This window comes from Cohnella sp. GCM10020058, from assembly GCF_042683485.1.
GTDB lineage: Bacteria > Bacillota > Bacilli > Paenibacillales > Paenibacillaceae > Cohnella.
This window is the reverse complement of record NZ_JBHUJV010000009.1, coordinates 460,783-518,453: the sequence shown is the minus strand read 5'-3', so window position 1 is coordinate 518,453 and position 57,671 is coordinate 460,783. Positions and strand designations below refer to the sequence as shown.

The following is a 57,671-nucleotide window of genomic DNA, read 5'->3' as shown; positions in this document are numbered from 1 at the left end:
CGCCGAAGATGTCATTCAGCAGCACCGGATCGCCGCCCCCGTGGCCACCCTCGCCCATCTCGAATTCGGCCTTGTACGGCTCGCCGAACATCGGGAACACGAGAATCGTGACGCCTTGCACCGCGCCCTCGAGCGCCTTGTCGCCACCCGAATTAACGTACGACTGCTCGACGATTTTCATCTCGATGCGGCCCTTCGTGCCGTTAAACGCGATCTGATAGCCCTCCCAAGGCAGGTAGGCGTTCAGCGAGTAAGTGAGCTGCGCTTTGTTCTTGTACTTTACGAGCACGCTCATCGTGTCCTCAATCGAGATGCCGTCGCCGAATACGCTCTGGTCGCGCCGATAGCCGTCCTCGGCCTCGGCGTCGAGATACATCGCCTTCAGATGCGGATTGTCGTCGAGCGGCAGGGCGAACGGATCGCCCGCGGCGTTGGGATTGCCCGTCGCGCGTTCGTAGAACTTGGTGACGCCGCGCTTCTCCGCATTTTCGCGGCCGTAGAAGAGCAGGTCGCCCATCGCGAACACGGTGTCCGGCTGCGAACCGATCCAGAAGTTCACCAGGTCGAAGTGGTGCGTCGACTTGTGCACGAGCAGGCCGCCGCTGTTGCGCTTGTCCCTGTGCCAGCGGCGGAAGTAATCCGCGCCGTGCTGCGTGTTCAGCAGCCATTCGAAGTGGATCGAAGTCACGTCGCCGATGACGCCGCTCGCGATCAGCTCGCGTGCCTTCGTGTGGTGGGGGGCGTAGCGGTAGTTGAACGTCACGCGCACGCTCCGTCCCGTCCGTTCGACCGCATCGAGAATTTCCTGGCACTTCTCCTCGTCGACCGTCATCGGCTTCTCGGTGATGACGTCGCAGCCAAGCTCCAGCGCGCGGATAATATACGTATGGTGCGTCCGGTCGACGCTCGTCACGATGACGGCATCCGGCTTTTCGGTCTCGATCATCCGTTCGAATTCATTGCTCTTATAGGTGCGTACCGCCGGATAGTCGTACTTTTCCGTCAGCAGCTTGTTCGCGTAGTCCATGCGGGTCTGGTTGATGTCGCAGAACGCGATCAGCTCGCTCGTCTCCCGGTACGAAGTGGCGATCGCCGAGTAAAAAAACTCCGCTCTCCCTCCTGCGCCTACCAGTACGTATGTCTTTTTTGCCATCTTTGCCATCTCTCCTCGTCTTTAAGGATCTTCTGAGGAAAATGTACCGCAAAATGTGCTTATTCGCTCCGCAATTTATGTTATTATTCTTGAAAACCCGCATTTTTTGTCCTCTGGGAGGCGATTGGCTTGAACTTGAGCAGCACGCTTCGATACGGAGACCCGCACGATCCTTTTTACGTAGAATACAATCGGAGGAAAGGCCATTATTCGATGGTCTCCGACCATATGCACGGACAGCACGAGCTTTATTACCTGCTCGGCGGCGAGAGGTTCTACTTCATTAAGGACCGCGCGTATCAGGTTCAGCCCGGAGACCTTGTCATCATCCCCGGAGACGAGGTCCACAAGACAAGCGATACCGGCGTGCCCAACCACGAGCGCGTCGTGCTCTATTATGACGAACGGTACTTTGCGCAGTTCGGCGAGTCTGAAGCCGCACTGCTGCGCTCGCCGTTCCTTGGCACCCGCCGCTTGCTGCGGCTTGGCGCCCCGGAGCGCCTGCGGATCGAACAGCTGCTGTACGGCATGCTGCGCGAGATTCAGGATCGCCCGCCAGGCAGCGAGCTGCCGATCCGGCATGCGGCTGCGGAGGTGCTGCTGTTCGCGGCCCGGCACGCGCTCGGCGCGGAGGCCGAAGCCGAGGAAGAGTCTTCGCCGACGGCGGCCAAAATGACCGAAGTCGCACGGTATATCGCCGCGAATTTTCGCGAGCCGATCACGCTGGACAAGCTTAGCAGCCGCTTCTACTTGAGCCCAAGCTACCTGAGCCGTACTTTTAAACGGTGCACCGGCTTTGGCATTGCCGAATACGTAGGAATCACGCGGGTCAAAGAGGCGCAGCGGCTGCTCCGGGAGACGGACGCGCGTATTACGGAAGTATCGGAAGAGGCCGGATTCGATAATTTTTCGCATTTCGAAAAGGTGTTTAAAACCTTTACGCGCATGACGCCGCGAAGCTACAGAGCCCAGTTTCGGCGCACGGGCTAATCTTAAGCCGATCGCAAGGGATGTTCTATATCTATCTGCCGGCAGGAAAGCTATAATTGTATGCAGCAGATATCAGCAAGTATATCTACACAGTCTATCATCCCGACGCAAAGGCGGTCTTTATGAATATCACCAAGAAGATTTGGGGCCTTGGCCTCGCGTTTCTGCTCCTTCTCGGGGGCATGACGGCCATCGCTTCCGTCTATACGAGCGGACGAATATTGGGGGTTTCGATCACGCTGGGCGCCCTCGGCCTTGCTGTCGGCGCCTACCTGATCTCCACCGTGCACCGGAGCATCTTCACGGGCATGCGGCGAATAACCCGGATCGTGGACGATATGGCGGCCGGCAGGACGGACGCATCCGTGCACGATGATACGGCCGAAGACGAATTCGGCCAGCTCGCGCGCCGCTTCCGGGAACTGGCGATGTCGCTCCATCATAAGACAGAGCAGGAGCGGCAGCTTCGCGAAGATGCCGAGAACGAGATCTGGATCAACGCCAACGTATCCGAGATGGCGATCCTGCTTCAAGGCTCCGTGCAGGTGCAGGAAGCTTCCCGCATTTTCATGGGCAAGCTGGCCGGCGCGCTGGGCGCAAACTGCGGCGCGTTGTACGTGAAGCGCGACGACGCGCTGCACTTTACCGCGGGTTATGCCTATGACGATTCGGGGGAAGCCCGCAAGCCGATCCCGCTCGGCTCCGGCTTGGTCGGCCAGGCCGCGCTGGACAAGCATCCGATCGTCATGAGCGACCTGCCGGCAGACTATATCAAGATCCGCTCGGCGTTAGGCGAGACGCCCCCCGCCTACCTCGTCCTCGTGCCGATCCGCTACGAGGACGAGACCGTCGGCGTCGTAGAGCTGGCTTCCCTTCACGCCTTTTCCCCGCGCGAACGCCAGTTGATCGACCGGGTATCCGCGAGCATGGGCATTTTGTTCAATACGCTGGCCGATATCGCGCGGATCGACGAACTGCTGCGCCATACCCAGTACCAGAAGGAAGAGCTCGAAGCGCAAACGGAAGAGCTGCTGGCGCAGACCGAGGAGCTGACCGCGCAGACCGAGGAGCTTCGCACCCAGACCGAAGAGCTCGATGCACAAGCCAGGCAAATCAGCGAAGCCAACGAGACGCTGCGCACGGAAATACTGCTGACCGCGCGACAGAAGGAAGAGATCGCTCAGCAGGCCGAGTCCCTCGCCCGGCAAAAGGAGGAGATCGAGCAGCAGGCGGATTCGCTCGCCGACCAGGCGGAGGAGCTTCGAGTTCAGGCGGACGAGCTGCGCGCCTCCAATGAGCAGCTGCAGGAAGAAATGGTGCTTACCGCGCGGCAGAAAGACGAGATCCAGCAGCATGCCGAAGAGATTTTTAGGGCCGCGCAGTACAAATCCGAATTTCTCGCCAACGTCTCTCACGAGCTGCGCACCCCGCTCAATAGCCTCCTGATTCTGTCGCAGATTCTCGCGGAGAACCGGGCGGGCAATCTACAGCCCAAGCAGCTCGAATACGTCCACACGATCTTCTCGGCGGGCAAGGATCTGCTCCGGCTCATCGACGAGATTCTCGACCTGGCCAAGCTCGAAGCCGGCAAGATGGCAGCCGTATTCGAGACGGTACAAGTCCAGGACGTCGTCGACCATGCGTATCGCACGTTCGATCAAGTCGCGCGCGGCAAAGGAATCGAGCTGCGCGTCCGCCTCGATTCGAGGCTGCCGGCTTCTTTCCGGACCGACGGCCACCGGCTGCAGCAGATTCTGGCGAACCTGCTCTCCAACGCCTTCAAGTTTACGGAGAAGGGCCAGGTATCGTTAACGGTTGGCCGGAGCGAGGCGAATCCGGAAGACATTTTCTTCGAGGTAAGAGATACGGGCATCGGCATTCCGAAAGAAAAGCTCGACAGCATCTTTGAAGCGTTCCAGCAGGCAGACGGTACGACCAGCCGCAAGTACGGCGGAACGGGACTCGGTCTCAGCATCTGCCGCCAGCTCGCCTCGCTGCTCGGCGGACGGATCGAAGCCTCGTCGGAACCCGGCAAAGGAAGCGCCTTTACCCTGCTCCTGTCGGAGCAAGCCGCGAAGTCCGTTCCCGAAGCGGACCAGACATCCGAACAAACGGCGGCAACGCCTGCTGCTGCTAAGGAAGCCCCCGCTGCCTCGGCGCCCCGGCCCGAGCCTGCGTCCGTCCCGGAACCGGCGCAGCGACCGGCATTCCACGAGCCTGCGCCGGTCGAATTTAAGGCTTCGCCGCGCCCCGGCGCGGACATTGCCGAGTTTTACGAATCGTTCGTGCCGGACATCTCGATCTCCAACCCGAAGCTGCTTCAGCATGCCGTGATGGACGACGACCGGAACGATCTGCAGCCCGGAGATACGACGCTGCTCATCATCGAGGAAGAAGCGTCGTTCGCGTCCATTCTGCTCGAGCTTGCGCGCAAGCGCGGTTTCAAGGCGATCGTCTCTCTGCAGGGCGACCAGGGGCTCGCGCTCGCTCACGCCTACAAGCCGGACGCGATCGTCGTCGACGCCGACCTCCCCGTCCTCAACGGCTGGGCGATCATCAGCAGGCTCAAGAGCCGGCCCGAGCTGCGTCATATCCCCGTGCACGTCATCTCCACGGCCGACGACAGCAAGCAAGGGCTCTCCATGGGCGCATTGGACTTCTGGAAAAAGCCGACCGATCGCTCGGAGCTTGAAGCCGCGTTCCTGCGGATCGAATCGTACATCCGGCGTCCGGTCAAAAACCTGTTGATCGTCGAGGACAATGCCGCGCTGCGCAGCAGTCTGGTCGCCTTTATCGCGCACCCCGACGTATCCGTGACAGCCGCGGCCTCCGGTAAGGAGGCGCTCGATCAGCTGAACGCCCAGCACTTCGACTGCATGGTGCTCGATCTCGGCCTTGCCGACATCTCCGGCTTCGAGCTGCTGGAGCAGGTCAAGACGAACCGCAAGCTGCAGACGCTGCCGGTCATCATTTACACGGGCCGCGATCTCAGCAAGGAAGAGGAGCTCCGGCTTCGGCACTACGCCGAGAGCATCGTGCTCAAAAACGTACAGTCGATGGAGCGCCTTTACGACGAGACCGCGCTGTATTTGCACCGCAAGCACGAGGACCTGCCGCCGGACAAGCAGCTCCTCATCGAAAAGCTGCATAATCCGGAAGCCGCGTTCGAAGGCAAAAAGATTTTGCTCGTGGACGACGATATGCGCAATATTTATGCGCTATCCAGCGTGCTCGAGGGCTACAATATGGATATCAGCTTCGCGCAGAACGGCAAGGAAGCGCTGCAGCACCTGAGCGTTCATCCGGACGTGGATCTCGTTTTCATGGACATCATGATGCCGGAGATGGACGGTTACGAGACGATGCAGCGCATCCGCCAGATGCCGCAGTTCGAAAACCTGGTCATTATCGCGTTGACCGCCAGAGCGATGGAAGGCGACCGCGTGAAATGCCTTCGCGCCGGCGCTTCGGACTATATCGCCAAGCCGATTAATACGACCCAGCTCGTCACGCTTCTCAAGGCGTGGCTCATCAAATAGACCCGTCGGAAGGAATGACAGCCAGCAATGGGACACCGCGTTCACATCCTTCTTGTCGACGATCGGCCCGATGAGTTCTTGTCCATTCAAGCGATTCTTGCCGATTCGCCGTACAAGCTCGTCTCCGCTTCGTCAGGCGCCGAGGCGCTTAAGTGCCTGCTCAAAAACGACTTCGCGCTCATTATCATGGACGTGCTGATGCCGGACATGAACGGCTTCGAAACGGCCCGGCGCATCAAGACACGCAAAAAGTCGCAGGATATTCCGATCATCTTCCTCACCTCGCTGACGTCGGAGCTGGACAACTACAAGCAAGCGTACTCGGCCGGCGCGATCGACTTTATGACGAAGCCCGTGCATCCGGAGGTGCTGAAGAGCAAGATCGACGGCTTCGTGCGCCTCTATCTGACGCGTCTCGAGCTGGAGCGCCAGACGAAGGAATTAGCCGCCAAAACGCAAGAGCTCGAGGCGAAAACGAGCGAGCTGGAAGCGCAGGCGCAGCAAATGGAGATAGCGAACCGCGAGCTGACGCTAATGAAGGAAACGGCGGAGACGGCCTCCCAGATTAAATCGGGCTTCCTCGCGACGATGAGCCACGAGCTGAGAACGCCGCTGAACGGCATTATCGCGATGTCGGAGCTCCTCATGGAATCCGAGCTTCGTGCATCGGACCGCGACATGGTCGACATTATCCGCACCAGCGGAAATGCGCTGCTCTCGATCATCAGCCACATTCTCGACTTTTCCAAGATCGAGTCCGGCAAAATGGACCTGGAGCTCGCGCCGTTTAACCTGGCAAACTGCATGAAGGAAACGGCGGACCTGTTCATCGCTTTGCTCCGCGAGAAAGGGCTGACGCTGACGACGGAGATCGATCCCGCGATTCCTTCGCTGCTGCTCGGGGATCCCAACCGGCTGCGTCAGGTGCTCAACAACTTGATCGGCAATGCCGTCAAATTCACTTCTACAGGCGGCGTTCGCGTCTATGCACGGCTGCTGCGCCGGCAGGACGCGGAGCTGGAGCTGGAATTCGCCGTGGCGGATACCGGAGCGGGCATCCCGGAAGGGCAATACCACAGGCTGTTCCAGCCGTTCTCCCAGCTCGAAGGAACGCAGGGCGGCAAGAACGGCGGCACGGGACTCGGACTGTCGATCTGCAAGACGCTGGTGGAGCTGATGGGCGGACGAATTTATGCGAAAAAAGACGTATTCCAAGGCGCGGCATTCGTATTTACGATCAAAACGACAGCCGTGGAAGCGGAAGATACCGTCATACAGCCCGCTCTCTCTTGACATTGCAGGCGCTCTGGGTGACGATGAATCAAATAAGTTAACAGCAGTTCAAGGCGCGAAGCACGCGCCCTGCGTCGATCCTGTGTTTTCGTACAGGAAGGCGAAGGGCGCGTTTTTTGCGTTTTCCGGGCGCGCGGCGCCGTTCGGACAATTGCGCGATTATGATATACTGGAGGCAAAACGGTATGAAAAAACGGTTGAATCCGAAAAACGATTACTTGTTCAAGCGTCTGTTCGGCGAGATCGACAGCAAGCCGCTGCTGATCGGGCTGCTTAATGCGGTCCTGCGCAGAAGCGAACGGGACGCGATCGCGGACCTTGTCGTGCTGGACGGCAAGCTGCTCACCAAGCGCCTCGTCGAAGACAAAGAAGGCGTGCTCGACATTCGCTGCGAGACGGCGGAACGGGAGCAGATCAACGTAGAGATGCAGGTGGGCCGGTATCGGCATATGGAGAAGCGGAGCCTGTTTTACATGGGGCGGCTCCTTGCGGATTCGATTCGCGAAGGCGAGGATTACGGCCAGCTCAAAAGAACGATCTGCATCAATATGCTGGACTATTCCTTTCTGCCCCTGGAAGGCTTCCATCGCTCGTTTCATTTATATGAGGATGCCGAGCGGCAATTCAGGCTGACGGACCTGATTGAACTGCACTTTATCGAGTTTCCGAAGTTTCGCTCGGCCCCTTACGCCCTGACGGACCCGCTGCACCGGTGGCTGAGGTTTCTGGACGAACGCACGACTCACGAACAATTGGAGGAGCTGATCGCCATGGACCCGACGATTCGGACGGCCGAGGAACGGCTGAGCCATCTGAGCGAAGACGACATGACCCGCATGCTGTACGAGGCAAGGGAAAAAGCAAACCGGGATCGGATTAGCTTTTTGAAGGATGCGCGGGAGCAGGGTCTGGAGGAAGGCAGGGAATTAGGTGTTGCGCAGGGCAGGGAGCTGGGCATTGAGCAGGGCAAAGTTGCCGTCGCGCTTAATTTATTGAAAGCCGGTACAGACATCGTCACCGTAAGCCGCTTGTCCGAACTGCCCGTAGATCGGATACGGCGTCTGGCTGCACAACTGGAAGAATAGGCAAACAGCGAATAGACGTCGCAGGCATTTGTGGCCTGCGACGTCTATTTCGTTGCGCTTATGCTGCGTTTACTTGGAGATCAAACCCTGCTTCAGCAGGTTCGACGCGATGACGGCTGCCATCTCGCGGGTCACCTTGGCCTTCGGATCGAACGCGGTGCCGGAGGTGCCTTTTAGCAAGCCCTTGTCGTAAACCGCGCGGACCGACGCGAGCGCGTAGCCGGAGATCTGGCCTTGATCGGAGAAGGCGGTCTTCGATCCCGAGCCGTCAAGCTTGAAGGCTCGGGTCAGCACAACCGCCAGATCTTGACGGGAAATGGCCTCGTTCGGCTTGAACGACGTCGCCGTTACGCCGCCGATCAGCCCCTTGGACTTCGCCGTCATGACTGCATCGAAGTACCAAGCACCCGGTGCGACGTCCGCGAACGCCTGCTTGGCACCCGAAGCCGGTGTTTCGCCGAGCAGGCGCAGAATCAGCGCGGCGAACTGCACGCGGGTCAGCTGCTGCTTCGGCGCGAATTTCAGCTCCGTCGTGCTTACGCCTTGCAGCCAGCCGGCCGCGTAAGCTTCGTTCACGGCACCGCTCGCCCAGGAAGAGATATCGGCCGCGTCCGCGAACGAATCGCCGCTTGCCTGGCCTGCGTTCACGGCTGCCGTGCCCGAATACTTAAGCACGAGCGGCGCAGCGCCGGCACGGTATCCCGTCACCGTGTAGGCCAGCTCGCCTGCGGACAAGCCCTTGAAGGTCGCCGTGCCATTCGCGTCCGTCGTAGCTGTCTGCCCGCCGATCGCGACCTGTACGCCGGCCGCCGGTCCCGTTACTTCCTTGTAGCTGCTGTCGTAATAGGTGTACTGCACGTTCACTGCAGTGGAGCCGCCCGCAGCCGCCTTTGCCGTGACGGACTTTACGAGGCCGCTATCCGAGCCCGACAGATACAGGTACAACTCGTCGCCCGCCTGCAGCCGGAATTTCTCAAGCGAGGTGTCGACCGTTGCATAAGCGCCTCCGCGCTTGACCGCGAACAGCCAGTAGACGCTCTGATCGCCTGCAGCGTCTCCGATGGCGGACAAGAACTTGCCGTATTGCGGATCTTCCGTGTAGCCAAGCTTCAGCTTGTTGCGATCGGCGATCTCTACAAGCGCGTCCCACGCATACACCGCTTGCGTAGCGCTCAACGCAGCCAACGGGCCGTTCAGCCCTTCTACGGCGACCCCCGTCGCGACCCATTGGCTGGCAGCGTTGACGTACACGGAACGATGCGATGCGCCGAATATCCCGTAAGCGGCCAACGCGCGCAGCGCCTGCTCGGTGGCGAACGCCTTGTCCGATGCGGTATCGGACAGCTCGTGCTTGAAGCCGCCGTCCGTATTCTTGAACGCCAGCAAGCGCTGGATCAGGTTCGATCCGTTCTTGGCGAACTTCGCGTCCGCCGGATCGATGCCGTAGGCGGCAAGACCGATGATCGTTTGCGCGATCGCCTCGCTATTTTCGTTGGCGAGATTCGTAGACAGCCACGCGACAGCCTTCTCTGCCGCGGCAGCAACCTCGGGGCGGTCCTTGTACTTGCCCAGGGCGCTGAGCGCCATGCCGTACAGATCGGGGACTGTGGAGCCGTCGATGCCGGAGACGACCGCCGCGACCAGATCGCCGCGCGTCCACGCGGTGCCGGCAGGCAGCTCGTAGTTGCCCGAATCAAGCGCAAGCAGCACAAAGATATCGGCGTACACATTGGCGAAGGACGGATAGCTCGCCAGCTTCGCAATCAAGTCGTGGCCGCCGATGCTGCGAGCGTCCAGACCGATCGCGTTCGCGACCAGCGCGAAGCGCGCCAGCGCCGTCGGATCCGGCGAAGCCTTGGTCCACTCGGTCTCAACGCCGGCAGTCAGCTTCGCCGCATAGTCGGCGGGTACGGCTTGTCCCGCGCGCGCGAAGCTGAGGGCCAGCCAATCCGAGGAAACCCCGCCGTTCGCGTTGACATAACCAACGGCGGCCTGGATATCGGATTGGACGTTGACGGAAGCGGCGACCGTCGTCGCGCTTGCGCTCTCGGCGTAGCTCTTGTCCGCAGGCAGCGTAGCCGACAGCCCGGCAACCGCCAGCGATACCGACAGCGCGAGCGATGCCAGCGATTTGAAGCGTTTAAAGCCCAACATGAGTCATTCCCCTTTTCAACAAATAATGATGAGTCCCCTTGCCAACATACCGCCCGTGCTGCAACAAAAAAACCACTCCAAAAACGGGAGTGATTCGAATCACAGCAAGGCACGGCGCAGCAGAATACATCCGCCCAGGGCGGTTTAGCCGGCACAGCCGATCCCGCCGCTCACTCCGCGAAGCAGACGGAATCCATTCGTATCGAGGCAGGTCTCCTGGCTCTGCTTCATCGCGTTTCCGACGCCTTCCCATTCGAATGAACAGTGGCAGTGCTCGGAGCGCTCGGCATATACAGTGGCGGGACCGCGCCGGACTCTCACCGGACTTCCCTATTAAGCGGCATGGCAGCATGCGCGCGCCTGGTACGAGGATATGCAGTTATGACCTAATGATAGCGGGTCGTCCGATCTTTGTCTATGAAAAGGGAAACATACTGTCCTGGACATCTGCCGAGAGGCCGCCAGTTCCGCCCGGGAAAAATTTGCTCCTGGATTGAAGTCTTGACTCGGGCTCTCGTTGTAGCTATTATGGTTACAACAGATGCCAACGCAAACCGTATCATCTTGCGCCGAAATGCGGAGGCTATCGATTACGATTCCCATCAGGAGGTTGAATTCAATGAAATTGCTAGTGACAGGCGCAACGGGCCACCTCGGTTCTCTCATCGTAAGGGCGCTTCTTGACCGCGTTCCCGCGGAGCAAGTCGCCGTCAGCGTTCGCGATCCGCATAAGGCGGCGGCGTTGGCGGAGCAAGGCGTGGACGTTCGGCGCGGCGACTTTGACGACCCCGCTTCGCTCGGGCAAGCCTTCGCGGGCATCGATCGCCTGCTGATCGTCTCGACGGACGGAGACACGGAGACGCGGATTCGCCAGCACGCCAACGCCGTGGAGGCAGCGCGCAGCGCAGGCGTCGGCTTCATCGCCTATACCAGCGCGCCTAACGCCCAAGAGAGCGAGCTCTTCCTGGCGGAAGTGCACCGTGCAACGGAAAACGCGATTCGCGCGGCAGGCATCCCTCACGCCTTTTTGCGCAACAACTGGTATATTGAAAATGAAGCCGGCGCGATCCAGGGCATCGTCGCAGGCGCCCCGCTCGTTACGTCTGCCGGCGACGGCAAAGTTGGCTGGGCTGCACGCGCCGACTATGCGGAAGCCGCTGCGGCTGTACTCGCCGGCTCCGGACACGAGAACAAAGTGTATGAGCTCGGCGGACCGCTTCGTACGTACGCTGAGCTTGCAAGCGTGGCTTCCGAGGCGCTAGGACGCGAAGTTCCGTTGCAGCAGGTCGACGACGATACTTACGCAGCGATCATGAAGAGCGCCGGCGTGCCGGAGTTCGCCCTGCCCATCGTCACCGCGATCCAGCAGGCGATTCGCGCAGGCACGCTCGACGTGGAGAGCGGCGATCTGGAGAAGCTGCTCGGACGTCCGGCGACGCCGCTGGCGAAGACGGTTGCCGAGATTGCAGGCGCACAATAATTATTCGGCCGATAACAGCGCCTCGCGCTCCGTTATCGGCCGTTTCCTTATATTGAAGACGAGATACGTCAGGAAGAAGGCGCCTCCAAGTATAAATGAGCGAGCGCAACGGCCTCGTCCGGATCCATGCTCCAGATGCTGATGCAGGTCACGATCTCTTTTTCGGTTTATTTGTGATAAAGCATCATCTGCCATCTGCCCTTTTGCAGACTCATAAGGATCGCGAGATCCTCGCCGTATTACTCCGCAAGCTCATCCCACAACGCAGCGTAAAGCTTCGTCCCTGCCCGCGTCAGCGGCGTCTCCGAAGTCCGGCTGAGCAATCCGCACGCCATATCGACGGCAGTTCCCGCGATCGGGCGAGAGGCGACGCCATCGCGCGGTTCCTCCGCCAAAATCGTCGGTACGAGAGCTATACCGAGTCCGATCGCGACATACGAAGCGAGCGCGGTGATGCTTCCGATCTCCATCGTCTCCGTCGTCGGCACGGCGGATTCGGCCAACAAAATTTCAAGCTTGCGGCGGTACGGACAAGTCGATGCCGTGACGAGCAGCTTATAGGCGGCAAGCTCCTCCAGTCTGACCTGCGCCTGCGATGCCAATGGATGACCGACAGGCAAGAGCGCGGCGAACGGCTCGCGATACAACTGCTCGAAGTGCAGCCCCTCCGCATGCTCCGGCACAGCGCAGAGCGCCAGGTCGAGCTCCCCTTTGCGCAGTCGCTCGCTCAAGACCGGCGTATTCGATGACTCGACGGAGACTCGAATCTTGGGATAACGTTCTGCGAAGCGCTTCAGCAGCGCCGGCAGCCGGCAGCTGAGGGCGGGCTCCGTTGCGCCAAGCCTGACCTCCCCCGCATCCCCTTCACGCATCTCCGTCAGCGTTCGGCGCAGACGATCCATGTCCTGAAGGATCGGCAGGCTGCGTTCCCTGAGCAATCTGCCTTCCTCAGTCAGCCGAAGTCCCCCCGCACGTTCGAAAAGAAAAACGCCCAGATCCTCCTCCAACCGCTGAATCTGCATCGTCACCGTAGACTGGGCGTAGTTTAGTTCCTCGGCCGCCAGGCGAAAGCTTCCTAGCGCCGCGATCCGGTGAAAAGCGCGAAGCGATTTGGGATCCATGAGACACATCTCCGATCAATTTTAATGAACAAAATCTTCAATTTATTCAATTATACGAAACGCGAGAAAGCTTTTAAACTGAATGACGAACGGGATGCACAGAACTTGGAACCTGGAGGAGGAACAACGATGGATCTAAGAAATCGTACGGCGATCGTCACCGGCGGCGGCACGGGGATCGGAAGAGCGGTATCGCTGGAGCTGGCGGCGCTGGGCGCGTCCGTCGTCGTCAATTATTCGCGTTCGCAAAGCGAAGCGGAAGAAACGGCCCAAACGATCCTCGAATTCGGCGGGCGGGCGATGGCGATCCATGCCGACGTATCCTCGGACGCGGAGGTTAGGGCTATGTTCGGCACCGCGGATCAGGCGTTCGGCTCGGTAGATCTGCTCGTGAACAACGCCAGCGTCACGCGGCACATTCCGCTGCAAGACCTGGAGGCGGTGACGGACGACGCATGGGACGAGCTGGTCAACATTAACGTCAAAGGGATGTTCTACTGCGCCAGAGCGGCCGCGCCGCTCATGGCCCGCGGAGGCGGAGGCGCGATCGTGAACGTCGGTAGCATCGCAGGCAAGACCGGTCTTGGCTCCTCACTGCCGTACGCGGTCTCCAAGGCGGCCGTCCACGGACTCACGCTATCTCTGGCGCACGCGCTCGCCCCGCGGATCCGCGTCAATGCGATCCTGCCCGGCGCCGTCGGCACGCGTTGGTGGGCGGGCCGCGAGGAACAGATGCGAAAGCTCGCGCCCGCTACGCTGCTTGCCTCCATCGCGTCGCCCGAGGATATCGCCCGCGCCATCCGCTTCGCGCTGGAACAGGAGGCGATGACCGGACAGCTCGTCACCGTAGACAGCGGACAGACCCTCTGACCACGAGAACTCCCCGCCTGCTCGCTTCTTCTACCATAACATCCAGCCCGGCGCCTCCGTCTCCAGTCCGATCTTACGCTATGCGCGAGTTGGACGACAGAGACATTCTCCAAGTGTTAAGCTATACGCAACCAAGCTTTGCTTATAAGGAGCGATCTCTTATGAAAATCCATCGCGGTACGCTGCTCGGTCCCCTCTTACTTCTGGCCGGCCTTTTTCTGCTGTTCCGCGGCGATCTGCATCTGGGCACGGGTTCGATTTTCGCTTACTTCTGGCCGACGTTGTTCGTGCTGCCGCTGGGCATTTTCTTTCACTGGCTATACTTTTCGGTGCTCGGCGGCAAAGGCGTCGGCGTGCTCGTTCCCGGCGGCGTTCTGCTCACGGTGTACGGCGTCTGTCAGATCGCCATGCTGCTGGACAACTGGTCGATGATGTGGCCCGGCTTCATTCTCGCCCCTGCCGTCGGTCTGTTCGAGCTTTACTGGTTCGGCGGCCGGAACAAGTGGCTGCTGATCCCGATCAACATCTTGACCTTCCTTTCCCTGATCTTCTTCGCGATTTTCTCGATCGGCTACGTGCTTAGCAAGCTGACGGGCGGTACTTCCATTTTGGCCATTCTGTTGATTGGTGCGGGCGCGCTTGCCCTGATGTCCCGCCGGCGGGAATCGATCTAACCGGCACCGGGATCTGTTCGCGAGGAGCACGCCAAGACAGGCATCCTCGGCCTGCAGATGATAGAGTGGATTAAGAGAGGGGATATGCATGGAGTGGCTGGAGCGAATGCGGCACGCGCTGGAGCGGATGGAGCGAATGGTCGAGGAGCCCTTCGATATGGCGGAGATCGCACATGCCGCGTGTACTTCGCCCTATCATTTTCAACGGATGTTTCACATGCTCACGGGCATGACGGTCGCGGAATACATGCGCAAGCGCAAATTGACGCTGGCGGCTCAGGAGCTGGCAATGGGTGCGGCCAAGGTGCTGGACGTATCGCTGAAGTACGGCTACGAATCGCCGGAGTCGTTCGCGAAGGCATTTCGCAAGGCGCATGGCATCGCGCCCTCCGAAGCTAAGGCTAAAGGCGCCTCGCTTAAGGCTTACCCGCGTATTTCCTTCCATCTGTCATTGAAGGGAGACAAGGAAATGGACTATCGGATCGTGAAAAAGGAAGCGTTCCGGGTTATCGGCAAAATGATCAAGGTCGGCACCGAGAACGGGGAGAACACGCGGAAAATTCCGGCTTACTGGGGAGAATGCGCAGCCGACGGCACGATCGCCAGATTAGCGGAGATCGGATCTGGCAACCCGCTGCTCGGCATCTGCTCGATGCCGCCCGGCGAAGAGTTGCTCACCTATCTCGTCGCGGTGGAATGCGATGCGGATGCAGCGACGCCGGAAGGTTACGTCTCGTGGACGGTGCCGCAGGCCGCCTGGGCGGTATTTCCCTCGATCGGCCCCGTGACGCCGTCGATTCAACAGGTATGGAGCCGGATTTTCGGCGAGTGGTTCCCATCCACCAACTACGAACACGCGAACGCCCCGGAGCTGGAGGTATACCTGGAAGGGGACACGAATGCGGAAGATTATCGCTGCGAGGTATGGATTCCAGTCGTCTCGCGTCAGGAATAATGCCGGTCTACTGTTATATGGCTGGTTGAACCGGATCCTCACGATTGACAATGTCCTCTCGCTTCAGCGAAGATGGACCTGAGAAGACATGATGCGGACGCGAAGCACGCGCCGCCGTTAATTCCGTTTACTAGCGGAATTGCCGGACGGCGCGTGCTTTTTTGCGTCCTCCAAGCAAGCAAAAGGCTGTGATATACTGAAGGGAGAACGGGAACATGAGGAAACGATTGAATCCGAAAAACGATTACTTGTTCAAACGGCTGTTCGGAGAGGCGGACAGCAAGCCGCTGCTCATCGGTCTGCTTAACGCGATCCTGCACCGGAGGGATCGGACGGCGATTGCCGATCTGACGATTCTGGACGGCAAGCTGCTCACCAAACGGCTCATCGAGGACAAGGAAGGCGTGCTGGATATCCGTTGCGAGACCGCCGATCGGGAGCAGATCAACGTCGAAATGCAGGTCGGGCGCTACCGGCACATGGAAAAGCGCAGCTTGTTCTATATGGGACGCTTGCTGGCGGACTCCATCCGCGAAGGCGAGGATTACAGCCAGCTCAAGAAGACGATCTGCATCAACATATTGGACTATTCGTTTTTGCCGCTTAAGCACTTCCATCATTCGTTCCAACTCTACGAAGATCAAGCGAGGCAATATCGGCTCACCGACCTGATCGAACTGCATTTTATCGAATGTCCCAAGTTTCGATCCGGGCCGTATCGCCTCGACGATCCGCTGCATCGCTGGCTGCGTTTTTTGGACGAACGGACGACCCCAGAACAATTGGAGGAGTTGATCGAGATGGATCCGACGATTCGGAATGCCGAAGAGCGTCTGTCCCACTTGAGCGAGGACGACATGACCCGCATGCTGTACGAAGCGCGGGAAAAGGCGCAACGGGACCGGATTAGCTTCTTGAAGGACGCGTGGGAGGAAGGCCGGGAGTCGGGCTGGGAGACCGGCAAAGAGGAAGGGCTGAAGGAAGGCCTGAAGGAAGGTCTTGAAAAAGGCCTCAAGCAAGGCAAGGAATCGGCCAAAGAGGAAGTCGCGCTTCATATGCTGCAAGAAGGCATGGACACCGCTGCAGTCGCCAAACTCACCGGACTTTCGCCGCAGCGCATACAGCAGCTTGCCGCACAAAAATAACGCGAAAGGGGCCGTACCTAACCGGCCCCTTTCGCGTTATTTTAGTTTGCCGCCGCGATCTGCTTGCTCCGCAGCTGCCCACAGGCCGCGTCGATGTCGGCGCCGTGCTCCAGCCGCACGCTGACGCTCACGCCGCGCTTCTTGAGCGCGTCGTAGAAGCCCCGTACCGCGTCCTGCTCGCTGCGCTGGTACTGGCTGTGCTCGTCCACCGGATTGTACGGGATGAGGTTGACGTTCACCTGCCCCCGCCGCGCCTCGCCGATCAGGTCGGCCAGCTCCTCCGCGTGCTCCCTGCGATCGTTTACATCCCGCAGCAAGATATATTCCAGCGTGAGCCGCCGGTTGGTCCGCTGCAGATAATAATCGATCGCATCCATTAGCTTCGCGATCGGAATGGCGCGATTGATCTTCATAATGCGCGTGCGCAGCTCGTCGTTCGGCGCATGAAGCGATACGGCCAGGTTCGTCTGCAAATCCGAGTCCGCGAATTCCCGCAGCTTGTTTGCCAGCCCGCTCGTGGACACGGTGATGTGACGCGGTCCGATCGCCAGCCCCTTGTGATTCTTCATGACGCGGATAAAATCCGCCATGTTGTCGTAATTGTCGAAGGGCTCCCCAATGCCCATCACGACGATATGGCTGACGCGCTCTCCATTGCCTGCGGCATCAAGATGCGCCTGAACCTGCATGATCTGCTCCGCGATCTCGCCCCCGGACAGATCCCTGCTCTTGGCAAGCAGGCCGCTCGCGCAGAAGCTGCAGCCGATATTGCAGCCGACCTGCGTCGTCACGCAGACGGACAGGCCGAACTTGTGACGCATGAGCACCGTCTCGATGAGATTGCCGTCAGCCAGGCGGAACAGGAACTTCACAGTTCCGTCCGCGGACTGCTGCTTCACGTGCTCCGTCATCGTCCGAAGCGCGAAGCTCTCCTCGAGCACTGTCGTCACGGCGGGCTCGAGCGCAGGGGCCATCTCCGCAAAATCCGCGATGCGGCTGCGGTACAGCTGCTCCCACACCCGGTCGGCGCGCGACTTTTTGAAGCCCCGCTCCGCCAGCCAGGCAGCCAACTTATCGTAAGGCAAGCCGTATATCGATGGCTTGGTCATCTTCTTTTACCTCTCTTCTAGCGGTTCAGCACGTTGTCTTCGAGCACCGCGTATTTATCCCCGTATTCCTTGATGATATGCTGCTCGCCCCAGTTGCACAAGGAATCCAGAATCGACTTCAGACTCCACCCGTAAGCGCTGAGCTCGTACTCGACGCGGGGAGGCACTTCGTTATATACGATCCGGTTGACGATGCCGTCGTCCTCGAGCTCGCGCAGCTGCTGCGTGAGCATCTTCTGCGTGATGGCGGGCATCAGGCGCTTGAGTTCGCTCGTGCGCTTCTTGCCGTACGTCAGATGACACAGAATGACGCACTTCCATTTGCCGCCGATGACTTCGAGCGTCGCTTCCACGGAGATATTGTATTTTTTAGCCAACGCGAGGTCGCTCCTTTCGTATGTCGCCATGGGTACTTTTTAGTACCTATATCACTTAAAAGTACGTACTGTCCATTCGGGCGACATTCATCCATAATAGCATTCACCGGCCGGGATATCTACTACGGGAGTGATGCTCCAATGAGGTTTGCAGTCAAAAAAAGCACGGCCGCGCTGCTTGCGCTCGCGGTCAGCGCGTTCGCCATCGGTACGACCGAATTCATCAGCGTCGGGCTGCTGCCCCTCATCGCGGATGATCTTCATATATCCGAATCGCTCGCCGGCCTTACGGTCACGCTATACGCGCTTGGCGTCATGGTCGGGGCGCCGGTCCTGACTTCGATCGCGGCAGGCGTGCCGCGCAAGACGCTGCTGCTCTGGATCATGGTCGTCTTTATCGCCGGCAACGCCCTCGCCGCCGCTTCGGGCGGCATCGTCCTGCTGCTCGCCGCCCGCGTGCTGTCCGCCTTCGCGCATGGCGTCTTCATGTCCGTCGGCTCGACGATCGCGGCGGATCTTGTGCCGCGGGATCGCAGAGCCAGCGCAATCTCCACCATGTTCTCGGGTCTTACGATTGCGACCGTAACAGGCGTTCCCCTCGGCACGCTGCTTGGCCAGCACCTCGGCTGGCGGACCGCCTTCGCCGCGATCGCGGCCGTCGGCATCGCCGCCCTCGCGGCCAATCTCGCGCTCGTCCCTTCCGGGCTCCGCGGATCCGTCCGGACCAAGCTCCGCCGCCAGCTCCCGCTGCTGGGCAATCGCCGGCTGCTGCTCGCCTTCTCCATCACGGCGCTCGGCTACGGAGGCACGTTCGTCGTCTTCACTTATTTGTCTCCGCTTCTGCGGGATATAACCGGATACGGCGAATCTTCGATCGCCTTGATCCTGCTTTTCTATGGCATCGCCATCGCGATCGGCAATGTCGTCGGCGGCAAAGCCGCCAACAAGCGCCCCGTTCCTGCGCTGCTCATCATGTTCGCGCTGCAGGCCATCGTGCTGCTCGCGCTGAACTTCGCCGCGCCCTATCGCGCGACAGGACTGGCGTTCGTCCTGCTCATGGGCCTGCTCGCCTTCATGAACGTGCCCGGTCTCCAGCTCTACGTCGTGATGCTGGCGGAACGGCATGCCAAAAACGCCGTCGACTTCGCTTCGTCGCTCAACATCGCGGCTTTTAACGCGGGTATCGCAATCGGCGCCTTCCTCGGCGGCATCGTCGTGGACCGGCTCGGCGTCGCGCATACGCCCTGGGTCGGCGCCGTCATGGTCGCCGGCGCCGTGCTGCTGACGGCCGCGAGCCTTCGCGGAGAAAACGCGGAAAACCGCGCAAGAAAAGACTGCCAAGCGCTCGCGGCAACAGTCTCACACTAAAAATAAGGGGGATCATCCCGATTATGACTACGCATACTGAGCTTCAAAATCTTCAAAGCGCCTTTCCGCTCGCCAACGGCGTCCGTATGCCATGGCTCGGCCTAGGCGTATTCAAGGTGCCGGAGGGCGACGAAGCGGCGAGCGCGGTCAAGGAAGCCGTGCGCCGGGGTTACCGCAGCATCGATACGGCCGCAATCTACGACAATGAGACGAGCGTCGGCACCGGCATTCGCGAGGCGCTAGCCGAGACGGGACTTGCCCGCGAATCGCTGTTCGTCACATCGAAGTTGTGGAATGCGGACCTCGGATACGAGGAGACGCTCGCCGCTTACGAGACAAGCCTTCGCAAGCTGGGGCTTGATTACCTCGATCTTTATCTCATCCATTGGCCCGTCGCGGGAAAATACAAAGCGGCTTGGAGCGCGCTCGAAAAGCTGTATGCAGAAGGACGCGTGAGGGCGATCGGCGTAAGCAACTTCCACGTTCACCATCTAGAGGACCTGCTTCAAGCCGCAACCGTTGCGCCCATGGTCGATCAGGTCGAGCTGCATCCGCGGTTGCAGCAGCCTGAGCTGCGGGCTTATGCGGCCGAGCGCGGCATCCGAATAGAAGCGTGGTCCCCGCTTATGCAAGGAGAATTGCTCGACGATCCGACGCTGGCGGCGATTGCGCACGGGCACGGCAAGTCCGTCGCGCAGATCATCCTCCGCTGGGACCTCGAGCTCGGCGTCGCGACGATTCCCAAGTCGACCCGAACGCCCCGGATCGCGGAGAATGCCGATGTCTTCGGCTTCTCGCTCACGGAAGAGGATCATCGCCAGATCGCCGCGATGGACCGCGGCTTGCGTGTCGGTCCCGATCCCGACAACTTCGACTTCTAAACAAACGGCGCCGCATCCCAGCCGGGAGCGGCGCCGTTGTCGATTCGCCGGAAGCCGGCGGCTGCTTATGGATTGGACTTGTCCCGCTCCTGCTGCGACTGCGGGGTTTGCTGGGATTGCCTGGATTTTGCTGGGACTGCTTAGCTTCCCATTCCTCGGCCTGAGACTCGACGTCCTGTCCCCGTCCGACCTTTCGGTTCTGCTCAAGCGAGTTGTTATCCTAAAGACAGCGCACGTGCGGTTAGGCTAGCGCGGATCTGCCGAAGCCCGGCTCCCACATCGCAGAGCCCTCCCGGATCATCTCCGGCTCAGCCTGGCAGGCCCGCTCCCAGGCCTCGACGCAGGCAGGCTCGAAGTGGGTCCCCTTGCTCGCGTTCAGGATCACCATCGCATCCTCGTGGGACATTGCCGGCCGGTATGCGCGGTTGCTTGTCAGCGCATCGTATACGTCCGCGACCGCTACGATTCGCGCCATTCTCGGAATCTCTTCGCCGGCCAGGCGGTCGGGATAGCCTTCGCCGTTCCACTTTTCGTGGTGCGAACGGATGATGCCCAGCTCCTCCTCCATGAATCCGAGATTTCTGCACATCTCGTATCCCCGGACAGGATGCTCCTCAATGATCGTCCGCTCCTCCGGCGTCAGCCGCCCGGGCTTGTTCAACACCGCGTCGGGCGTCTCGATCTTGCCGACGTCGTGCACGATCGTGCCGCCGACGAGCGCGCGCAGCTGCTCCGGACGGAGCTGCAGCTGCTCGGCAATCTTAAGCGCGTACAGCGTCACGCGGAAGTTGTGGCCCGCCGTGTACGTATCCTTGCTCTCGGTGGCCAGCATAAGCGCGCGGACGCTCGGTTGCAGCGCGTTGGTGATACGCTCGACCGGATCCGTCGTGAACAGCCCTTTGATCGCGCCGGTGAGCGAACGTCTGGAAGCATACTGCCGATAGAGCCCGAACAGCACGACGATCATCGCCGCCAGCAGCAGGAAGTGGTAAAGCCACCAACTGCTGCGCCATACCGTTCCTTGCGTCATGATGAGCTGAGCCGCGATGAGCCAAGCCGTGCTGTAAACGATCGCCAGTTCCAGCGGGAAGCGCGAGTATAAGTAGGAACGATAATAACGGTAGCCCGTGACGATATTGACAATGATAACGAACAGCGTCGCCGAGCTGTTAAGCGGATGCACGTCGAGACGGATAAAGTCCACAATCTCGGGACGCAGCAGGCCGATCAAGCCGGCGAGCGCCAGCAGCACGGTCCACAGCGGAAGAAGAAGCCGTTCGCGGCAGGATAAAAAATGGATAAGAGGGTGGTCGGAGCGCCAGGAGGACAGCCAGAGCCAGACGGTGGCAAAAATGACGCTGAGCGGGGCGCTAATCTTCGGCAAGGGCGTGGCGCCTATCAGAAAATTAGGCGTAGACAATCCGTGCACCATGAATAGCACAGCTAACGAGACGAAGGACAATGCAAGAAAGCTGACCTTGATATTGCGAACGCGCCTCCCGGCGACGGCGACAAAGCCGGCCACGATCAGCGCCAGCAGCGCGACTGAACTGACGATGTAAAAGTGCGCGCCAGGCAACACGAATAGACCATCCCAGCCGGGATTCCTGCTCAATACGACGAACGCGACATAAGGAAGAATCGAGGCGGCGAGCGGGCCAAGCAGAGAGCGTGCGTTCATCGGCTTTTTACTCCATTTCTCCGATATGGGACATTGGACCTGTCTTTCTCCATCTTAAATCACGACGCACAAAATGGAAATACTTGAAATACGCGATGTGTAGAACAATCGGCGCATCTTAAGCGCGATCCAGCCCCTTGGCCTGCTCCTCCAGCCGGCTCGCCGCGTCCTCGATCCTTTGGAAGGCAACGACGGCGTCCTGAAGCCTGCGCCTGCTCTCTTCCGCCGAAGACTGCGACCGCTTCGTCCCGCTGCCGATCTCCGCCATTCTCGAGACGACCTCCTCCACTTCGGCGTTTGCTTTTTTGGCGGCTTCCTGGACCTCGCCCGCGAGCTTACGCACCTCCGAAGCGACGACTTCGAATCCTCGTCCGAACTCCCCGGCGTGCGCCGCCTCGATCGCAGCGTTCAGGGAGAGCAGCTGCGTTTGCGACGCTACCTCGCGAATGACCCGCACGATGCCCCGTATCGCGGCGGTCTGCTTTTCCAGACGTTGCAGCCTGTCAAAGTTGTCCATCGAATCCGCGCGCAGCCGCTCGATCGCGGCTTCGATCTCTCCGCTCTTCGATATGCCTTCGCCCGCCCGGTTCGACAGCTCCTGTGCCGTGCGCTTCAGTTCCTCGGTGTGCAATATCGCCGCTTGCTCGCGGGACGTAATGTCGGTTGCAATCTTGATTACGGCATCGTATCCCCCGTCCGTCCCCCGCACCGGCATATAAGTCGCTTCGAGCCAAAGGAGAGTTCCGTCCTTGGCGACCCGTTGGATTTTTTCCTGAAAGGCCTTGCCGCTGCGAAGGTTGGTCCACAATTGCCGGTAAGCCTCGCTAGCTGCAAAAGCAGGCGTGCAAAACCGCCGATGCGGCAGCCCGCGCATCTCCGCCTGGTTGTAGCCCAGCGCGTCCGCAAATTTGCGATTGGCCCACAGCGTTACGCCTTCCATATCGAATTCGATCATCGCCAGGGAACGCTCCATCGCCCCCAATACGGCCCCCGCATCCAGCACCTGCGTATTGTCCTCGTATTGCGCCCGCTCGCCCATGAAGTCCTTAACCATCCTTTTCACGAGGTAATTTGTATATTTTATGTATAGGTATTATCGATAATGATTTGATTTTAATTGTACACAACCTATACAATACAAGCAATAAATATTGGCACTGCGTGCGTCAAAATGCATGTTTCAAGCTATAATGAAGAAGTTTTGTATCAATTATGTATAATTTTAGGCGGAGGTGCGCACAGTGTACAGCATTCAAAAAGTAACCGACATGCTCGGCATTCCCGGCGTGACCCTTCGCGCCTGGGAAGCCCGCCACCGCATCGTCAATCCGCTCCGCAGCGCCGGAGGACACCGCCTTTACAGCGAATCTGACATTGCTACGCTCAGATGGGTCAAGCGTCGGATGGAAGATCAGGGGATGAAGATCGGAGAGATCGCGCAGCAGCTAAAACAAGACAGACCGCTGCGTACGGAGGGCCCCGATGCGGAAGGTGCGTCCCTTCCGTTCCTGCCGCCGCCCGCAGAATCGCGACCGTCCCAAGTCGACTTGCATATCGCGGATCGGCTCTATCCGGCGCTCATCGCCTTTAATACGGAAGAGGCCCATCAAACCATCGATCTCGCGCTGTCGCTGTACGGCTACGAAAAAACGTTCCATACCATCCTCGCTCCGCTCCTCGTCCGCATCGGCACCGACTGGGAAGCGGGGAAAATCGCCGTAGCCCAAGAGCATTTTGCCTCGCAGCTCATCTTGCAGCGGTTCATGCAGATCTTCCGTTCGCTGCCGGTCGATCCGAGCATGCCCAGCGCGGTCGCCTTCTGTCCGCCCGGCGAGCATCACCATCTCGGCTTGCTCCTGTTCAGTCTTTACCTGCGAAAAAGGGGCATCGACGTAATCTACCTGGGCCCGGATACGCCCTATGAAGGGCTCGGTCCGCTCATCGAAATGAAGGACGTACGGGCGGCCGCGATATCCGTTACCGATCCGCTTCTTATCGAGCCCCTCTCCGAATGGCTGAGCCAGACCATCGGCCGCTATCCCGGGCTTCGCGTCTTGCTGGGCGGCGCCGGCGTCGGTCCGCGGAACACCGGCAGAAGGCAATGGGAGCGCGTCAGTTATGAGGACAGCATCGATTGGGATGCCTGGTTTTTGACCGCTTTCGCCTCTAGGCAATAAGGCCCAGCGTCGCATGAACTTTTGCCCGACGAATTGGCGGTTCTTACAGGAGTTTGATTCATGCTGTCGAATTTTAGTTGATAACAGGCAATTTTTCCCGCGTCAGATCTTACCAAATCGATGCGACAGGTAAAATGGGGTGCAATATGAAAGCGGTTCGCTTAATCGCAGCGATGGCGTGTGCGTTCGTCATTGCCGCGTTGTTCATTATAGGGCCGAAAACAAGCTGGGCGGCGACGCCCGAGGCGAAAATCGACCATTGGCAGGTCATGTGGATTCCGAACGGCGCGCAGCTCGGCGTCTCGCCGCCAGCGGACGGACAATGGATCGAAGCGGAGGCGGGCACGCCGCTGGTCGACCTGCCGGAAGGCATCCAGGGCGCATGGATCCGCCTGCAAGTGCCGCCGACGAGCGGCTGGCAGCGGCCCGGCTTGTTGGTGCGGCGATTGTACGGGCTTGAGCTGGCCGCCTTCAGAGAGGGGAACCTGCTCTTTGAGTCGAAGCGCGACTTCGACTTTCACTTGAACCGGCTGCTGCTGCCTCTCGGCGTTTACGACCGGACGTCGAACATCGACGTGCGGATCCTTACGACGGGGACGCGCGCAGGGTTCATCACGAATGCCCGCATCGGCGAGTTCGCGCCGCTGGAGGAGAGCTACGTCCGCAGAGAGCTGCCGGACCTGCTGCTCGGAGGATCGATCTCTTTCCTGGCGCTGATCATGCTGATCTGCTCAAGCTATCTGAACCGCCGGCAGCGGAGCTCCTGGATCTCGCTCTGCCTCATCGCGCTGACGATCGGCATGCTGATATCGGTCTATTCGCCGATGCTGTATATTTATTACAAATCGTATGCCAACCTCTTTTTATCGTTGTTCGATCTGTCGATGTTCGTGCTCTTTCCCGCGCTCAGCTATTACGTGGACGAGGTACTGGGCGGCCGCTTCCGCTTTTTCACGAGATTCCGCAAATGGCAGGCCGGCTTCTCCGCCTTTTGTTTTCTGGCGTTTATCGCGTACAAGGCGACGAACGAGCGATATTACGATCTGTACTACCTGCTCACGAATCCGATCCTCGGGTCCTTGATCCTCGTGCAGTTGATCATTATCGCCGTGCTGTCCGTCATCCATGCGATGCGCAAGAACACGGACGCCATTATCTTGTCCGCATGCCTTTTCTTGTTGGCGCTCTCGGGGGCTACGGATCTGGTTCTCTATTATGCCAGCGGCAAGAGCTACATTCTGTTCCTGTGGAAAATCGGGGTCGTCCTTCTGATCGTAGGGCTCGTCATCATCCTGGCCAGACGCATATCCGCCGATTATCGGATGCTGCTGTCCTACTCCAAGCGCCTGGAGCTGTTCAATCATCGGCTGGAGCGCACGGAGAAGCTGAAGATCATCAGCGATCTCGCCGCATCGGTCGCGCACGAAGTCCGCAATCCGCTTCAGGTTACGCGCGGATTCCTGCAGCTGCTGGCCGGGCGGGGAGACAACGAGAGCAAAAAGCATTTTAACATCGCGGTTAGCGAGCTGGATCGCGCATCCGGCATCATTACGGACTTTCTGACCTTTGCGAAGCCCGAGCTCGAGACGGTCTCTCCGTTGAATCTGGCGGAGGAGCTGGCGCAGCTCGAAGTCATTATTGCTCCGCATGCGGCCATGTACGGCGGCAGGCTGCACATTAACGCGGATCCGGGACTGACCGTAATCGGCAGCTCGTCCAAGTTCAAGCAGGCGCTTATTAATCTGTTGAAAAACAGCATCGAGGCGTTCAAGGAAGACGGCTATATCGAGATCAACGCTTATGAGGAAGACGGCGAAGCGATCATATGGATCAAGGATAACGGGGAAGGAATGGACGAAGCGCAGATCGCCAAGCTCGGCGTGCCTTATTTCTCGACCAAGTCCAAAGGTACCGGTCTCGGGACGATGGTCACCTTCCGCATCATCGAGGTGATGAAAGGCACGATCGATTTTAAAAGCCGCAAGGGGCAGGGAACCGAAGTGTTAATTCGGCTCCCGATTGCCAGCGATGCAGCCCGCGAAGAGGCCGCGGTCGCTGCAGCAGTCTTACCAAACAACTTCGACGTTTGAATCGCCGCCCGCGATGTCCTCGGGATTCGGCGGGATGACCAGGTAATAGTGCGAGGCGGTCTCTTCGACGGTCGTCACTTGAATTTCTTGCGGCAGGTCTACGCCGAAGGCCTCTTTGACCGCTGCCTTGGGATCAGTCAGCAGTTGTTGCTTGAATGCGGGATCTTCCCATGCTTTTTTGATGACCTGGACTTTAAGCGATTCGAGGGACATTCGATTCACAACCTTTTCATATGATTGGGCCTATCCACCCATATCCTACCATACGATTAGGCTTCTCGTCCCTATAATTCTTTCATTTTTGATAAAAAATATGAAAAACCGCCACCGCTAGCCAATTTATCCGTCGTATCTCGGGTCGCCTGAACGTCGTTCAAAATCCCGGCCACGATCTCCTGCTGGAATCGCACCAGTCCCGGCGCGGCACTGGGCAGCGCGGCCAGCCGCTCGCCGTGGCCGAGCACGATGGAGGCCAGCTGCTCCAGCGCCCCTTTGCGGTAAATCGCCTGCAGAACCAGCCGCTCCTGCAAGGGCTGATCCTCGGGCAAGGCCAGGCTCTCGCGTCTGACCAGCGTCAGAAAAGCGTTGCTTCGTTCTTCCCCGGGCAGATCGTCCCGCCAGTCGGTCCAATCGTCCGCCAGCTGCAGAGACGCAAGCGCCAGCTCGACTGCTGTCTCCATATCGGCAATCTGCTCCGAAAGTCCCGCGTCCAGCAGGACTGCGACGGCGCCGAGCTTCACCGGGGCCGACTTGCGCGCGAGCGCGCGGGGATCGCGCGGATCCGCACGCCGCAAGCCTTCGCCGGAGACGGCGGTCGCCCATTCGGCCAGATAACTCCGGTAGTAGGTCCAAAGAGAGGATTCGGGCGGGTGGTAGCGGCCGTAACGCTCGATGAAAAGCGCGTGCAGCAGCTGGCCGACTGCAAGGGCCTGCTTGCTCTCCATGCCGGCGTCACTGCCGTCCATCATATCGTCGAGCACAAAAAAGTGCAGCATCGCATATACGTTGCCCACCGCCAAGTCCCGGCACAGCGCTGGATCGGCTCCCGTCCGCGCGCCGATCCAGGACGGCAGCAAAAAGGCGATATAGTTGGACTTGCGGTCCCGACCCGTCGGGTCGGCCCGCATGACGAGCCCGCGAATGGCGGCGCTTAGCGGCTCCGGGTATGCGTCCGCTCCCGCAGCGGCTTCCGCAAATACGTTCGCGATCTCTCGGGCGATTTCCGATCCGGCTTGTACGGTTTTCATGAAGAGGCCTCCAATATGTATGGCACCCATCTTCCGTAGTCGCATCTGCCGGCATAGCGGATCATGGGCGTTCAATGCTTCTATCATACCGTACAAAAGTCTGAGATTCTGTAATCGCGTTCACAAATTTTAAAAATATTAAGCCGTATTTCCCATGTCGAAAGAACCCCGCGAACTCAGCTTCGATCCCTGCGCACATACCCCGGCTCGACGGCGACCGGCGCGCAATCCTTCGGCATGTCGACGTACGCCGTCTCCCTGGGTCCAGCCATCAGGATCAGATTGTCCCCCGCTTCTCCGCCCGGCCCGGCCACCGATATCGCGGCCGCATACGGAAATACCGCCTGCAGCGTCGCCAACATCGAAGCGACCCGTTTGTCGCCCTTGCCGCGTCCGATCACGTTGAGCAGCATAATGCCGCCGTTCCGAAGCCGGTCCCGCGCCAGGCTGTAAAACTCCAGCGTCGCCAGATGCGGTGGCGTCCCGTCAGCGGTAAAAGCATCGACGACGATGTAGTCGAAGCTGCCGGGCTCCGTCCCGGAGAGCAGCGCGCGCCCGTCGCCGATCGCGACGCCGCCCTGCCTGCAGCCGAAGTAGGCGCGGCTCCACTCGACGACCGTGGCATCGATCTCCGCCGCCTCGATCCGCTCGCTCCCGTAATGCCTCGCGATCGTCCCCGCCCCGTGCCCGATGACGAACGCGCGTCCGAACCGCGGATGGATCGCATCCATCAGGCTGACAAGCGCGCGCTGATAGGCCAGCACGACACGCGAAGGATTTCTCAGATCGATCGCCCCTTGAACGGCGCCGTCCGCGAACTGCAAGACGCGGAATCTGCCGAGCTCGCCGTACAGCTCCGTCGTATCGAAAATGCTCATTTCTCCGTGGCTGCCCTTCACTTGCGCAATTCGTTGCATGGCGTGCCGCCTCCCTTCTGCTCCTTACGATAGACTTCGGATACGGCTGTCGCAATGCTTGCCTGCCGCGCGGCCGGACGCGCCATTCATGTTATTTTAAGGCTGGTAGCTTATAATGACCGCATCATCCAACAACGAAGGTTAGTGACATCATGAGCTGGTATTCGCAATTCCCTCCGCTCCGCACGGAGCGCCTGCTGCTGCGCCAGGTAACGGCAGAGGACGCCGATGATCTGTATGCCTTGTGCACGGACCCGCAGGTCAACAACCTGCAGGACTGGCACGGCCCCGCTTCCTTAGCGGAGACCGAGGCGATCATCGAGAGCTGGCGCCAGGGCTATGCGGACAAGCGCGTAGTCGCCTGGGGCGTGACGCTGCGGGGAAGCCGTCCGCTAATCGGCACGGTGACCCTGATGCCGACGCGCGGCAGCTTCGAGGACCTGCCGCGTTTTCCGCTGGCGCTGGGCTACGATCTGAAGCCGAACTACTGGAACCGCGGCATCGCGTCAGAGGCGGTGCGCGCCGTGCTCGACTTCAGCCGCACGTTCATCGGTCCGCACCGGATTCAGGCCGAGGTGCATCCGGAAAACGCCGCATCGCTGAAGGTGCTGAAGAAGCTGGGCTTTCAAGAGGAAGGTCTCCTGAAGCATTATTTGATGCACGAGGCGACCAGGCAGTTCATGGACGTCCTGATACTCGCTTTGTTATTCAACTGAAGCCGCTTAAGACGTCACGCCTGTTGGTTCCAAACGGCTATCAGGATGCGGTTGACGGCCCAGACGGCAAGCAGCGCAATTGCGCTTGTCTGGCGTCCCGCAGCGTATAATGCGGCTGCGGCCACGCCGAATACCGCAAGCTCGATCGCCAGCTTCAAGCCGCCGCCCAAAAACTAATATAATTAGTTTTAATATAACTAATGTCATTAGTCCAGTCAACAACCGCAACTGAAAAAGCCCGGCGGCGAGCGGCTTGCGCGCTCATCGCCGGGCTTTTGCTTCAGCCATTATTTTATAACCCCGGAGTCACATCGAATGTCCTGCCGCAGGAGGAGCAAAATTTAGCCTCGAGCGGAGCCGTCTTGCCGCATGCGCATTCCTTTTCGTCGGAGAGCGCGTTGATCTGCGCCTTGTTCTCCTGGATCTCCTGCTCGAGCAAGAGAATGCGGTCGTACTTGGGCTGCAGCTCATGGATCCCGGCCTCGACGCGGCGGCCGACGGCAGCCTCGAATACCAGTTGGCCGATCTGCTGCTGAATTTCTTCGATCTCTTTTCTTTTCGAGCTGTTCTGGAGCTTGAGGCGATTCACGTCGACCAGAACCTTGGCCTTGTTGCCCGCATCGTTCAGCCCGGATTTGACTTTATCCAGAAATCCCATAGACACAACCTCCTCTAATCTTGCTCGGACTTTCGTCCATTGCAGTCAGTATACTATATTTATGGGTAAATGAGACGACATATGACTCGCCGCGGTGACGAGGGACGACGAATCCCCCGAAGTTTCGCGAGGCCTGATTTGATGTCTCCGATACGGCTAGGCCTTCGCCGCAGTACCTGATACACTCAGTATAAAGCGGGAGGAGGAGCTTCTTTGGAACACGCATTTGCGAACCAATCGCTGCCTTATGAACAACTCTATTATCATTCACCGATCGGCACGGCTTTCCTCTCCCCCGATGCGACGGCGTGGATCGGCGCCAACCCGTCGTTTTGCGAGATGCTCGGTTATTCGGAAGAAGAGCTGCGGGACATTCCCTACGCGCAAGTGGCGGTCCGTGCACCCGACGAGCGCGCGGCGCTTCTCGCGCCTCTGTTGAACGGCAGCCTGACCAACTTGACGTTAAAAGAATCCTTGTCGCGCAAGGACGGATCGGCCGTCAGCGCCCGCCTTTGCCTGTTCCCGGTTCAAAGCGCAGGCATCGTTCGGGGCATTGCGGTCCAGGTGACTGAAATTCTCCAGACTGTGCCGCCTGATACGCTGTCCGAGGAGACGATCCTGAGGCTCGTGCTCGATCATGCGCAAGACCTGATTACCGTGTCTACGCCCGACGGCATTACCCGTTACGTTTCGCCGGCCATCCATTCGATATTGGGCTACGAGCCGGACGAGCTCATCGGCCGCAATAACACGTCGCTGTACCATCCTGACGACATCAGGCAGCTGCAGGCGCAAGCTTTTCGCGACATCGGCGTTTTCGAATGCCGGGTTCGTCACCGGGACGGCCATTATCTCTGGTTCGAGACGACTTTTGAGATTCTGCGGACTTCTGACGGCCAATTCGACAAAATCGTCGGTATCGGACGGGACATCACGGCCCGCAAGAAGTTCGAGGACAATCTTGCCGAGGCGCAGCGGCTCGCCCGCATCGGCTCGTGGGAATGGGATCTCGACTCCGGCAGATTCTCCTGCTCCGACGAGATGCACCGTATGTTCGACGCGCGGATCGACCGGCATCGGAGCGATCTCGAAGCATTTCTCGACTGCCTGCATCCCGGCGACAAGAGCCGCATCCAAGCGAATTTGCAGGAAGTGTTTAAAGGCGGCTTTCATGAAGCGGATTTCCGCATCGTGACCCTCGGCGGAGAAACAAGGCTGATTCATGCTCGGATTAAGACGATCTGCATGCCCGGCAGCGAAAAAGTCAGTCGGCTTCTCGGTACGCTGCAGGATATTACCGACAGCAGGCTGATGGAGGCGCAGCTCCGGGAGAGCGAGCAGCGCTACAAATCGCTGTTCGACTACAATCCGTCGGGCGTGTATTCGTTCGACCTGGAGGGCAACTTCACCTCGCTCAACGCGAGCCTCGAGAAAATGCTCGGGTATACGCGCGAGGAGCTGATGCCGGGCTCGTTCGTCCACCTCGTCTACCCGCCGGACCTGCCGCGCACGCAAGCCAACTTCAACCGGGCCGCGCAGGGCGAGCCGCATAACTACGAAGCCGTCGTCCTCCACAAGGACGGCTCCCTGCTCGACCTGACCGTCACGAACGTGCCGATCTTCGTAGACGACCGCGTAGTCGGCGTATTCGGCATCGCTTCCGATATTACCGAGCGCAAGCGCCACATGGAGCAGATCGAGAAGCTGAGCTACGAGCATGCGCTCATCCTGAGCTCGGTATCCGAAGGCATCTTCGGCGTCGACCGGGAAGGCCGGGGCATCTTCCTCAATCCGCCCGGCGCCCGCATGCTCGGATGCGAGGCGGAGCTGTTCGCCGGCCGTCCTTACCAGGAGTCGGTCCACCATACCCGCGCGGACGGCACCCGGTATGCCGAGGGCAAGTCCCCCGTCCATCAGACCATTCGGGACGGCCGGCCGCGCGCGGCGCGGGAGGATATTTTCTGGCGGACGGACGGTCCGAGCTTCCTCGCCGACTATCGCGTGACGCCGATCACGGACAGGGGCGAGATCCGTGGTGCCGTCGTCGTGTGGCGGGACATCACGAGCGAAGTCGAGGTAATGAGGGCCAAGGAATCCGCCGAGCGCGCGGACCATGCCAAGTCGGAGTTTCTCGCAATCATGAGCCATGAGCTTCGGACCCCGATGAACGGCATCATGGGCATGACCGACCTGCTGCTGGATACGCCGCTCTCGGAGTCGCAGCGCGAATATGCGGAGATCGTCATGAAGAGCAGCCGCAGCCTGCTTCGCATCCTGAACGATATTCTGGATTTCAGCAAGATCGAGGCCGGCAAGCTGGATCTCGAATGCGAATCCGTCGTGCCAGCCGAGCTGCTCGAATCCGTCCGTGAGCTGTTTGCGGTCAAAGCTGACGAGAAGGGCATCGCGCTTGACGTGCGCACCGAGGAAGATACGCAGGCAACCTTCGGCGGCGACGCCACCCGCATCCGGCAGGTGCTCGTCAATCTGGTCGGCAACGCGATCAAGTTTACCGAGACGGGCAGCGTCACTGTCAGGGTGTGCCGGGTGCGAAGCGAAGAACCCGCCGGCGACATGCTCGAATTCGAAGTGACGGACACCGGAATCGGCATTCCGGCGGACAAGCTCGACCGCCTGTTCCAATCGTTCTCGCAGCTCCATCCGGCCTTCAATCGCAAGTACGGCGGCACGGGCCTCGGGCTCGCCATCTGCAAGCGCCTTGTCGAACTGATGGGCGGCCGGATCGAAGCCCATAGCGAGGAAGGCGCCGGCTCCCGCTTCCGGTTTACGCTGCCCGCCTCGTGCGATTCGCTGCGCCAGTAAATACAGGCGATCGGCGAACGCTCGAAGCTTGTCATCCTGGCGCGTGCGCGTCTTTAATCCGGCGGAAGGAATACCGTAGCGACGCAGCATTGCAGCATCGCGCAGACGAACGGAGGAACGCCTCCGTTCGTCTTTTTTGCGTGTCTTGCAGCTCCTGGGGATGCTTCGGCCAAAGTACGCCAAAATAGACCCGATTGACGGACCGGCCTCCGTTAACGGATGATACTGCTATTAATCAATTCGGATGCCCGAAGGGCAGGGAAGGAGCCGACCGGAATGAATCCCGTCAAAGTCATGATCGTGGACGACGAAGTGCTGGCGATCGAGCATCTGAAGCGCCTCGTCTCCTGGGAAGCGCTCGGCTACGAGATCGTCTGCACGGCGACGCGCTCGGCGCAAGTGCCCGAACTGGCCCGCAAGCATCGCCCCGACCTCGTTCTCATGGACATCGTCATGCCCGGCCAAGACGGCCTGGCACTCAGCAAGACGCTGCTTGCGGAAGGCACGGCGCTGAAAATCGTGCTGCTGACCTCGTACAAGGAATTCGAGTACGCGAAGGAGGCCGTCCGGCTCGGCGTCGCCAGCTATTGGGTGAAGCACGAGATGGACGCCGATACGTTCAGCCGCGAGCTGGGCGGCCTGCGCGAAGAGATCGTGCAAGCGCGCAGCGCGCTGAGGAGCGGGCGGGACAGACTGCTGGTCGACTGGCTGGGCGGGCGGGAGCTGTCGGATGCCGGCTGGCGGACGGCGACGGACGGGCGCTGCGAAGGCTTCGACCGCTGGCAGCTTGTCGTCCTCAGGCCCGACCGGCCTCCCTTCTCGCTGCCAGGGATGCCGGCGCCTTCGCCGCTGCCGGCCGCCTGGCCCGCCTCGGACGACGCCGGCCTGCTGGCGGCGCTTCCATTCCTGGAGGAGTGCTTCGTGCTTCTCTATGGAGATGCAGGCGCCCGCGGCGAAGGCCGGCTGCGCGAGACGGCCGAGGCGCGGGCGGCCGAGGCGGCGGCTGCGCTGGAGCGGCTGACGGGCAGCACGGTGTCGGCCGCCAGCGCCTACGGGCTGACGGACCGCGGCGCCGTGCCGGACCGGCTTGCCGAAGGCCTCAGGCGGCTCGGACTCGCCGTCTATTACGGGCCGCGGCAGCTGTTCAGGCTGAACGAGCCGCCGGTGCCGCACGAGACGGCAGCGCCCGGGCACTTCGACTGGAGCGCTGGGCTTGCTTCGGTGCGCGGGATGCTGCAGGAGGGCCGCTTCGCGGAGGCTGCGCTCGGTCTGCCCGGCTTGTTCGCGCAGGCGCGCGCGGCGATGGACATCCCGGGCCTGACCGAGCTGTGCCGCCAGCTCGCCGCTTCGATTGCCCGCAGCCGCGCGCAGCTCGGCCTGCCCGATCCTGCCGAGCCGCAGGATGCCGCGGGTTGGACGTCGTTGACGGCGATCGAGGCCGCGTTCGCCGGCCGGATCGCCGCGCTCGAGGCGGCCGCGGGCGCCCCGGCCGGCTCGCGCAAGGTTCGCGCGGCCATCGCTTATCTGGAGCGGCACTACGCCGACCCGGATATCGGCGCCGACGCCGTAGCCGCCTATCTGGGCATCAGCCGCGACCACCTGCGCCACGTCTTCAAGGAAGAGACCGGCCATACGGTGCTGGATCGCCTGACCGAGATCCGCATGGAGCAGGCGAAGACGCTGCTCGCGGACGGCGCGCTCAAGATCTACGAGATCGCGGAGCGTGTCGGCTACCGCAACGGCCAATATTTCAGCCAGGTATTCCGCAAGCAGACGGGCATGAACCCGAACGAATACACGGAGAAACGCAGGTGAACGCCGCATGCGCATGAAGATCCGCACCAAGATCATGGCGAGCGCCGCGCTTGTCGTCTCGTTGTCGCTCGCCGTGAGCGGCTTCTTTATTTACGACTACGCCCGGAATATCATTCGCGATCAATCGATCAAGGACAGCCGGACGAAGCTCGCGCAAATTTCCTTTCAGCTCGGCAAAATTCAGGAGCAGGTCGCCAAGACGGCCGAATACATCGTGTCCGACGAGGAAATCACGAGCCAGGTCTACGCGCAGCCGGGCGACAGCATCGAAACCGAATACTTCCGCAAGCAAGCGGTCCAGGAGAAGCTGGGCCGGTTCGTCGCCCTCGGCAACTTTATTCTGAACGTGCTGATCGTGCCGCCCGGCGGAGAGACGTATTCCAATTACAGCGGGTACGAAGACTATTTTGCGGACTATCTCAAGCAGGACTGGTTCGCCAAGCTGTCGCACGAACGCAGCGCCTACAGCGCGCCGCATTCGTTTTTCTACATCAGCGGGCAGCGACAGGTCGTCAGCTACGTGCTCAAGTACCGACCGATCGGCATCAGTTCGTCGGCGGACAGCTATCTTGTCATCGATGTCGCCTACTCGGAGCTGTCCAACGTCTTCCTCCAGACCGCGCGGGACTTCGAGCAGATCGAGCTGTATTCCGGTCAAGGCGCGCTCCTGTACGCAGCGAACGAGGAGCTGCCGGCGGCGGACCGCGAATTCATGGCGAGCGCGCTCGGTCCGGACGCTGACTATGCAGAGGACGACAGCCGCATTGCGCTCGCAGACGACGGCATGAACTACGGCTGGCGCCAGACGGCGCTCATCTCCAAGCATACGCTGTTCGAGAAGATCAACCGGATCTTCTACTTCTACGTCCTCATCATCCTGTGCGGCATCGTCGCTTCGACGGTCGTCATGCTTCCGATCATCGTGGGCCTCACCCGCCCGCTCATCCGCCTGACGAACGCGATGAAGCGCGTAGCCGTGGGCGATCTGGGCACGACGGTCGACATCCGCAGCGGGGACGAGCTGGAGATTCTGGGCAGCGGCTTCAACCGGATGGTCGGCGACCTGAAGGAAACGATCCAGGCGTCGGTCCGCAGCGAAGCGGACAAAAGGCAGATGCAGATCGATCTGCTCATGGCGCAGATCAATCCCCACTTTTTGTACAATGCGCTTAATACGGTCATTTACCTGTCCCATGCCGGGCGCAGCGCCGAAGCCGCCGAGGTGACCCAGGCGCTCATCGCCATTTTGCAGGATACGATCAAGACAGGCGAAGGCGCGGTGCGGGCGCCGCTCGCCGACGAGAAGCGTATCGTGGATAAATACGCGGTCATTCAGCAGACCCGCTATCCCGGCCGCTTTCGCCTGGTCTGGGAGGTTGACGAATCGCTGCTCTCTCGCTCCGTCCCCCGCATGGCGCTGCAGCCGCTCGTGGAAAACGCGATTTTGCACGGCATCGTCCCCTCCGACGCGGAGACCGGCACAATCTCGCTGCGCGCCTACAGGGATGGACCCGACCTCTGCCTGGAGGTGGAGGACGACGGCCTCGGCATGACATTGCCCGCGACGGGCTGGCTGCCGCGCGGCGGTGCCGGACACGAGCGCACGCGCGGCATCGGCCTGTCCAACATCCAGGAGCGGCTGCGCTCGCACTTCGGTGCCGCCGCGCGGCTGGAAGTCGAGAGCCAGCCGGGGCGCGGCACGCTCGCCCGCATCCGGCTGCCCTGGACGGAGGCAGGCTGACGAGGTGTGGTGCGATGAGATGCAGCGTCGACTTGCTGGTTTAGTTTGAGTTGGCTTACTTGGCTCGGCTAGCTTGGCTTGATGGCTTGATGGGCTCTCATTGCCGCGCTGCCTTATGCTCAATCCTTGCAAAGAACGTGACGAAATGGTTGGCGTTAAGCGCCATTTGCGCTTATCGGCACCTTTCCGAGCGTCGCAGAGGTGGCGTTAGTGCCTAAATTCAATTATCGGCACCTTTCCGAGCGTCGCAGAGGTGGCGTTAGTGCCTAAATGCAAATTATCGGCAATGTCCGAAGCGTCGCAGATGCGGCTTTAGCGCCCATTTGCGCTTATCGGCATGGCGTTACGCGGTTTTTCCGTTTAACTCCGCTCCCAGCCGGCGGTTTCTGCGGGCGTTACGCGGTTTTTCCGTTTAACTCCGCTCCCAACTGGCGTTTCTGCGGGCGTTACGCGGTTTTCCAGTATAACTCCGCTCTCGGGTGCCGTCTTACCCTCCGAACCTCCGGATTTTATACAAAATCGCCGGTTTCCTGCATTATCCGCACAGGCTCCCCCGGGTTACGATATTTATGCAAGCACTTACAACGAAGTTCTATAGGGGGTCTATCGAAAGTGAATCACTTGCTCACGAAAAGCCGCGCAGCCGGCGCGCTCTCGCTGCTCCTGCTATCCAGCGTGCTCGCGGCGTGCGGAGGCAACGGCAAAGACAATAACGCCTCATCGCCGTCCGTTTCGTCTCCCGCAGCCAGCAGCGGCGCATCATCCTCCGCGCCCGCCGCAAGCGCCGATCCGACGCAGCTCAGCGGCACGGTCAAGGTGTGGGATTGGGACGAAGCTTTTCAGAAAGGCATGATCGCCGAGTTTAACAAGACATACCCGAACATCAAGGTCGAAGTGACCGTCGTCAATCCGAACGACTACCTGCAAAAGCTGCAGAGCGGCATCGCCTCCGGCTCGGACGTGCCGGACGTCATCCTCGGCGAATCCGCCTACCGCGGCAAGCTGTTCGACCTGGGCGTGCTCGACAAGCTCGAAGGCGCGCCTTACAACTTCGACAAGAGCTCGGTTCTCGACTTCACCATCCCGTATATCTCGAACGGCAAGGGCGAGGTTATCGCGGTCGACCAGGCGATCACGCCGGCCGGGTTCGCGTATCGCCGCGACCTCGCCAAGGAATATTGGGGCACCGACGATCCCGCCGAGCTGGAGAAGCTGATCTCCACCTGGGACGACTTCATCGCCAAGGGCAAGGAACTGAAGGACAAGAGCAGCGGCAAGGTGCTCATGCTGCCAGGCCTCGGCGACGCCTTCATCCCGCTGAAAGGCCAGAACTTCGCGCCGTACGTGAACGGCAACGAAGTCGACCTGACCGCCAAGGTCAAGGAACCGCTGAACCGCCTGTTCGAGATGCGCGACGCGGGCATTCTCGGCAAGAACGAGCTGTGGACGCCGGCCTGGTCGGCTTCGATGGCCAAGGGCGAGTTCATGTTCTATCCGATGGCGCCATGGGGTCCGAAGTGGCATATCTCGGCCAACGATCCGGACGGCTCCGGTCGCTGGGGTCTCGTCAAGGCGCCGGAGGGCGGCTTCACCCGCGGCGGTACCGCCGTCGGTATTTACAAGGACAGCAAAAACAAGGAAGCCGCCTGGGCGTTCGTGCAGTACGCCTACCTGTCGGACGAAGGCTCCGCTTACAACTTCAAGACGTTCGGCAACATGACCGGCTCCAAGTCGTTCTACGAGACGCACAAGGATCTGATCGAGACGCCGGGACCGTACGACGAGTTCTTCGGCGGCCAGAACCTGGCGAAGTACTTCATGGAGAAAATCGTGCCCGACATGAAGGGCGAGCCGCAGTCGAAGTACGACTCGGTCGTGGATGGCGTGTTCAACGCGCTGTATCCGCTCTGGACGAAGGATACGTCGGTGACCGCGGACGCCGCGCTGCAGAAGTTCATCTCCGAGACAAAAAACAAGGCGTCGGACGCGACCGTCAAGTAACCTACAGAATAGAGGGATGAACGTGAACGCGGAACAAAGCCTCGCACCGGCCGCCGCCACCTCCGCCGCATCCCGCAAACGCAGATGGGGGCCACATTTGTGGCCCTATCTTTTCGCGCTGCCGTTTGTGCTGACTTATGCGGCTTTTCAACTGTACCCGGTCCTCTACTCCTTCGTGCTGAGTCTGCATGACTGGAACGGCATCGGCGAAAAAACGTATATCGGCTTTAAAAACTACGTCCAGCTCTGGACGAACGATCCCTTGTTCATCAAGTCGCTGTGGAACACCCTGATTATGATGTTCATGTTCATCCCGCTCACGCTGATCCTCGGCCTCGTGCTTGCGTACTGGACGTTCCAATTAACGCGGGGCAAACGCCTTTTCCAGACGATCAACGTACTGCCTTACATCACGACACCCGTCGCGATCGGCTTCATCTTTTCCTACCTGTTCGACTGGCAGACCGGGCTCGTCAACCTGCTGCTGACGAAGTTCGGCTGGCTGCAAGAAGGCTTCTACTGGCTGCAGGATCCTTGGGGCTCGCGCGCGATCATCGCCTTGATGGTCATCTGGCGCAATCTCGGCTATTTCATGATCATCTTCATGGCCGGCATGACGGTCATTCCACAGGACGTGTACGAAGCCGCCAAAATGGACGGATCGACGGGCCTGCATACGTTTCGCAAGATTACGATGCCGCTGCTGCGCAACATCACCGTGTTCCTCGTCGTCACTTCCGTCATCGGCGGACTGCAACTGTTCGACGAGCCGAAGCTGCTTTACGGGGGCTGGTCGGGCTCCGCGCAGGTCGGCGGACCGGACAACACGGCGCTTACCGTCATTTGGAAATTCGTGGACGAATCGTTCATTTCCAATACGCGCTTCGGGTATGCCTCCTCGATCGCCTACTCGCTGTTCATCATTATCGTGTTCTTCTCTATCTTGAGCTACAGGCTGACGGCACCGAAGGAGGACAAGCGATGAACGCGGCAAAAACGACAAAAGCGCTCATGTGGATCTGCCTTGTCGCGATCTCGCTGCTGTCTTTGTTTCCGTTCTACATCATGATCGTGATGGGCACGCACTACAACGAAGACTTGTTCAAGGGCATTCCGATCCTGCCCGGCGATTACTTGGCGTATAATCTGAAAACAGTCATGTCTGCCGACTTCATGGGCGTCTACCTCAACAGCCTGATCGTGTCCGTCGTGTCCGTCGTCCTGGCGACGCTGACGAGCACGCTCATCGGCTACGCGCTCGCGAAGTTCGAATTCCGCGGGCGGAAGGCGCTGCAGACGTTCGTCATCCTGACGATGATGGTCCCGACGCAGGTCGGCCTGATCGGCTATATCATCGAAATGCGCAACCTCGGCGTCGGCAACACACTGTGGCCGGTCATCCTCGTGTGGGCGGCGTTCCCGTTCGGCGCGTTTTTCATGGTCCAGTTCATCCGCGACTCGATCCCGAACGACTTGCTGGAGTGCGCGCGCATCGACGGATGCTCGGAGCCGGGCATCTTCGCCCGGATCGTGCTGCCGATCATGAAGCCGGGTCTCGCGACACTCGCCACGCTCGTGTTCCTGTGGTCGTGGAATAACTACCTGCTCCCGCTCGTGACGATCAACAAATCGGAGTGGTATACGCTGCCGATCTTTATCTCGAATCTCGGTATTGTCCACCGCACCGACTACGCCGCGCGGATGCTCGCGCTGTCGCTGACGACCGTACCGGTGCTGATCCTGTTCATCCTCGGTTCGAAGACGTTCATGAAGGGATTGACCGCGGGGGCGGTCAAGGGTTAAAGCACTCGGCGAGGCATGTACGCGAATGGCCGAACATACACGGAGGTTACTTAAAGTTACTGAAAGAACGGAGTGGAGCGGAAATGCGGCTGAACGAACGAGAGATGCGCTTGGAAGGGGAATGGCGGTTCCTGCTCGATCCGGGCGATCGCTACGCGTATGAGCCGCCGCCGGAAGGTGCCTTCGGCGAAGGCGTCATCCGGGTACCGGGCTCCTGGGAGGAGCAGGGCTACGGGGACGAGCCGCCTTACGCCCAGATCGATACGTGGACTAAAGTGCGCGAGTACGAGGGAGCGGCATGGTATCGGACGACGTTTAGCGTCGGGAACGGGGAGCAGGCAGAGCGGGCCGGGACCGCGGCGGAAGACGTTGGGGAAGCGAGTGTCGCGGAGACTGGCGGCAAGGCGAACGCAAGGAGCGGCGGGGCGTACGACGGCGCGGATCGATTGTCCGCGGCAGCCTGGGCGTTGACGATCGCCGGCGCGCGCTGGACGACGGAGGTATGGGTCAACGGCGCCTATGCGGGCAGGCAAGACAGCCTGTCCGCACCGCATACGCACCTGCTAAATGGCCTTATCCAGCAAGGCGAAAACGCGCTCGCCATTCGCGTGGACAACCGGATGCGGCTGCCGCTCGCGGACAGCCATATCCACACGCGCCATACGGCCACGGCCTGGGGCGGCATTACGGGCGGCGTGCGGCTCGCGCGGCTCGCCCCCGCGCGGATCGGGGCTGTCTCGATCGCGCCCGATCCGGAGGCAGGCCTCTTCCGCTGCCGCGTGTCGGCCGGAGGCGAGATCGCGGCGGGCGACACCGTCGTCGCGACGTTCCGCGCGCCAGACGGCAAGACGTTCCGCGCGGCGGCGACGTTCGCTCCCGAGAGCAGGCTCCACGGCAGTTGCAGCGAGCTTTGCAGCGACGACGAAGGCGGCGATGTTGGCGCGAGTGGCGAAGGTAGTGCGAGTGATGAGGGTAGTGCGAGTGACGAGGGCAGTGCTAGTGACGAGGGTAGTGCGAGTGATGAGGGCAGTGCGAGTGACGAGGGTAGTGCGAGTGACGAGGGTAGTGCGAGTGACGAGGGTAGCGCGAGCAGTGCAAGTGGCGCGCCTGCAAGCTTCTTCGCCGAGCTGATCTGCGAGGTCGGCGACGCGCCCGCCCTATGGAGCGACGCCCATCCGGAGCTTTATGAAGCCGCGTTCGAGCTGGTCCGAAACGGTGAGACGCTGGACCGGACGGTACGGCGTCCCGGCCTGCGGCGGCTTATAGCCGACGGCAAACGGCTGCTGCTTAACGGCCGCCCCGTCTGGCTGCGCGGCTACGTCGATTGCTGTATTTTCCCCTTGACGGGCTATCCGGTCTGGGACAAGGCGCATTACGAACGCCAATTCCGCATCGCGAAGTCGTACGGCTTTAATCACGTGCGGCTGCACGGGTGGACCGCCCCCGAGCCGTTCTGGGAAGCCGCCGACGAGGCGGGCATGCTCGTTCAGACGGAGCTGCCCCACTGGTCGGCGCATTACCAGCCGCGCGGAGCGACGCCGCCGGCGGATGTCGACGCCTTCCTCGAAGCCGAGCTGCGGCGCATTTATACGCAGTTGAACGCGCATCCGTCGTTTGTCCTGTTCGCGATGGGCAACGAGCTTGTCGAAGACAACGGCCATCCGCGGTTGAACGAGCTTGTCCGGCTTGCGCGCGAGCTCGATTCTACGCGCCTGGCCACGGACAACACCGGCTTCGGGCAGCTGCCGGAGCAGGATCGCGAGGGAGACTTCTTCATCCCCTCGTTCAACTGGCATACGCCGCTCAAGACAGAGGAAATCGCCGTTCCAGCCACCGACCGCGATTTTTCCGCCGTTGCCGGACTCAGCGCCAAGCCGGTCATCGGACACGAGCATGCGCAGTTCTCGATGTACGCGCGCCCGGCGGAGAAGGCCAAGTACACGGGCGTCCTTCGGCCGACTTGGCTGGAGACGATCGAGGAGACATTGGCGGACAAAGGACTCGCTTCGAGCGTACCCGCGTTCGTTGAAGCAACCGGCCGCCATCAAGCCCGGGCCCTCAAGGAAGCGTTGGAGCGGGCGCGCCGGACGCCGGACGCGGCGGGCGTGCAGTTGCTGGACATTCGGGACTTTCCCGGGCAGGGCCATGCGACGACTGGGCTGCTCGACGTTTTCTGGGACAGCAAGGGGACGATCGAGCCTGAGCGCGTGCTCGATTTCAACGGTCCCACGGTGCTGCTGATGTCCTGCCGCGGACGCACGCTGTTCGCCGGCGAGCGCATGTCCGTCCGATTGACCGTTTCCCATTACGGCGATGCGCCCGTATTGGAAGGACATGTAGCTTGGCGGCTGTCGGCGGGCCAACGGACGCTCTCTGAAGGGGAACTGGCCGTCGCGAGCCTGAACGTCGGAGAAGTGACCGAAGCCGGCATCGTTCAGATTGGCTGCGGCGCGGATGCCGAGGCCGCCGAGCTTGTGCTCGAGGCGCGATGGGTGGGCACCGGCGCTGCGGCGGAGATTCGCAATGCCTGGTCGTTCTGGGCGTTCCCCCGGGCCGCGCACGACGATGCCGAGACGGTATGGACCAGCGCGACGGCCCTGAAATCCGTGCTGTACGGCGCGATCCACGAGCCCAATGCGAGCTTTGATCCGCGTACCTATCCCGCCCGGCGCGGCATCCGCCTCGCGGTCGTCGAGCGCCTGACGACCAGCGTCCTTCAGTATCTCGTCGCCGGCGGCCGCGTGCTGCTGCTTGCCGGCGAATCGGAGCTGTACGACGCCGTCATGACCAAGTATCTGCCCGTCTTCTGGAACTATTTGATGTTCTCGGAGCAGGCAGGCGGCACGATGGGCGCGATGATCGGCGATCACCCGGCGCTGGGACGTTTCCCGCATGACGGCCGCTCGGACTGGCAATGGTACCACCTGCTGAACGGCACGCCGGCCATCTGCCTGGACGCGGTGCAAGGCATCCGGCCGATCGTCGAGATCGTGGACAACTTCAACCGCGCCAAGCGCCTTGCCGCCGTCTTCGAGGCACGCGTCGGATCCGGCCGCCTGCTCGTATCCACGCTGGCCTGGCGGACGCCGGCCGACTTCAAACGGCCCGAGAGCGCCTATTTATTCGCGGAAATGCTGAACTATGCCCTCGGCAACCGTTTCGAACCCGAAGCGACGCTGACCGTCGGGCAGCTGCTCGGCATGGTTCGCCTGCGCGGCATTCATTCCTTTCTTTAGACGGATGCGCGCCTTCTTACCCGCGAGCGCATAAATTAGGGACGCTGTGTCCGCCAATCTACGAGAATAGCACCGTTTTCCGCATCTTGGATTCTGTAAACGCGTGTTCGTCTGGCGCTCTTCGCTCGAAAGCGTTATGATAGTGCCGTAAACGATACCTAAACCAAGGCAGGAGGCATTCGCGGTGAGAACGATTCAATTGGGGACAAGCTCGCTCGAGGTACCCGTAATAGCGGTCGGTTGCATGCGCATCAATTCGCTGGAGAAGGCGGAGGCCGAACGCTTCGTTCAAGCGTCGCTCGAGGCGGGCGCGAACTTTTTCGATCATGCCGACATCTATGGCGGAGGCGCTTGCGAGGAGATTTTCGCAGACGCCATTCATATGAACGACGACATTCGCGAGAAGCTCGTTCTGCAGTCCAAATGCGGCATCCGCAAGGGCGCGTTCGACTTTTCCAAGGAGCATATCCTGACCTCGGTCGACGGCATCCTGAAGCGTCTCAAGACCGATTACCTGGACATCCTGCTCCTCCACCGCCCGGACGCGCTGGTCGAGCCCGAGGAAGTCGCGGAAGCATTCGATATTCTGGAGAGCTCGGGCAAGGTCCGTCACTTCGGCGTCTCCAACCAGAAGCCGATGCAGATCGAGCTGCTGAAGAAGCACGTCAAGCAACCGCTCGTGGCGAACCAGCTGCAGCTGAGCATCACGAACGCCAACATGATCTCGAACGGCATCAACGTGAATATGGAAAACGAGTCCGCGATCGACCGCGACGGCAGCATCCTGGATTATTGCCGCCTGAACGACATTACCGTCCAGCCTTGGTCGCCGTTCCAGTACGGATTTTTTAAAGGCGTATTCCTCGACAATGAAGAATTCCCGGAGCTGAACGCAAAGATCGACGAGATCGCGAAAAAATACGAGGTCAGCAACACGACGATCGCAATCGCCTGGCTGCTCCGCCATCCGGCGCGCATGCAGCCGGTCACCGGTACGATGAACCTCGAGCGCATCCGCGATTGCGTCAAGGCGAGCGACATTCATCTGTCGCGCGAAGAGTGGTACGAGATTTACCGCTCGGCGGGCAATATCCTGCCTTAAGCGCACCTTGCATGCGGCCCCGGTCCTGACGGATCGGGGCTTTTGGCTCGTCCGCTTCCGCCTGCTTCCAATTGCGGACCGGCGTGCGCTTGTCCCTGACCGGCTTCTTTTCCGCCGCTTATTCATACATTCACACCATGTGAGGATAGGGATGACATCGATGGGCAAGAAGGACGACCCTATCACCGTCATCATTCAGAAAAACAAGCGGAGGATCGCCACGAAAGCGCCGCTCTCGCAGTTGGACCGGCTCGTGTTCGTCATCAACCGGCAATTCACCAATGCGCCCAACACGACGCAGATCGCCAGCGGTGCCGGACGCAGCGGCGCAGCCGGGAGCCGCAGGCGCAAATAACGTTATGCAAGAGGAATTTCCATTCCGGCAAAAAGGCGGACTGCCGTAGATTGGCGTCCGCCTTTTTGCGTGGATTGTTAGCTGATGCCAAGGCCTCCGCTTGCATATCCTGCAGCGGTGTTGATCAAGCTGAGCCCTGCTGCGGTTGCCGAAAATACCAGCAGCAAGCGCGTCCCGGCAGCGACGGGGATCGAGAGCCCTGTCGTGATGCCGCTCGAGATGGCACCGAGGGCGATAATGCCGGTGAGCGGCGGCGCCAGCGTGACGGTAGCGCCGGGAACTGCAGTGAACGTATTGTTAGGCGTCGTGGAGCTGTACAGCTGGGCCGTTATGGTCACAGTCGAGCCTACCAGGGACACCGCCAGCGTCGTGCTGAAATAAGCCGCAAGCGAAGTAATGGTGCCTGCCCGCGGGACGGAGAAGGCGAAGTTCAGCAGCGTGCCCGCTGCGCCGGTCAGATCGATGACGCCGCCGACGATGCTCACGCCGTCGCCCGAGCTGCCGAAGCCGACCAAGCCGGACGTGCCGACCAAGCCGCCCACGATCGTCGTCAAGGCTACCGGCAGGCCGGAAGCAAAGGGGATGATCGCGCCTGCGCCAGTCGCTCCCGTCACGCCGGTTGTACCCGTTACACCGGTAACGCCTGTGGCCCCGGTCGTTCCCGTTGTGCCTGTGGCGCCTGTTGTTCCCGTTGTGCCTGTAGCGCCTGTTGTTCCCGTTGTGCCTGTAGCGCCTGTTGTTCCCGTTGTGCCTGTAGCGCCTGTCGTTCCCGTTGTGCCTGTAGCGCCAGTTGTTCCCGTTGTGCCTGTAGCGCCTGTTGTTCCCGTTACACCGGTTGCGCCTGCGGCTCCCGTGGTTCCCGTTATGCCTGTGGCACCGGTCAAACCTGCAGCGCCGGTGGCACCAGTGGCACCCGTAGCACCAGTAACACCTGTAGCACCTGTGGCTCCCAACGCGCCCGCTTCGCCTGTCGCTCCGGTGGCGCCTGGATCACCCGTGACGCCCGGATCACCCGTTGCGCCTGTCGGTCCCGTCGGACCGGTAGCGCCCGTGACGCCCGCGCCCGTCGCGCCGGTCGCACCCGTTGGCCCCGGATCGCCCGTTGCCCCTGTCGGTCCTGTCGGTCCCGTCGGGCCGGTAGCGCCCGTGATGCCTGCGCCTGTCGCCCCGGTCGCACCCGTTGGCCCCGGATCGCCCGTTGCTCCTGCCGGTCCTATCGGTCCTGCGGGTCCTATCGGTCCTGCGGGTCCTACCGGGCCAATAAGGCCATTTGCACCGGCAGCTCCCGTAGCGCCTGTTGCGCCCGTTAGCCCTGTAAGCCCCGCTGCGCCCTGAAGCCCTTGCGGTCCCTGAGGTCCTTGCGGCCCCTGCGGTCCCTGCGGTCCTTGCGGTCCTTGCGGTCCCGGAGGTCCCGGCGGCCCTGGTTGTCTTCCCATACGCTCACCCGCCTATCCCTGATTTGACGGCGAACCATTCTCCCGGTCCATACGGTCCAGGCCAGTTCGTCCGCAAGACGCCGATCCTATCCATATATACGCCCTTTTACTGCCCGATATGCCATTGTCCCATGCGGGCAAGCCGCCTTTTGCATCCCTTAACATTAAGAGTTGGGACAGGAGGGGGTACATTTGACTGCTCGCCCGTTTATCGGGATATTAATCCCGGAAAGGGCCGACCGAATGCGCATTTTGCGCGCTTACGGACGCCAGCATCGGCCGGGGACGGAGTTATTCGCCTTCTGTCCCGACGATATCGACTGGGAACGTCTGCGCATCGCCGGCTTGCTGTACGAAAGAGACCGCTGCGAGGAATACTCTTTTCCATTTCCGGACGCGGTTTATAACCGGATTTTTAACGACCGCCCCGACCTCATTCTCCGCCTCGAGGAGCATATGAACGGGGGCATCTGCTTCAACCGAGTCAATTATTTCGACAAATGGGCGCTTTACGGGTGGCTAAAACCATCCGAGGTCGGATCGCTGATCCCCGACAGCCGCCTCTATTCGCCGACGGCTCTGCAGGAAATGCTCGGCCTTCATCCGCTGCTATACCTGAAACCTTTTTACGGCGCGCGCGGCAACGGCGTTTACCGGGTCGAATACACGGATCAGGGCGAGGTCCGCGTCGGCGAGCACCATCTGGCACCGCAATACATTGCCAGATCGATGAGGGAAGGCATAAAGATGATTGCCGATCTCCTCGGCTCTAAGCCCTATCTTATTCAGCAAGGCATCCAGACGTCCACGGTAGACGGCCGACATTTTGACATTCGCGCGCTCCTGCAAAAAAACGGGGACGGAAAGTGGGCGGTCTCAACGCTCGTCTCGCGCATCGCCTTTTCAGATTGCTTCAATACATCGGTATGCGAGGATGTCTGCGATGCGACGGAGCTGATGCGACGGTCATTCCCTTCTTGGATGAGCGACCGCATCTTGCACGCGCTGCATGACGCCGGCATTCGCGCCGCCGCCGAAGTCGAATCCCGGTTAGGCACGCTCGGAGAGATGAGCGTCGACTTCCTGCTGGACCCGAAGCATCGACCTTGGCTGATCGAGATGAACGGCAAACCGGACAAGGTGCTCTACAATGAGCTGGAGAATAAAGAGATCGCCAGACGCATTTATCGGAGACCGATGGCTTACGCGAGTTATCTGGCGGGGCTGCGGCGATAGGCGATGTTGGCGAAAGTGAAAGAGAACGGCTTGGCCTCAAGAGGCTGATCCAATTCGGTTGACGGTGCGGTCCGGCTATGTAGCTCTATGCAGAGTCTCTTGCCCCGGAACGCTCCGCGTGCATCCACAATGCGTCTATAACCGGCTCAAACGAGAAACCCTCGACTCCAAATGCAAACGGGATGAGGCAGAAAATAACTCTGCTTCATCCCGTTTAGTTCGCTGCGTTTCATTTTGCAAATTTACTTGGATGCGTTCAGAAGCTCCTCGAGACGATCCCACGTCTCGGCGATGCCCTGCAGCATGCCCATGTCCATGACGGTCTTGAGCGCTTCGGCTGACTCGTATTCGCTGCTGCTGATCAGTCTCGTCTTCCCGCCCGCTTCATCGATGAATACCATCGTAACCTCGGTGGAAGGCAGCGCGTCGTTCGTGCCGCCCTCAGCATCGGAGAAGTAATCGACGTACACGAGTTTTTCACCTTCGACGATCTCCTTGTACACGCCCTTCCCCCAGGATTCCATGCCGTAAAATTGGCCCTGGTTCGGATCGACGCACTTCATGCAATAGTGCCACACACCGCCTGGGCGGAAGTCGACGTTGCATACCGGGATCTCCCAGCCGCGCGGTCCCCACCAGCGCTTCAGATGCTCGGCTTCCTTGAACATTTTGAACACCAGCTCGCGAGGCGCGTCGAATACGCGCTCCAGTACCAGCACCCGATCTCCTTCTACTCTCGAAGCCATGGCATTGTTAGACATTGTAAATTTCCTCCTCGGTTAACTCGATTATTGGGGGCCTTCCGTTCGTTCATTATCCTGCAGTTCCCGCAAGTAGTCGTCCAGCTTGTCATACCGCTCCTCCATCATGCGGCGGAAGGAGCCCAGCCACGTATCCAGCGCCTGGAACGGCTCGGGTCGCAGCCGGTAGATCCGCCGGTTGGCGTCGGCCTTTGCCTCTACGACCCCGCTCTCTCCCAGCACCTTCAGATGCTTGGAAGCCTGGGGCTGCCGCATGCCCAGCCGGTCGGCGATCTCCCCTACGGTGAGGGGGCCGTCGCGCAGGAGCTCGACGATCTGCATGCGGTTCGGTTCGGCCAGCGCGCCGAGCGCCGCCATGTCTATGCCCGGTCGATATCCCGACATGTCGTTCACCTCTTCAACTTGTATTCCTCCGGGCGTCTCATCTCCTTCGCCTTCAGGTTGTCTTCCTGATGAGTTAAATATACACCATAAGGAATATTCCTGTAAAGGAATATTTAAAAGATAATAAAAGCCGCCCTTTGCGGCGGCTTCATGCGGGTACGGCATTATGCGGACAGAGGCTTGTGCGATCTTTGCTCTATGCAAGTAAAACCCAAGGCGCCGGCTGCCCCTTAACCGCGGTGCGCGATGCAGTCGATTTCGACGAGCGCGTTTTTCGGCAGCTTGCCGACCTGAACCGTCGCGCGGGCAGGCAGCACGCCGCCGTCGAAGTAGCTCGCGTAGATTTCGTTGACCTTCGCGAAGTCGTCCATGCTGTCCAGGAAGATCGTCGTCTTCACGACGTCGCCGAGCGAGAGGCCGGCTTCTTCGACGACAGCCTTCAGGTTTTGCAGCACGCGATGGGTTTGCGCTTCGATACCGCCTTCGACGATCGCGCCGGTAGCCGGGTCGAGCGGGATCTGGCCGGAAGCGAACAGGAAGCCTCCTGCGAGCACGGCTTGGGAGTAAGGCCCGATCGCGGCTGGCGCTTGGGCAGTGGATACAGCTTGGTTCATTAGTGGAATGCCTCCTTGATACCTCGTTAAGTGAGCGCCTTCGGCTGCCTGCGGACGTTCCGCCCGGGGAGCGGCGCATTCTCTCCCTTCCATCCTATATGCCCGGCGCGCTTCGCGCAACCCGGCCTCGCCCCTCCCTTTTCCGTACAAAAAAGAAGCGGGGATCGCTCCCCGCGTCTTCATCCTCAGTGATGCATGCCCGCCATGTCGGCAGACGCAGCCGTCTCCATCGCTTTCGTCAGCGTGATCGACCAGTCCTTGGCGTTCCAGGCGACATCCCAGCCGAACAGCTCGGCGATGAAGCGTACCGGCACCTGCACGCGATCGTCCTTCAGCATGACCGGATATCCGATTTCCATTCGTTTACCGTTCATCTCCATATACTTCTTGCCGACCCAGAACTGCGCTTTGGCATCGCCCGCGTCGATCCATACGGATTGAGCGGCACGATCCCAAGTCACCTTGGCACCGATGCCCTCGGCGAGATAGCGCAGCGGGATATAGTTGCTCCCGTTGTCCATATAAGGCTTCGTGTTCATCGTCGTCTCCTTGCCGTCGATGATCAGTTGACTGGAGCCGACCTTGAACCAGACCTTCATGACCGCCGGAGCCGGTGCGGCCGTGTGGAACTTCTCGGGGAATTGAGCCGCGATGCCAGCAGCGAGAAGCGCGCCCGTCGGGAACATGTGGGCATACGCCGTGCGAGCGTCGGCATAGACGGCCGAGTAGTCTTTGGCCACATAAGCGTCGAACGCGTTCAGCAGATGGTCGATATGCATTTTCAGGCCGTCGGCGATCGCCTGCTGGCTGAAGTTGGCGGGATTGGCTTCCGCAAAAAACTTGGCTTGCGCCGTCCGGTACGTCTCCAGTTCGGCAACCGCCGTTTTCTTGCCGGCTTCGTCCTTCGCGCCGGTGGCCTTCACATAGTCCACGAAGTAGCCGATGTGCGAAGACCAGATCTTTTTAAAGGCTGCTCCCGCATCCACGCCATATACAGAGGCGACGGCGGCGGACAGCTCGTCGGTGTTGCGGCTAAGCGAGGCGGCCGCAGCGGCGAAATCAGGCGCGCCATCGATCCCCTTCTGCATCGCGAGGATTGCGAGCAGCGCATGCTCGCCCAGCTTCTGCTCGAGCGCCGAACGCAGGTCGGATGCGGGATTCGAGGCGACGGCATCCGTGAACTTCGCCGGGAACTGCGCCGCGATGCCTGCTGCCAGCGCATCGCCGGTCATGTACATGTGCGCATAAGCCGTCTTCGCATCGTCGTACGCTGCCGCGTAGTTTTTGCCCACATAATCGTTGAAGGCGGTGAGCAAATGGTCGATGTGCATCTTAAGTCCGTCTGCGATCGCCTTCTCGTCGAAGTACTTCGGATTGGCGTCCGCGAAGAACTTGGCTTGCGCCATTCGGTACGATTCCAGGTCCGCGACGGCCTTGGCGCGGCCCGCTTCGTCCTTGGCCGACGTCGCTTTGACATAGTCGACGAAGTAGCCGATGTGCGAGGACCATACTTTCTTGAACGCCGCGCCGGCGTCAGCGCCGTATACGGAGGCGACCGCGGCGCTCAGGTCGTCGGTATTTTGATTCAACGCGCCTGCCGCTTGCGCGAAGTCGGGAGCGCCGTCGTACCCCTTCTGCATCGCGACGATCGCGAGCAGCGCATGCTCGCCGAGCAGTTGGCCGAGCGCCGAGCGCAAGTCGGGCGTCGGTCCCTTCGTGCTGACCGTATGAGCGCTCGCGAACGCGGGCACCAGCAGCAATAGCGATAAGAGCAAACCTGTGATTTTGACGCGTAGTCCGTTCATGAGGAACACTCCTTTTACAGTGGGGTGGCCGCCGGCTTGCTTGACGGTTCTGCAAGGTGTAACGGACGCCGCGTAAGTTCGGATCACCGCCCGGGCCTATTTTTTTTAAAAAAGTGATCCGCTGTAATTTCAAATTCGAACCTTTATAATGAATGGGAGTTCAGGAAAGGAGCTCCTCGATGAACGATATCGCGTCAGATACAGAGATGATGCGGCGCATCGCCGGACGAGACGCCACGGCGCTCGAAGCGCTCTACGACAGGTACGAGAAGGCGGTGTACGCCTTCGCCTACCGGTTTGCCCAAGACGCGATGCTGGCCGAAGAGATCGTGCAGGAATTATTCATGCGAATATGGAACCAGCCGGAGCGCTACGACGCTTCGCTGGGCAAGCTGACGACCTGGATCTTCGCCGTAACCCGCAATATCGCGATCGATCAGCTGCGCAAGCGGCAGAATCGTACGACTAGCCAGACTGCGGACGCCGAACAGTTCGCGCGGCTGCCCGATACGGCTGGCGGTCCCGAAGAAGAGTACGATATCAAATGGACGGGCGAGCAGTTAAAGAATGCACTCGCGACGCTTAACCCGGACCAGCAGCAGGTGCTGGAACTCATTTATTATCAAGGCTATTCGCAGCATGAGGTGTCCGAACGGCATGGCATCCCGCTGGGTACGGTCAAGAGCCGCGTGCGGCTGGCGATGAAGCAGCTCAAGGACCGGCTCGGAGATCTGGAAAGGAGGCGAACCCCCTATGACACAACCTCATGATCGGACATGCGACCTGCTGGAGCTGTACATGCTGGGCGGTCTCACCGAAGAGGAAGCCCTGCGTTTCGAGGCGCACTTGGCTTCGTGCGAGTCCTGCCGGGAGCAGCGTCTGGCGCTCGCGGACATCGTCGGCCTGCTGCCGGCGGCGGTGGAGCCTCAGCCCGTTCCGGAAGGGATGAAGAAAAGAGTCCTGGCCAACGTGCTCGCAGAGAATGTCTCGAAAGGGAAAGAGCCGGCGGCGCCGACTGCCGAGTCGCAAGTCGAGGCGCGACGATCGATACAGTCTCCGTCGCAGCAGACAGATCCGACGCTGAGCGCCCCCGTCTTCACGACAACGGCAAGACGTACGCCTGCATACATGAAGCTCGTGACGACAGGGCTCGCCGCGGCATTGCTCGCGCTCTTGCTATACGCCGCCCAGCTGCGGGGCCAAGTCAGCGACCTGCGCGGAGAGCTCGCAGATGCCGGCAGCGCGCCGGTTCAAGAGCTGAAGGTGAACCAGGCCGTCAAGCTGAATCCGGCTGCAGCGGATATCGTGGCCACGGGCCTCGCCACCATCGTCATCGACAAAAATGGGACCCACCTGCTCGTGCAGGCGGAACAGCTGCCGAAGCTGCAAGGCAGCGAGGCTTACCAAGTTTGGCTGATCAAAGGCCAGGAGAAATACAGTGCGGGTACCTTTGTGTCCGCTCAGGGAACCGGCGCCCTCTATTACACGCTGAAAAACGGCGGCTACGATACGGTGGCGATCACGCTCGAGCCGGACGCGTTCGGCGACCAGCCGCGCGGAGAGATCGTACTGGCCGCTTCGCTTAGCGCGTGAGAATTCGAGTCTCTTCGTGTCTTGGGATGCAGGGCCGGATTACGCTGACATCCTCATAAACAACGCAAAGAAGCCGCCATCGCCTGGCGGCTTCTTTGCGATTGTTGCTTGGTTAAGCCTTCGCCCAATCCTCGAGCGCAAACCGGAACATCTGCTCGAACAGAAGGAAATGACAATCGAGAATCTCGTCCGCCGTGAAGCGAAGTCCCGGCCCGTCGATGCCCATGTTGGATTCGTACGTCATGCTGAGGCCCCCGCACACATGGTGAACCGCGGTAGTCAGGTTAAACGAAGGATACGGATACGTCTCCCCGTCCTGTACCGTCTGCTCGACCATGTCGAACGATAGCCCCCGCACGCGATGAGCTTCCGCCATCCGAAGATTGAATGCCTGCTGCCTGCGCTTGACGTCGACGGGCAGATAAGGGATCCATGGAAAATGCACGGCCGTGTCGGCGCCCCCGTGCAGCGACATGTGGAAATCGACGGCCTCGCGGTCCGCCAGTCCAAGAAGCGCTGCCGATTCCTTCGCCATCGGTGCAAAAAAGTTATCGTGCATCAGGTTGACGCCGTCGTCGTTAAAATAAGAGCCGAGGAACGCCGAGGCTTCCTTGATCGGATGAACCGCCTTGCAATCCGGCCACCGGCAGAGAGAGCCATCCTTCCAGGCGCCTTGCATATAGTAAACGAACTGCTCGTACGGCACGCCGATCAGCGAATCGACGGGCAGACGCGCCCGGCCGTCGGGGTTCAAGCAGGGAATGAGCAAGAGACGGAAGCGGCCCGCATTTTCATAAAGGTAATCGTGCCGCCGTCCCCTGTAATCCTCGCCGGTCTCGAGCAGGCGGATCAGGTTCATGACGCCGACGATACCCTCGAGCTCTCCGCCATGCACGCCGCCCACGATGAGGAGCACGGGCCTCGCATCCTCGCCCTTGTTCGCGTACTTCGACGGATCCCGGGCGCCGCAGGCCGAGCTGTAGTTCGCCTGCCGGCCGAAATCCTGCTTGTCGCCGTATTCGACCAGATAGACGTTGCGGCCCCCCGCGGACGCTTCCAGCATGCTCGCTTTGCCAAGGTTCAGATTCGCCATCGCGTCCTCGATATCCGTCAGCTTCCCTTTCCAGAACGATGCCTCCAAGATCGATTCCTCCTGCGACCGTTGTCGTAAGCGCTGTTTGTTCCTTTGTATTATGAAGGAGCACCGGGGTTGACGCTTTCCATTTTCCGCATCGTTTTTGAACAATTCAGCGATGGCCGTACGTTTCAAAGTAGTCATATTCTTGCCCATTGGACAGCGTACGGCGGTCGATTAACCGGAATCCCGCCTTCAGCAGCACACTGCGGGATATATCGTTCATGGGCTTCACGATGGCCGCTACCCGTTCGAGACGGGTATGCCTGAATATCCATGCCAGCATCGATTGGACGGCGCTTGTGGCATAGCCGCTTTTGCGGTAGTCCTTAGAGACGGCATACGCCACCTCGCGGTCCGCCGGATCCAGAAGATCGTTCGGGAAGACGCCGCACCACCCGATCAACCGTTCGTCCGCCTTGTGCTCGATCGCGAGCAGGATACGCACGTCATCCGGATCGAAGCGGCCGTAGCTGCCGATGACGAACGACAGGAAGTCTGTCAGCTGCGCCTCGGTCATCGCCCAATCGGGCAGGAGATCGGTAATCTCGGTCTGCATGGTGAGCGCGCGCAGCGCGTCAATATCCTGCGGCGCGAACGCGCGGAGGCGGATCGAATCGGTATCAATCGTAAAGGAATGCATCATTTGAGAAGCACCTCGTCGGTTAAAATGGTTTTCGGCGGAATTAAAAAAACGGAGCACCTTAAGAAAGGCACTCCGCAAGTATCGTTCGCATACTTGTCTCGAGTCCCTTGCAGCGGCTCTTGAAGACGCACGTATCCCGTCTATTAAATCACGAGATTTTTGCGCGCGCTTTGTCCGTTACAAGGAAACTGGCATAAAGGATAAATTCTCCTTCCGAATACAACCTGAGTCCAGGATAAAACGTTCCGCAGCCGTTGTAAAGAAGGATCAAGCCGCTTCCGGGGTCGGAAGCGCTTGGGTCTTGGGCCTCATCCGCTTCCAGCCGGCACCGATCAGCAGCAGGAGGAATCCGCCTCCGACGCTCCATAGGACAGCCGCATTCGAGGAAACAGCGTCCAGGCCGCCGAAATACATGACTTCCCGCAGCCCCACGGCTGCGAAACGCAGCGGCGTCCAGGCGTAGATCCAGTCGCGGGATGCCGCCGTCAGGAATTCCGGCGCCATGTTCAGCATCGGCATCGAGAAGAACATCAGCAGGACCAGAATCGCCATCGCCGGCATGCCGATCCAGTTGAGCAGCGCGGATTGAATCATGTAGAAGGCCGCGCCGGCGAGCCACAGGAACAGCCAGGTTTGCGTCGCCTCGGCCAGCTCCATGCCATACCAGGCGGACGCTTCCCAGACGAGGAATGCCGAAGCGAGTCCGGTAAGCACGATGCCCGCTACAGACTGCCAGACGATCGCGGCCGGTCGGCGCGATCCCTTTTTTATGGCTGCGCCGCCTGCAAAAAACAGAATCAGCGCCGATACCAGGCTGCCCATCCACATGATCTGCGTGAGCAGGCCCGGCGCATTGCCAGAGGCGTTGTTGACGCCTACCGCATGCATCGTCTCTTCTTGTACGACAATAGGAGACAGCAGCGCCGTCGCGGTCGTCACGGACACTTGCTGCGTTTGCGCGCCGATTTGCTCGAGCATCGTCTTCGACAGCTCTGCGCCGGCGAGCCGCATCGCCTGGGCGAGCCCTTGCTTTACGACGGTGGCAGCTTGTGTATTCCAGCCATCATTCGCAATGATCTTAACCGTTGCCGGCTTCGGCGCGGCGCCGGCCAAAGAGGCGACGCCCGAGCTAAGATCCGCCGGTACGACCAACGCACCGTAGTATTGCCGATCGTCCAGCCCCTTGCGCGCTTCGGCCTCGGAACCGACGACCGTCCAGGCAATCGGCAGCTGCGCATTCGACGTCAGCTTCTGCTTCAGCATCTCCCCCACCGCAAGCGTCCCGCCGCTCGGGAGCCCGGCCGGTTGGTCGAGCACGACAAGCGCCACCGGCACATCCTTCGGCTTGGCTCCGAGCACCGAGCCCATCATCGCAGCTCCGAATACGACCAGTACGATCAGGACAATTAACGTCCCGATCCATACGATTTTTTGTTTGAATATCGCCATGTCGCTATCCGCTCCTCTTGTACACTTTATTGAACACCGTGTTGATTAACGCTCACTACGTTCATTATAATGAAGAGAGAGCGACGTTCAATCGTCAATGTAAGGACGCGATGTTCATTAATCGGCAGATCGACGACGAGCTGTTGATTAACGCGAAAAAAGAACGGAGGAGTCGCGATGACGGGAAAGTTGGACCGGCGAAAAGCGCGAACCAGGCAGCTGCTCTACGATGCGCTCATGACGCTGCTGCAAGAAAAAAACGCCGATGCGATCACGGTCACCGATGTCGCCGACCGTGCGGACGTCAACCGCGGCACGTTTTATTTGCATTACCGGGATGTGGGGGACATGCTGCAGCAGCTGAAAGACGACGTTTTCACACGCATGCGGGGCTGCGTCGAGAAGCTCGATATCACGGAAGCGATCCGATATATCGACAAGGAGGAGCCTTATCCGGTCAGCATCGCCATCTTCGAGGAGGTCGCCCGTCATGGGGAATTTCTGCGCATCATGCTCGGCCAGCAAGGCGATTTGTCCTTCGCCCGACAGCTGCGGGAGTTGTTTGCCACCCGGGTTCAGGCCAAGCTGGGTACCTTTTCGCCCGAAGATCGGGCCGTACCGCTCGACTACCTCGTCTCCTACATCGCCTCCGCCAACTTCGGCATCGTCACGCACTGGCTGGACACCGGCCGCCAGCTCGCGCCCAGGCAGATGGCCAAGATGATGGTCAACTTAATGAGCTACGGCCCGCTCGTATCGGGCGGTATTCGGAAGAAGCCGGAGTTGGTGGAATCAAAGCGCAACGTCAAAATGCAGCCTGATTGACCCGCGCAATAGGTTACGTTTATCGGGCTCCATGTACGCCTTTCTTGCGGCCGCTCCGTCCCTTCTCCGGACACTGCCGTCCGTTATCCGCGCCGATTTTGCGTTTCCGCCGCGGTTCCGGACCCAGCATCCGTAATTTAAATGAATTCGCAGCTTGGGGGGCCGTTTTCAGGAGGATTAACGTATTCACGGTCCGCAACGCCCTCTCCAATCCACCTTTTGCGAAAATAGCTGACGTCTGGTCCACTTGTCCTGATGTTGAGGCGCAGCTGGGATGGGATAAGTATGGGCAATGCGTCGATGTGACAGGATAGCGATGTGGCGCATCGTTATTTGGGAGGAAATGCGCCGCTGGGGCGAAATAGCGATGTGGCACATCCTTATGTGGGCGGAAATACGCCGCTGGGGCGAAATAGCGATGTGGCACATCGTTATGTGGGCGGAAATGCGCCGCTGGGGCGAAATAGCGATGTGGCGCATCCTTATGTGGGCGGAAATGCGCCGCTGGGGCGAAATAGCGATGTGGCGCATCCTTATATTGGGGGACGCGTCGCTGGAGCAAGATAACGGGCGGTCGAAGCATAAAAGCGACAAAAAAGAACGGTCAAAGACGCTTGACCGTTCTCCAAAGCACTTCTTTTTGAACGCCGGGACAGGCAACATGCCTGTTCAAAAAACGGACCATATCCGTGTTGCGTCCTTCCACGAACAGGAGCCACTCCGAGAAAGCCGGATCGCGGACCAAGCGTCGGCACGCCTCGGCTGCCAGCGCGATGCCGCGCCCCATGCGCTGATGACGGGGATGCACGAACATCGTTTTGAACAGCAGCGTTCGGGTGTCGAAAGGCTCGAAGATCATCCAGCCGACGACCGCACCGCCATAGCGCAGCAGCAGGCTGCGTTCCTTGTCGATCAGTTTTTCATCCGCAAACGGCGAATAGTCTGGCGTATACCAAACGCCCTCTCCTTGCCATACTTCCTCGTACTCCTGCGTCGTCAACGTCCTGAAAGGACTGAATGTAAATTCATCCGGCAGCCGTAATCGATGAACCCACGGCATCTCCGGGTGAAGTCCGGTCGAGCCGCCCCAGATATGGATGCCGGGCAGCGGTTCATCAAATCCGCATGCCTTTAAGAAAGCGGCCTCCGCCGTGGCGGGATCGGTGCCTCCGAGATATTCGGCTCCGATCGCGCGTGTCCCCGTCTGCTTCAGCGCCGTCTCGATCTCGCC

General features: G+C 60.2%; 48 protein-coding genes, 1 pseudogene and 1 riboswitch (2 of these 50 only partly in view). Of the genes and pseudogenes, 28 read left to right on the top strand and 21 right to left on the bottom strand.

Annotated features, from left to right (window positions below):
- Positions 1-1,153, bottom strand: partial view of a Gfo/Idh/MocA family protein gene (locus ACFSR7_RS17755; protein WP_378163812.1) — the 5' portion only. 137 nt of this gene lie to the left of the window's left edge; only the first 1,153 of its 1,290 coding nucleotides appear in the window; it begins with the start codon at positions 1,151-1,153; its stop codon lies off the left edge, out of view.
- A 129-nt stretch (positions 1,154-1,282) separates the two neighbouring features.
- Here ACFSR7_RS17755 and ACFSR7_RS17750 point away from each other — a divergent pair, with 129 nt between their 5' ends.
- From ACFSR7_RS17750 to ACFSR7_RS17735, 4 genes are all read left to right on the top strand, one after another.
- Positions 1,283-2,143, top strand: a complete 861-nt coding sequence (locus ACFSR7_RS17750; RefSeq protein ID WP_378163810.1) for a helix-turn-helix domain-containing protein — start codon at positions 1,283-1,285, stop codon at positions 2,141-2,143.
- A 122-nt stretch (positions 2,144-2,265) separates the two neighbouring features.
- Positions 2,266-5,682 (top strand): response regulator, encoded by a 3,417-nt coding sequence (locus ACFSR7_RS17745; RefSeq protein ID WP_378163808.1) that lies wholly within the window; start codon positions 2,266-2,268, stop codon positions 5,680-5,682.
- Positions 5,683-5,709: 27 nt separating this feature from the next.
- Positions 5,710-6,975: an ATP-binding protein gene (locus ACFSR7_RS17740; RefSeq protein ID WP_378163807.1), complete on the top strand. Its 1,266-nt coding sequence runs from the start codon at positions 5,710-5,712 to the stop codon at positions 6,973-6,975.
- 185 nt (positions 6,976-7,160) lie between these two features.
- A complete protein-coding gene (locus tag ACFSR7_RS17735) occupies positions 7,161-8,060 on the top strand; it encodes an Rpn family recombination-promoting nuclease/putative transposase (protein WP_378163805.1) in 900 nt (299 codons plus the stop codon).
- A gap of 69 nt (positions 8,061-8,129) precedes the next feature.
- On the opposite strand, the gene ACFSR7_RS17730 is transcribed toward ACFSR7_RS17735, so the two are convergent.
- Positions 8,130-10,214 carry an S-layer homology domain-containing protein gene (locus ACFSR7_RS17730; protein WP_378163804.1) on the bottom strand — a complete coding sequence of 695 codons (2,085 nt, stop codon included), beginning with the start codon at positions 10,212-10,214 and terminating at the stop codon, positions 8,130-8,132.
- Between the two features lie 189 nt (positions 10,215-10,403).
- A riboswitch (cobalamin riboswitch) is annotated at positions 10,404-10,592 on the bottom strand.
- Positions 10,593-10,833: 241 nt separating this feature from the next.
- On the opposite strand from ACFSR7_RS17730, the gene ACFSR7_RS17725 reads away from it, so the two are divergent.
- Positions 10,834-11,694: an SDR family oxidoreductase gene (locus ACFSR7_RS17725; RefSeq protein WP_378163802.1), complete on the top strand. Its 861-nt coding sequence runs from the start codon at positions 10,834-10,836 to the stop codon at positions 11,692-11,694.
- A gap of 239 nt (positions 11,695-11,933) precedes the next feature.
- On the opposite strand, the gene ACFSR7_RS17720 is transcribed toward ACFSR7_RS17725, so the two are convergent.
- Positions 11,934-12,815: a LysR family transcriptional regulator gene (locus ACFSR7_RS17720; RefSeq protein WP_378163800.1), complete on the bottom strand. Its 882-nt coding sequence runs from the start codon at positions 12,813-12,815 to the stop codon at positions 11,934-11,936.
- Positions 12,816-12,944: 129 nt separating this feature from the next.
- Here ACFSR7_RS17720 and ACFSR7_RS17715 point away from each other — a divergent pair, with 129 nt between their 5' ends.
- The 4 genes from ACFSR7_RS17715 to ACFSR7_RS17700 all read left to right on the top strand — a co-directional run bounded on the left by ACFSR7_RS17715 (position 12,945) and on the right by ACFSR7_RS17700 (position 16,459).
- A complete protein-coding gene (locus ACFSR7_RS17715; RefSeq protein ID WP_378163798.1) occupies positions 12,945-13,685 on the top strand; it encodes an SDR family NAD(P)-dependent oxidoreductase in 741 nt (246 codons plus the stop codon).
- Positions 13,686-13,852: 167 nt separating this feature from the next.
- Positions 13,853-14,359, top strand: a complete 507-nt coding sequence (locus tag ACFSR7_RS17710) for a hypothetical protein (RefSeq protein WP_378164625.1) — start codon at positions 13,853-13,855, stop codon at positions 14,357-14,359.
- Between the two features lie 88 nt (positions 14,360-14,447).
- The gene (locus ACFSR7_RS17705) at positions 14,448-15,314 is read left to right on the top strand and encodes an AraC family transcriptional regulator (protein WP_378163796.1); all 867 of its coding nucleotides are present in this window, start codon (positions 14,448-14,450) and stop codon (positions 15,312-15,314) included.
- Between the two features lie 215 nt (positions 15,315-15,529).
- Positions 15,530-16,459: an Rpn family recombination-promoting nuclease/putative transposase gene (locus tag ACFSR7_RS17700; RefSeq protein ID WP_378163794.1), complete on the top strand. Its 930-nt coding sequence runs from the start codon at positions 15,530-15,532 to the stop codon at positions 16,457-16,459.
- 41 nt (positions 16,460-16,500) lie between these two features.
- On the opposite strand, the gene rlmN is transcribed toward ACFSR7_RS17700, so the two are convergent.
- A complete protein-coding gene (gene rlmN / locus ACFSR7_RS17695; protein WP_378163792.1) occupies positions 16,501-17,568 on the bottom strand; it encodes a dual-specificity RNA methyltransferase RlmN in 1,068 nt (355 codons plus the stop codon).
- A gap of 17 nt (positions 17,569-17,585) precedes the next feature.
- Complete coding sequence (locus ACFSR7_RS17690) at positions 17,586-17,975, bottom strand: winged helix-turn-helix transcriptional regulator (protein ID WP_378163790.1); 390 nt, start codon at positions 17,973-17,975, stop codon at positions 17,586-17,588.
- A 111-nt stretch (positions 17,976-18,086) separates the two neighbouring features.
- Between ACFSR7_RS17690 and ACFSR7_RS17685 the strand changes: the two genes are divergently transcribed.
- Both ACFSR7_RS17685 and ACFSR7_RS17680 read left to right on the top strand, forming a co-directional pair.
- Positions 18,087-19,313, top strand: a complete 1,227-nt coding sequence (locus ACFSR7_RS17685; protein WP_378163788.1) for an MFS transporter — start codon at positions 18,087-18,089, stop codon at positions 19,311-19,313.
- A 23-nt stretch (positions 19,314-19,336) separates the two neighbouring features.
- Positions 19,337-20,194: an aldo/keto reductase gene (locus tag ACFSR7_RS17680; RefSeq protein ID WP_378163786.1), complete on the top strand. Its 858-nt coding sequence runs from the start codon at positions 19,337-19,339 to the stop codon at positions 20,192-20,194.
- A gap of 241 nt (positions 20,195-20,435) precedes the next feature.
- Here ACFSR7_RS17680 and ACFSR7_RS17675 read toward each other — a convergent pair whose 3' ends face one another.
- Entirely contained in the window at positions 20,436-21,875 is a 1,440-nt protein-coding gene (locus ACFSR7_RS17675) for an HD-GYP domain-containing protein (RefSeq protein ID WP_378163784.1), read from the bottom strand.
- 118 nt (positions 21,876-21,993) lie between these two features.
- On the bottom strand, positions 21,994-22,914 hold the full coding sequence (locus tag ACFSR7_RS17670) for a methyl-accepting chemotaxis protein (RefSeq protein WP_378163782.1): 921 nt from the start codon (positions 22,912-22,914) through the stop codon (positions 21,994-21,996).
- 202 nt (positions 22,915-23,116) lie between these two features.
- Between ACFSR7_RS17670 and ACFSR7_RS17665 the strand changes: the two genes are divergently transcribed.
- Together ACFSR7_RS17665 and ACFSR7_RS17660 are read left to right on the top strand one after the other, a co-directional pair.
- Positions 23,117-24,052 (top strand): MerR family transcriptional regulator, encoded by a 936-nt coding sequence (locus tag ACFSR7_RS17665; protein ID WP_378163780.1) that lies wholly within the window; start codon positions 23,117-23,119, stop codon positions 24,050-24,052.
- 146 nt (positions 24,053-24,198) lie between these two features.
- Positions 24,199-26,142, top strand: coding sequence for an ATP-binding protein (locus ACFSR7_RS17660; RefSeq protein WP_378163778.1), 1,944 nt, complete (start codon positions 24,199-24,201; stop codon positions 26,140-26,142).
- Here the strand turns inward: ACFSR7_RS17660 and ACFSR7_RS17655 are convergent.
- The 3 genes from ACFSR7_RS17655 to ACFSR7_RS17645 all read right to left on the bottom strand — a co-directional run bounded on the left by ACFSR7_RS17655 (position 26,119) and on the right by ACFSR7_RS17645 (position 28,306).
- Positions 26,119-26,355 carry an NHLP leader peptide family RiPP precursor gene (locus ACFSR7_RS17655; RefSeq protein WP_378163776.1) on the bottom strand — a complete coding sequence of 79 codons (237 nt, stop codon included), beginning with the start codon at positions 26,353-26,355 and terminating at the stop codon, positions 26,119-26,121. The two genes, ACFSR7_RS17660 and ACFSR7_RS17655, sit on opposite strands and share 24 nt — an antisense overlap.
- A gap of 71 nt (positions 26,356-26,426) precedes the next feature.
- Entirely contained in the window at positions 26,427-27,389 is a 963-nt protein-coding gene (locus ACFSR7_RS17650; protein WP_378163774.1) for a hypothetical protein, read from the bottom strand.
- A 176-nt stretch (positions 27,390-27,565) separates the two neighbouring features.
- Positions 27,566-28,306 (bottom strand): spermidine synthase, encoded by a 741-nt coding sequence (locus tag ACFSR7_RS17645; RefSeq protein ID WP_378163772.1) that lies wholly within the window; start codon positions 28,304-28,306, stop codon positions 27,566-27,568.
- A 152-nt stretch (positions 28,307-28,458) separates the two neighbouring features.
- On the opposite strand from ACFSR7_RS17645, the gene ACFSR7_RS17640 reads away from it, so the two are divergent.
- The gene (locus ACFSR7_RS17640; protein WP_378163770.1) at positions 28,459-29,022 is read left to right on the top strand and encodes a GNAT family N-acetyltransferase; all 564 of its coding nucleotides are present in this window, start codon (positions 28,459-28,461) and stop codon (positions 29,020-29,022) included.
- Positions 29,023-29,036: 14 nt separating this feature from the next.
- On the opposite strand, the gene ACFSR7_RS17635 is transcribed toward ACFSR7_RS17640, so the two are convergent.
- On the bottom strand, positions 29,037-29,180 hold the full coding sequence (locus tag ACFSR7_RS17635; protein ID WP_378163768.1) for a DUF2568 domain-containing protein: 144 nt from the start codon (positions 29,178-29,180) through the stop codon (positions 29,037-29,039).
- Between the two features lie 134 nt (positions 29,181-29,314).
- Entirely contained in the window at positions 29,315-29,680 is a 366-nt protein-coding gene (locus tag ACFSR7_RS17630) for a zinc ribbon domain-containing protein (RefSeq protein ID WP_378163766.1), read from the bottom strand.
- A gap of 213 nt (positions 29,681-29,893) precedes the next feature.
- On the opposite strand from ACFSR7_RS17630, the gene ACFSR7_RS17625 reads away from it, so the two are divergent.
- The 9 genes and pseudogenes from ACFSR7_RS17625 to ACFSR7_RS17585 form a co-directional block, all read left to right on the top strand.
- Positions 29,894-32,503, top strand: coding sequence for a PAS domain S-box protein (locus tag ACFSR7_RS17625; RefSeq protein ID WP_378163764.1), 2,610 nt, complete (start codon positions 29,894-29,896; stop codon positions 32,501-32,503).
- A 276-nt stretch (positions 32,504-32,779) separates the two neighbouring features.
- On the top strand, positions 32,780-34,318 hold the full coding sequence (locus tag ACFSR7_RS17620; protein WP_378163762.1) for a helix-turn-helix domain-containing protein: 1,539 nt from the start codon (positions 32,780-32,782) through the stop codon (positions 34,316-34,318).
- Between the two features lie 7 nt (positions 34,319-34,325).
- Positions 34,326-36,059: a sensor histidine kinase gene (locus tag ACFSR7_RS17615; protein ID WP_378163760.1), complete on the top strand. Its 1,734-nt coding sequence runs from the start codon at positions 34,326-34,328 to the stop codon at positions 36,057-36,059.
- Positions 36,060-36,671: 612 nt separating this feature from the next.
- Entirely contained in the window at positions 36,672-38,060 is a 1,389-nt protein-coding gene (locus tag ACFSR7_RS17610; RefSeq protein ID WP_378163758.1) for an extracellular solute-binding protein, read from the top strand.
- A 22-nt stretch (positions 38,061-38,082) separates the two neighbouring features.
- Complete coding sequence (locus ACFSR7_RS17605; protein ID WP_378163756.1) at positions 38,083-39,045, top strand: carbohydrate ABC transporter permease; 963 nt, start codon at positions 38,083-38,085, stop codon at positions 39,043-39,045.
- Positions 39,042-39,863, top strand: coding sequence for a carbohydrate ABC transporter permease (locus tag ACFSR7_RS17600; protein ID WP_378163754.1), 822 nt, complete (start codon positions 39,042-39,044; stop codon positions 39,861-39,863). The genes ACFSR7_RS17605 and ACFSR7_RS17600 overlap by 4 nt, the downstream gene beginning before the upstream one ends.
- 83 nt (positions 39,864-39,946) lie before the next feature.
- Positions 39,947-43,099, top strand: coding sequence for a glycoside hydrolase family 2 TIM barrel-domain containing protein (locus tag ACFSR7_RS17595; protein WP_378163752.1), 3,153 nt, complete (start codon positions 39,947-39,949; stop codon positions 43,097-43,099).
- 184 nt (positions 43,100-43,283) lie between these two features.
- On the top strand, positions 43,284-44,201 hold the full coding sequence (locus ACFSR7_RS17590) for an aldo/keto reductase (protein ID WP_378163750.1): 918 nt from the start codon (positions 43,284-43,286) through the stop codon (positions 44,199-44,201).
- A 160-nt stretch (positions 44,202-44,361) separates the two neighbouring features.
- Positions 44,362-44,541, top strand: a pseudogene (locus ACFSR7_RS17585) (hypothetical protein); the annotation flags it as partial.
- A gap of 92 nt (positions 44,542-44,633) precedes the next feature.
- Here ACFSR7_RS17585 and ACFSR7_RS17580 read toward each other — a convergent pair.
- The gene (locus ACFSR7_RS17580) at positions 44,634-45,992 is read right to left on the bottom strand and encodes an exosporium glycoprotein BclB-related protein (RefSeq protein ID WP_378163748.1); all 1,359 of its coding nucleotides are present in this window, start codon (positions 45,990-45,992) and stop codon (positions 44,634-44,636) included.
- A gap of 243 nt (positions 45,993-46,235) precedes the next feature.
- On the opposite strand from ACFSR7_RS17580, the gene ACFSR7_RS17575 reads away from it, so the two are divergent.
- Positions 46,236-47,228, top strand: coding sequence for a YheC/YheD family endospore coat-associated protein (locus tag ACFSR7_RS17575; RefSeq protein ID WP_378163746.1), 993 nt, complete (start codon positions 46,236-46,238; stop codon positions 47,226-47,228).
- 242 nt (positions 47,229-47,470) lie between these two features.
- Here the strand turns inward: ACFSR7_RS17575 and ACFSR7_RS17570 are convergent, their stop codons facing one another.
- From ACFSR7_RS17570 to ACFSR7_RS17555, 4 genes are all read right to left on the bottom strand, one after another.
- Entirely contained in the window at positions 47,471-47,989 is a 519-nt protein-coding gene (locus ACFSR7_RS17570; RefSeq protein ID WP_378163744.1) for an SRPBCC domain-containing protein, read from the bottom strand.
- Between the two features lie 27 nt (positions 47,990-48,016).
- Positions 48,017-48,373 carry an ArsR/SmtB family transcription factor gene (locus ACFSR7_RS17565; protein WP_378163742.1) on the bottom strand — a complete coding sequence of 119 codons (357 nt, stop codon included), beginning with the start codon at positions 48,371-48,373 and terminating at the stop codon, positions 48,017-48,019.
- Between the two features lie 230 nt (positions 48,374-48,603).
- Positions 48,604-48,987 (bottom strand): RidA family protein, encoded by a 384-nt coding sequence (locus ACFSR7_RS17560; protein WP_271754497.1) that lies wholly within the window; start codon positions 48,985-48,987, stop codon positions 48,604-48,606.
- Positions 48,988-49,172: 185 nt separating this feature from the next.
- Positions 49,173-50,792: a copper amine oxidase N-terminal domain-containing protein gene (locus ACFSR7_RS17555; RefSeq protein ID WP_378163740.1), complete on the bottom strand. Its 1,620-nt coding sequence runs from the start codon at positions 50,790-50,792 to the stop codon at positions 49,173-49,175.
- A gap of 179 nt (positions 50,793-50,971) precedes the next feature.
- Between ACFSR7_RS17555 and ACFSR7_RS17550 the strand changes: the two genes are divergently transcribed.
- A complete protein-coding gene (locus tag ACFSR7_RS17550) occupies positions 50,972-51,562 on the top strand; it encodes an RNA polymerase sigma factor (protein WP_378163738.1) in 591 nt (196 codons plus the stop codon).
- Complete coding sequence (locus ACFSR7_RS17545; RefSeq protein ID WP_378163736.1) at positions 51,546-52,385, top strand: anti-sigma factor domain-containing protein; 840 nt, start codon at positions 51,546-51,548, stop codon at positions 52,383-52,385. Before ACFSR7_RS17550 ends, ACFSR7_RS17545 begins: the two co-directional genes overlap by 17 nt.
- 112 nt (positions 52,386-52,497) lie before the next feature.
- Here ACFSR7_RS17545 and ACFSR7_RS17540 read toward each other — a convergent pair whose 3' ends face one another.
- The 3 genes from ACFSR7_RS17540 to ACFSR7_RS17530 form a co-directional block, all read right to left on the bottom strand.
- Positions 52,498-53,526: a M14 family zinc carboxypeptidase gene (locus ACFSR7_RS17540; RefSeq protein WP_378163734.1), complete on the bottom strand. Its 1,029-nt coding sequence runs from the start codon at positions 53,524-53,526 to the stop codon at positions 52,498-52,500.
- A 106-nt stretch (positions 53,527-53,632) separates the two neighbouring features.
- A complete protein-coding gene (locus tag ACFSR7_RS17535) occupies positions 53,633-54,166 on the bottom strand; it encodes a GNAT family N-acetyltransferase (RefSeq protein ID WP_378163732.1) in 534 nt (177 codons plus the stop codon).
- A 267-nt stretch (positions 54,167-54,433) separates the two neighbouring features.
- Entirely contained in the window at positions 54,434-55,615 is a 1,182-nt protein-coding gene (locus ACFSR7_RS17530) for a YhgE/Pip domain-containing protein (protein ID WP_378163730.1), read from the bottom strand.
- A 177-nt stretch (positions 55,616-55,792) separates the two neighbouring features.
- Between ACFSR7_RS17530 and ACFSR7_RS17525 the strand changes: the two genes are divergently transcribed.
- Entirely contained in the window at positions 55,793-56,440 is a 648-nt protein-coding gene (locus ACFSR7_RS17525) for a TetR/AcrR family transcriptional regulator (protein WP_378163728.1), read from the top strand.
- Between the two features lie 318 nt (positions 56,441-56,758).
- Complete coding sequence (locus ACFSR7_RS17520; protein ID WP_378163726.1) at positions 56,759-57,007, top strand: LbetaH domain-containing protein; 249 nt, start codon at positions 56,759-56,761, stop codon at positions 57,005-57,007.
- Between the two features lie 37 nt (positions 57,008-57,044).
- Here ACFSR7_RS17520 and ACFSR7_RS17515 read toward each other — a convergent pair whose 3' ends face one another.
- A protein-coding gene (locus tag ACFSR7_RS17515) for a GNAT family N-acetyltransferase (protein WP_378163724.1) crosses the window boundary here: on the bottom strand, positions 57,045-57,671 show its 3' portion. 252 nt of this gene lie beyond the right edge of the window; only the last 627 of its 879 coding nucleotides appear in the window; its start codon lies off the right edge, out of view; the stop codon is at positions 57,045-57,047.

Coding starts and splice junctions, on each gene's coding strand:
- ACFSR7_RS17745 (WP_378163808.1), top strand. CDS start 2,266: ATGAATATCACCAAGAAGATTTGGGGCCTTGGCCTCGCGTTTCTGCTC.
- ACFSR7_RS17740 (WP_378163807.1), top strand. CDS start 5,710: ATGGGACACCGCGTTCACATCCTTCTTGTCGACGATCGGCCCGATGAG.
- ACFSR7_RS17735 (WP_378163805.1), top strand. CDS start 7,161: ATGAAAAAACGGTTGAATCCGAAAAACGATTACTTGTTCAAGCGTCTG.
- ACFSR7_RS17730 (WP_378163804.1), bottom strand. CDS start 10,214: ATGTTGGGCTTTAAACGCTTCAAATCGCTGGCATCGCTCGCGCTGTCG.
- ACFSR7_RS17725 (WP_378163802.1), top strand. CDS start 10,834: ATGAAATTGCTAGTGACAGGCGCAACGGGCCACCTCGGTTCTCTCATC.
- ACFSR7_RS17720 (WP_378163800.1), bottom strand. CDS start 12,815: ATGGATCCCAAATCGCTTCGCGCTTTTCACCGGATCGCGGCGCTAGGA.
- ACFSR7_RS17715 (WP_378163798.1), top strand. CDS start 12,945: ATGGATCTAAGAAATCGTACGGCGATCGTCACCGGCGGCGGCACGGGG.
- ACFSR7_RS17705 (WP_378163796.1), top strand. CDS start 14,448: ATGGAGTGGCTGGAGCGAATGCGGCACGCGCTGGAGCGGATGGAGCGA.
- ACFSR7_RS17700 (WP_378163794.1), top strand. CDS start 15,530: ATGAGGAAACGATTGAATCCGAAAAACGATTACTTGTTCAAACGGCTG.
- rlmN (WP_378163792.1), bottom strand. CDS start 17,568: ATGACCAAGCCATCGATATACGGCTTGCCTTACGATAAGTTGGCTGCC.
- ACFSR7_RS17690 (WP_378163790.1), bottom strand. CDS start 17,975: ATGGCGACATACGAAAGGAGCGACCTCGCGTTGGCTAAAAAATACAAT.
- ACFSR7_RS17685 (WP_378163788.1), top strand. CDS start 18,087: ATGAGGTTTGCAGTCAAAAAAAGCACGGCCGCGCTGCTTGCGCTCGCG.
- ACFSR7_RS17680 (WP_378163786.1), top strand. CDS start 19,337: ATGACTACGCATACTGAGCTTCAAAATCTTCAAAGCGCCTTTCCGCTC.
- ACFSR7_RS17675 (WP_378163784.1), bottom strand. CDS start 21,875: ATGAACGCACGCTCTCTGCTTGGCCCGCTCGCCGCCTCGATTCTTCCT.
- ACFSR7_RS17670 (WP_378163782.1), bottom strand. CDS start 22,914: ATGGGCGAGCGGGCGCAATACGAGGACAATACGCAGGTGCTGGATGCG.
- ACFSR7_RS17660 (WP_378163778.1), top strand. CDS start 24,199: ATGAAAGCGGTTCGCTTAATCGCAGCGATGGCGTGTGCGTTCGTCATT.
- ACFSR7_RS17655 (WP_378163776.1), bottom strand. CDS start 26,355: ATGTCCCTCGAATCGCTTAAAGTCCAGGTCATCAAAAAAGCATGGGAA.
- ACFSR7_RS17650 (WP_378163774.1), bottom strand. CDS start 27,389: ATGAAAACCGTACAAGCCGGATCGGAAATCGCCCGAGAGATCGCGAAC.
- ACFSR7_RS17645 (WP_378163772.1), bottom strand. CDS start 28,306: ATGCAACGAATTGCGCAAGTGAAGGGCAGCCACGGAGAAATGAGCATT.
- ACFSR7_RS17640 (WP_378163770.1), top strand. CDS start 28,459: ATGAGCTGGTATTCGCAATTCCCTCCGCTCCGCACGGAGCGCCTGCTG.
- ACFSR7_RS17630 (WP_378163766.1), bottom strand. CDS start 29,680: ATGGGATTTCTGGATAAAGTCAAATCCGGGCTGAACGATGCGGGCAAC.
- ACFSR7_RS17620 (WP_378163762.1), top strand. CDS start 32,780: ATGAATCCCGTCAAAGTCATGATCGTGGACGACGAAGTGCTGGCGATC.
- ACFSR7_RS17615 (WP_378163760.1), top strand. CDS start 34,326: ATGCGCATGAAGATCCGCACCAAGATCATGGCGAGCGCCGCGCTTGTC.
- ACFSR7_RS17600 (WP_378163754.1), top strand. CDS start 39,042: ATGAACGCGGCAAAAACGACAAAAGCGCTCATGTGGATCTGCCTTGTC.
- ACFSR7_RS17595 (WP_378163752.1), top strand. CDS start 39,947: ATGCGGCTGAACGAACGAGAGATGCGCTTGGAAGGGGAATGGCGGTTC.
- ACFSR7_RS17580 (WP_378163748.1), bottom strand. CDS start 45,992: ATGGGAAGACAACCAGGGCCGCCGGGACCTCCGGGACCGCAAGGACCG.
- ACFSR7_RS17575 (WP_378163746.1), top strand. CDS start 46,236: ATGCGCATTTTGCGCGCTTACGGACGCCAGCATCGGCCGGGGACGGAG.
- ACFSR7_RS17570 (WP_378163744.1), bottom strand. CDS start 47,989: ATGTCTAACAATGCCATGGCTTCGAGAGTAGAAGGAGATCGGGTGCTG.
- ACFSR7_RS17565 (WP_378163742.1), bottom strand. CDS start 48,373: ATGTCGGGATATCGACCGGGCATAGACATGGCGGCGCTCGGCGCGCTG.
- ACFSR7_RS17560 (WP_271754497.1), bottom strand. CDS start 48,987: ATGAACCAAGCTGTATCCACTGCCCAAGCGCCAGCCGCGATCGGGCCT.
- ACFSR7_RS17555 (WP_378163740.1), bottom strand. CDS start 50,792: ATGAACGGACTACGCGTCAAAATCACAGGTTTGCTCTTATCGCTATTG.
- ACFSR7_RS17550 (WP_378163738.1), top strand. CDS start 50,972: ATGAACGATATCGCGTCAGATACAGAGATGATGCGGCGCATCGCCGGA.
- ACFSR7_RS17545 (WP_378163736.1), top strand. CDS start 51,546: ATGACACAACCTCATGATCGGACATGCGACCTGCTGGAGCTGTACATG.
- ACFSR7_RS17535 (WP_378163732.1), bottom strand. CDS start 54,166: ATGATGCATTCCTTTACGATTGATACCGATTCGATCCGCCTCCGCGCG.
- ACFSR7_RS17530 (WP_378163730.1), bottom strand. CDS start 55,615: ATGGCGATATTCAAACAAAAAATCGTATGGATCGGGACGTTAATTGTC.
- ACFSR7_RS17525 (WP_378163728.1), top strand. CDS start 55,793: ATGACGGGAAAGTTGGACCGGCGAAAAGCGCGAACCAGGCAGCTGCTC.